Here is a 55830-nt window from a genome sequence, read left to right as displayed (position 1 = left end):
AGGTCGTTCCCCCCCACCCGGATGTTTAAAATGGAGCCAGACACGGTGTCCAGCTGGGCCCGCACCTCCGTCAGAGCCTCCCGGCGAGTCTGCGGGGGAATCATGGCCGCAGACTCAAACACCGGCATATAGAAGTACTCCTCCGTCCGGCCGATGGAGCGGATGGCTGCAAGATAGGCCCCGCAGTTCTCCAGGAAAAACTTGGGCAGGATGAATCCGCGGAGAATGGAGGAAAACGGGGCGTACTCCTCCGCCAGCCGCAGCAGCTGCTCCGGTGACCGGACCCGGACAAAAATGGGCGGCAGAAAAAAGGAGCCGCCCTCCGCAGCGGACGCGATCCGGGACAGCGTCCCCCGCAGCATCCGCTCCGCGTCCGCCACGGCGTCCTCCCGCACCGTGTCCTCCAGGCAGAACGCCAGAGAATACGGCGTTGGAAACCGCTGCTCCACAATCGCGCCCACAATCGACCCGTGGGCGTTGGCAGGGCAGTAGAGCAGTGCTCCCACGTCATATCCAGTCAACTTGCTTCTCATGCTCATCCTCTTTTACCTTCAGATCAGCGGCCGGCTTCGGCCGGGCACTTATGGGCGCTATTATAGCACTTCCCGCCGGAGAAGAAAATACCCGCGCCATGCTGACGAATGTAAAATTTTTGTGGATTCTCAAGCTATGCTCCATGCATCTGTTGAAAATCCTCTCCAAAGCCGCTATAATGAGAAACACAAATCTTGTGATGAGAAAGAGACTGGGCTACGATGTTTCAACAGGCGGGAACGGCACAACTGAATGATTATTTCCGCCCGCTCTCGGAACGGGGCGGGTCCCGCGTGTTTTTCTGCCGGATCGCCGGGTACGGGGAGACGGTGGCCGCTTTTCTGCGCCGCTACTATGAGGCGGCCCGCCGGTCCGGCGTCATCATCGACGGGCGCATCCCCAACCCCACGCCCGACAACCTGTCCTATTTCAATGAGATGATGGGGTCCGGTTTCCAGATGGACCGGGATTTTCTCTCCCAGCGGCTGAAAAAATGGCTGCCCCGGATGACGGACGGGCAGCGGGACGCTGTGGTGACGGCCATGTATGCCACCCTGGACGATATGCGCCGGGCGGGCAAAAACGACAATATGCTCCGCAATGCCTACATGAAATACATGTGCTGGCTCTACTACAAGTTCGAGCGGATCGTCAACGTGCTGGGCGGCGAGACGCTGCCCAAGATCCTCTATGCCGGGGACGTGAGCCATTATGAGCTGCAGCTGCTGACGGTCCTCTCCCGGGCGGGGGCGGATATCGTCCTGCTGGAGTGCGGCGGCGACCAGGCATATCTCACCGTGGACCCCCAGTCGGCCCTGTCGCACCTGTATCAGGCCCCTGGCCTGGGGTCCTTCCCGGCGGGCTTCGGTGTCAAGCAGCTTCAGGCGGAGCTGGAGCGGGAGGTGCGCCGCCAGCGGCTCTACGGCACGCCGCCCTCCCTCTCTCCCTGCACCAACGCCTGGGTGCAGAAGGCAGAGCTGAACGCGGCGCTGACGGCTGTGCAGGCCCGCGGAAACGATCCCCGCTTTTTCTGCAACCTCTTCCTCTGCCAGTACGGCGTGGAGGACAATCTCACCTATACCAACGACCTCTTCGCGTTTTATCAGTCCCTCCAGGGCGGCGGCCGCCGGATCTGCGTGGTCAACGGAGACCCCGCGCCCCCCGGGCCGGAGGAGATCGCCGCGGTCAAGCGGGGCAACTACGCCTCCGCAGAGCAGCTGGCGGCGGGTCTCGCCGCCAACATCCGGTATCCGGCCAATGTGGAGCTCCAGCGCCTGATGACCCGAGCTTTCATCGATCTGGTGCTGGAGGAGGGGGAGCGGTGCGGCGGCAGCGTCTCCAAGCTCACCAGCCGGGCGGTGTACCTCCTGTGCTGGCTGAACCGGTATCAGAAGGACCTCTTTCCGGACTGGAAGGCGCCGGAGGTGGCGGTCTTTCTCCAGTTTGGCAGATGCGCGTCGGACACCGGAGCCCTGTTCCTGCGGCTGCTGGCCCGCCTGCCGGTGGATGTCCTGTTGCTGCTCCCCAATCTGAATGAGGGCAGCGCCCTCCACACCCCGGATCTGCTGGAGGTCCACTGTCCCCAATCCGTCTCTCTGGACCGCTTCCCGGTGGACCAGAACCAGGCCCGGGTCACCACCGCCGCCTATCAGGCGGAGCGGGATCTGGACCGGCTGATGTACCAGGATACGGGACTGTATCGGAACCAGCAGTACGCCAAGGCCTCCACGGTCCTGCTGCAGACCATGTACGAGGAGATCCCGATTCTGTGGGACCAGGAGATGAAATACCGTCCCAGCTTTTCCGCCGCGGGGGACACCGTCACCCTGCCGGTGATCTGCCAGAAGATCTGCGGCGTGAAGGACGGCAACGCCTCCCAGTACTGGCTGGACATCAAGAAGCTCATCACGCCGGACACGGAGGTGATTCGGTCCGTCCCCTGGGTCCAAGGCACGGATCCCAACCCCGTGAAGCCGTACGCCACGCAGTTTTTGAAGAACGGCAAGCTGCTGCGCGGCAAGATCAAGTCCCACAGCGCCTATCTCTACGGCATCCTGCGGGCGGAGATGCAGGAGCACCTGTTGGACAAATTGCAGCTGCTGCTGGACCAGAAGCTGATCCGCGGCACCTTTGAGAACGGCACGGAGTACACGGTGATCGCCACCGCCCTGAATCTCCCCAAGGACCTGCTGCGGAAGATCCAGAAGTTCGACTTCACCAAGAAGAACCCCAAGCTCATCTACATCAACCCCACAGAGGAGAGGATCTCTCTGGAGGACAGCATCCTCACCGCGTTTCTAAGCCTGGTTGGCTTCGACGTGCTATTCTTCGTCCCCACCGGCTACCAGTGCATCGAGCAGCACTTCACGCGCCCCTTTGCCAGCGAGACGCAGATCGGGGACTATCTTTACGACCTGCGGATTCCTGATTTCAACACCGTGCAGGAAAGCGGACTGCACTCCATCAGAAAACTATTTGGAAGGAGTATATGACTTATGGGCCTGAATCTCAGCAGACCGACCCCATCCCAGCCTCAGCCCTCTCAGGGACAGGCACCTGCCGCCCCCCAGGAAGAAGAGAGCTATCAGCAGTACGACATCTCCGCCGACCGGCAGATGATGACCCAGACGCTGGTCAACTCGCCGGAGGTGGATGCCCTGGCCAGCCAGATCGAGGTATACAACCTGGAGTCCATTGTCTCCTTCGGCGCCGGAGCAGCAGACGAGATCTCCAAGTGCTCCGACGTGGTACTCAACAGCATGAACCTGTCCCAGCTGGATGACTCCAGCGCGATGCTGAACACGCTGGCCAAGATCATGGACAAGTTCGACATCGAAGAGATCAAGGAGAACCCCGGCCTCTTCGGCAAGCTGTTCGGAAACCTCCGCAAGCAGCTGGACAAAATCCTCGCCAAGTACCACACCATGGGCGATGAAGTGGACAAGATCTATGTCCAGCTGAAGCAGTACGAGGCAGACATCAAGCAGTCCAACCGGAAGCTGGAGGAGATGTTCCAGGCCAATGTGAACTACTACCACGAGCTGGTGCGTTACATCCTGGCCGGTGAGCAGGGGTGCCGGGAGCTGGAGGCATACATCGCCCAGCGCCAGGCGGATATGGAGGCCACAGGGGACAACTCCATCCAGTTCGAGCTGACCACCCTGAATCAGGCCCTGATGATGCTGGAGCAGCGGACTCAGGACCTGCGGACGGCGGAGAACGTGGCCATGCAGTCCATCCCCATGATCAAGACCATGCAGTTCAGCAATATGAATCTGGTGCGGAAGATCAACTCCGCCTTCATCATCACCCTGCCGGTGTTCAAGCAGGCGCTGACCCAGGCCATCATGCTCAAGCGCCAGCGGCTGCAGACGGAGGCCATGAGCGCCCTGGACGCCAAGACCAATGAAATGCTGATCCGCAACGCCCAGAACACGGCGGAGCAGGCCAAGATGACCGCCCGTCTGGCCTCCGGCAGCTCCATTAAAATCGAGACGCTGGAGCAGACCTGGCGCACCATCGTCAGCGGTATCGACGAGACGAAGCAGATCCAGGAGAACGCCCGCAAGCAGCGGGTGGAGGACCAAAAGCGACTGGAGGCCATCAAGGCCCAGTTCGACCAGATGTATCACATGCCGGACAAGGGGTCCGTGAATCATTAAATATTGGGAACGGAGGAAATCACTATGCCGATCAATCTTTCCAAGGGACAAAAAGTCGACCTGACCAAGGGCAACCCCGGCCTCACCAAGATCATGGTGGGCCTGGGCTGGGACGTGAACGCCTTTGACAGCGGCAGCGCCTTTGACCTGGACGCGGCTGCCTTCCTGCTGGGCGCCAGCGGAAAGTGCCCCACGGAGCGGGACTTCATCTTCTACGGCAACCTCAAGCACAGCACCGGCGCGGTGGAGCACATGGGCGACAACCTGACCGGCGAAGGCGACGGCGATGACGAGCAGATCATGGTGGATCTGGCCAAGGTACCCGCCAGCATCGAGCGGATCGCCTTCACCTGCACCATCTATGACGCGGAGAACCGCCGCCAGAACTTCGGCCAGGTGTCCAATGCCTTCATCCGCATCGTGGACCAGTCCACCGGCACGGAACTGATCCGCTACGACCTGGCGGAGGACTTCTCCATCGAGACGGCCATCGTGGTGGGTGAGCTGTACCGCCACAACGGCGAGTGGAAATTCAATGCCATCGGCAGCGGCTTCCAGGGCGGTCTGGCAGCCCTGTGCGGCCACTACGGCATTGACGCTGAGTGATTACAAGGAGGAATATCATGCCTATCAGTTTACAAAAAGGACAGAAAGTCAGCCTGACCAAGGGGAATCCCGGCCTGACCAAGGTGGTCGTGGGCCTGGGCTGGGACGTGAACAGCTTTGACACCGGCGGGGATTTTGATTTGGACGCGGCGGCCTTCCTGCTGGGAGAGAGCGGCAAAGTGACCTCCTCCGGGGACTTCGTGTTCTACGGCAATCTCAAGCACAGTTCCGGCGCGGTAGAGCATCTGGGCGATAACCTGACCGGGGAGGGTGCCGGGGACGATGAACAGATCCGCATCGACCTGACGAAGGTGCCCGACAACATCCAGCGCATTGCCTTCACCGTGACCATCTACGAGGCGGAGAGCCGCCGGCAGAACTTCGGTATGGTGAACAACGCCTTCATCCGCATCTTCGATGAGACCAACGGCCAAGAGATGCTCCGCTATGACCTGGGCGAGGACTTCTCCATCGAGACGGCGGCGGTGTTCGGTGAGGTCTATAAGAACAACGGCGAGTGGAAGTTCAACGCCATCGGCAGCGGCTATCAGGGCGGTCTGGCGGCCCTGTGCGCCAACTACGGCGTGGACGTGGAATAAGCATCCCGACAGGGAGCATCAGATCTCTCCGGCCGCGCCCGGGGGCGCGGCCGGACATTTTGAAGGAGGAAATATATATGTCTGTGAGTCTGCAAAAGGGCCAGAAGATCAGCCTGACCAAGGGCAACGAGGGTCTTTCCAAAGTCATCATCGGTCTGGGCTGGGATGAGGCCGCCAAGTCCAAGGGCGGTTTGTTCGGCAGCCTGTTCGGGTCCTCTGGCCCCGCCATCGATTGCGATGCCTCTGCCTTTGTGCTGCAGAACGGCAAGCTGACGGACAAGAAGGACATCGTCTACTTCGGCAATCTGAAGCACTACACCGGCACTGTCCAGCACATGGGCGATAACCTGACCGGCGCCGGCGAAGGCGACGATGAGCAGATCGTGGTGGATCTGGCCCGCGTCCCCGCGGAGTATGACCGCATTGTCCTGGTGGTGAACATCTATCAGGCAGTGCAGCGCCGCCAGCACTTCGGCATGATCCAGAACGCGTTCATCCGCATCGTGGACGCCCGGAACAACCAGGAGATGTGCCGCTACAACCTCTCCGAGAACTACGACAACATGACCGCCATGATCTTCGGCGAGGTCTATCGAAACAACGGCGAGTGGAAGTTCAACGCCATCGGCCAGGCCACCACGGATCCCGGCCTGGTGGAGCTGGCCCGGCGCTATATGTGAGCGGCGGCCCCAAAAAAAGATATTGAAAATTTGAACCGCGGGAGGGGTCTGCTGTGCGCAGGCCCCCTTCCCGCAGCGAATGGGTGTAACAATCATGCATTTTAATGGACTGACTGACAAACAAGTTGAGGAATCCCGAAAAAAATACGGGTCCAATGTGATCCCCGACTCCGAACCCACCACCTTCTGGGCGGAGTTCAAGGAGACGTTCAAGGACCCCATGATCCGGATCCTGCTGGCTATTGCGGCCCTGATGATCGTCATGTGTGTGCTGGGCTATGCGGAGATCTATGAGCCCATCGGCACTGTCGTGGCCGTGCTGATCGTGGCATTCGTCTCCGCCAAGACCGGCGTGGCCAGCGACACGAAGTACCGCCAGCTGAAGGACAGCACCAAAAAAGATCAGTGCAAGGTCTACCGCAACGGTCTGGTCACCGTCATCGACGTGGATGACGTGGTGGTGGGGGACAAGGTCCTGCTCCAGTCCGGCGACAAGGTGCCGGCGGACGGCGTGCTGATCCACGGAACTTTAAGGGTGGACAACTCCGCCCTCAACGGCGAGGCGGAGGAATGCCCCAAGACCGCGGCGGACGAGTCCTTCCCCCTGCCGGAGGACATCACCGGCGACACCTTCGTGGACGCCCACTCCCTGTTCCGGGGCGCCGTGCTGTTTGACGGCGAGGGCGTGCTGGATGTGCGCAAGGTGGGCCTTGCCACCATGATGGGCAAGATGGCCGAGGAGATGCAGGACGACGAGCCGGACTCTCCCCTGAAGGTGAAGCTCGGGAAGCTGGCGGACATGATCTCCCGCTTCGGCTACATCGGCGCCGTGGTTATCGCCATCATGTACTTTGGCTACTTCATCCTCTCCGCCGGCGGGTTTGCGGCGTACTTCTCCTCCGGAGCCCCAGTCATCATCCAGGACATCGTGGAGGCTGTGTCCCTGGCGGTGGTCATCATCGTGTGCGCCGTGCCGGAGGGGCTGCCCCTGATGATCTCTCTGGTGCTGATGCAGAACACCAGCAAGATGCTGGACCACAACGTGCTGGTCCGCAAGGCGGAGGGCATCGAGACCGCCGGCTCCCTGAACATCCTGTTCAGTGACAAGACGGGCACCATTACCAAGGGCCACCTGGAGGTGGTGGAGTTCTTCACCGCAGACGGCGTGGCTATCCCTCTGGATCAACTGGCCCAGCAAACCAAGCTCAAGGGCCTGATCGATCTGGCCATCGGCAAGAACAGCCAGTCCATGTATGACGGCAGCGGCCGCGTGGTGGGCGGCAACGCCACGGACCAGGCGCTGATGCGCTTTCTGGGGCAGGAGACCTTCCACAAGCTGGATGAGGTCTCCTCCTATGCCGTCACCAAATCCCAAAGCTTCAACTCCGCCAATAAGTTCAGCCAGGCCTACATCGCCGGGGCGGGCCGCACCTTCTACAAGGGCGCGCCGGAGAAGTTCCTGGCCGTGGCCCAGAAGTACCTCAGCCTGGATGGGGACGAGCATCCCCTGGACCTGGAGTCCCTGAACGCCAAGATCGACGAGCTGGCAGGCAAGTCCATGCGGGTGCTGGCCTTCGGCTACTCCCCCAGCGAGATGACGGAGAACGCCATCAACGCCGACACGGTGCTGATCGGCCTGGTGGGCATCCGGGACGACGTGCGTCCCGAGGCCCGGGAGGCCATCGCCGAGGTGCAGAAGGCCGGCATCCAGGTGGTCATGATTACCGGCGACCGGCTGGAGACCGCCGTGGCCATCGCCCGGGAGGCCGGGCTGCTGCGGACCCGGGACGATGTGGCGCTGACCTCCACCCAGCTCAACGAGCTGTCCGACGACGAGGTGAAGAAGATCATCCCCCGCATCCGGGTCATCGCCCGCGCCCTGCCCACGGACAAGTCCCGGATGGTGCGCCTGTGCCAGGAGCTGAACCTGGTGGTGGGCATGACCGGCGACGGCGTCAACGACTCCCCGGCCCTGAAGCGGGCGGATGTGGGCTTCGCCATGGGCAGCGGCACCGAGGCCGCCAAGGAGGCCGGCAAGATCGTCATCCTGGACGACAACTTCAAGTCCATCAAGGACGCCATCTGGTACGGCCGGACCATTTACCACAATATCCTGAAATTCTGCAGGTTCCAGCTGGTCATCAATGTGGCCGCCGTGGTGGTCAGCGCTATCGCTCCCTTCTTCGGCGTGGAGGAGCCCCTGAAAGTCACCCACCTGCTGTTCGTGAACCTGGTGATGGACGGCTTGGGCGCCATTATGCTGGGCAATGAGCCCGCCCAGGAGCGGTATATGTCCGAGCCGCCCCGCCGCCGGGATGAGAGCATTGTCAGCAAGTCCATGATGGCCCAGATCGTCACCATGGGCCTGTGGCTGACGGCGTTGAGCTTTGTCTTCCTGAAAGTGCCTTTCTTTGACAGCTTCTTTGCCAGCACGGAGCAGAAGCTCTCCGCCTATTTCGTGCTGTTCATCTGGAGTGCCCTGTTCAACGCCTTCAACGTGCGCAGCGACAGCTTTGACATCTTTAAGGATCTGAAGCTGAACCCCGGTTTCATGCGGGTGTTCGTTATCATCGTCCTGGTGCAGGCGTTCATCGTCAACGCTGCCCTGATCCCCGTGCCGGTATTCGGCTGGATCAGCAATATGTTCAGCTGTGTGCCCTTCCCGCCCGCCGGGTGGGCTGCCGCCATTCTGCTGGCGTTCACCATGATCCCCGTGGACATCCTCCGCAAGGTGATCGTGGGACGGAAGTAAACCGAAAAAAGAGGCAGGCATCCAAAATGCCCGCCTCTTTTTTCTTCACCGCCTTTTTGCCAGCACCACGCCGAATACCGTGCCGGTGACGCCGCCCACCAGATGCATGAAGTTGGCCACGTTGTCCCGCAGGGCCACCATGGCGTACACCTCCTGCCCCAGATACAGGACCGCCGCCAGAATCAGCGTCAGGGGGATGCGGCCGTCCTTCATGCCCGCCAGGGAGGCCAGCATAATCAGCATGAACACAATGCCGCTGGCCCCCAGCAGGGCGGAGCCGGGGAAGAACACGCATTGCAGGATGCCGGAGACCCCCGCCGTCAGTAGAATGCCGGCCAGCAGCGTCCGGCTACCGTACTTCTCCTCCAGCGGCGGGCCGATCACCAAAAGCAGCAGCATATTGCCCAGGAAATGGTCGAAATCCGCGTGGCCCAGCACATGGCCGAACAGCCGCACATAGAACAGCGGATCTGCCAGGGAGGAGCGGTAGACACAGAAGGCGTGCAGGGTCGTCCATCCTCCGGTGATCCAGTCCAGCAGCAGGACACCCAGGGACAGCAGGAAAAAGGTCAGGATCACCGGAGAATTGTATTGCAGCTTTTTCATGGCGCGCTCCTCCCCGCCGGCCGCGGCGGTGTTGTTTTTCCCATCTTACCACAGATTCTCCGGCGGCGCAATTTGAAATGGCCGAGGCGCGGGAAAGAGGTTTCTTTGGGGTGGAAGCTGTGCTATAATCAAAGTCTCACCACGATTTCATGACACGACGAAGGGAGGGTGCCGCAATGCACCCATATACGGCCGCAGACACGCTGCGGATCGCCAAGCGATACAACAACCCCAAGCGGAGCTACCTGCTGGTCAATCCCCTGCAGGCCAAGCACATCCCTGTGAGCCCCGCGGCGGCTCTGGAGATGATGGGTGCCCTGGGGGACCAGGTGGCCGCCAAGTACCCGGAGGCCCGGCTGGTCATCGGCTTTGCCGAGACGGCCACCGCCATCGGCGCCGCCGTGGCAGCCCGGCTGGGGCCGGACTGCCTCTATGTCCACACCACCCGGGAGGCGTTGGACGGAGATTGGATCCTCTTTCGGGAGGAGCACAGCCACGCAGCGGAGCACCGGCTCTGTGCCGACCAGCTGGCGGACTGGATCGACCGCAGCCCCGCCATCGTATTCGTGGATGACGAGTTCTCCACCGGGCGGACCCTCATCAACATGGTCCAGCAGCTGCGGGAGCGGTATCCCCGGCTGGGCGAGCGGCGGCTGGCAGCTGCGTCCATCCTCAGCCGGGTCTCTCCGGAGAACCAGGCCAGGCTGGCAGAGGCCGGCATTGCCTGTGAGTGCCTGGTGCGGCTGGAACATCAAGACTATGAGCGGATGGTGACCGGGATCCCTGTAAAGGAGGCGGCTCCCCCTGCCCAGGGCCCCCTGCCGGACCTGCGGACGCTGTACACGGCGGAGCCTCTGCCGGACCCACGCCGTGGTGTGGCCGTCGGCTGCTATACGGACTGCTGCCGCGCCGCCGCGGAAGAGCTGCTGTCCCGCCTCCGGGAGGAGCTGCCGGACCAGGGCGCCCTGCTGGTGCTGGGGACCGAAGAGTGCATGTATCCTGCCCTGACGGTAGGGTCGCTGGCGGAGCAGACGGGTCTCTGTGCCACAGTACGCTGCCATGCCACTACCCGCAGTCCCATCGGCATCTGCCCCGACTCTGCCTACCCCATCCGAAACGGGGTGCTGCTGCCCAGCTTCTACGGTGGGGACCGGAAGACATATCTCTATGACCTAGCCGCCTATGACGCCGCTCTGGTGGTGACGGATGCGCCCGCGGCGGTGGACGGGACCGCCTGCACCCGGCTGGCGGCGGCCCTGGGGCAGCTGGGCTGTCCCCGACTCTATCTCTGCAGAATTTGAGAGGATCTTATGTTCAGCACATATCAAAGTCAGGATGTGACCATCCTGCTGAAAGACATCACCGGCCTGGTGACGCCCCTGGGCACCCGGGAGCGGGAGGCCAGGATCCAGAGCGGTGTCCACTACTCGGAGATGCTGCCCCTGGAGTATGAGCCCTCCCCGGCCTATCTGGCCGCCTATCACGACGCCCTGGAGCGGTACGCCGGCATCACAGCGGAGGCTGTGGCCCGGGCGGCGGAGCAGATCTGGGAGAGCAGGGGAAGGCAGTGCGCCCTGGTCTCCCTGGCCCGGGCAGGGACGCCCATCGGCATTCTGATCCGCCGCTATCTCCAAGGCCGGTACGGTGCCGACCTCCCCCATTACACCATCTCCATCATTCGGGGCCGGGGCATCGACCGCAATGCCATGGCCTATCTCCTGAACCGCCACGCCCCTGGAGATATCCAGTTCGTGGACGGCTGGACCGGCAAGGGCGCCATCCAGCGGCAGCTGGACGCAGCCATGACGGACTACCCCGGCGTCTCGCCGGGGCTGACAGTTTTGTCGGACCCGGCCAACGTAGCGGCCATCTGCGGCACCCATGACGATTTCCTCATCGCCAGCTCCTGCCTGAACTCCACCGTGTCCGGCCTGTTGAGCCGGACGTTCCTCCGCGGCGACATCATCAGCCCCGGGGACTTTCACGGCGCTGCCTTCTACCGGGAGCTGAAGGACCAGGACCTGACGTACCAGTTCATCGACACCATCCAGGCCCATTTCCCCGCCTGTGCCGACGCCGTTCCCCCGCCCCGGCGCAGCGGCCGGGCCGGACTGGAGGAGGTGCACCGGATCGGGGCGGACTTCGGCATCCGGGACATCAATCTCATCAAGCCCAGCATCGGGGAGGCCACCCGTGTCCTGCTGCGGCGGGTGCCCTGGAAGGTGCTGGTCCACAGCCTCCGAGACGAAGCCCATCTGGGGCACATCTACCAACTGGCCAGGGAGAAGGGCGCGGAGCTGGTGGAGTATCCCCTGGAGAACTACCGGGCCTGCGGCCTGATCCGGGACCTGGCGGACACATAGCCATGGGAACGATTCTGTTTGCCAGCGACCTGGACAACACGCTCCTCTTCTCCCACCGGCACCGGCAGCCCGAGGACCGGTGTGTGGAGCGTCTGAACGGGGCCGAGCAGGGCTTCTTCACCCGGGAGACGCCAGACCTGCTGCCCCAGGTCGTCCAGCGGGTCCATCTGCTGCCCATCACCACCCGGTCCATCGAGCAGTACCAGCGCATCCAGTGGCCGGACGGCACGGCGCCCAGGATTGCCCTGACCGCCAACGGCGCCGTCCTGCTGCGGGACGGTCAGGTGGACCGGGCGTGGTACGCCGCGTCCCAGGCGCTGGTCCGGGACCACCGGGAGGCGCTGGCCGCGGTCCTGGATCATCTGACCCGGCAGGGCGGGGCCACCTCCGTGCGGTGCGTGGAGGGTGTGTACGTCTACGCCGCTTATCCGGACATCCCGGCGGCGGAACGCGTGGCCCGGGATTGGTGCGGCGGCTCCGCCCTCCAGGCGGTGGTCTCCGGCCGGAAGGTCTATTTCTTTCCACCGGGGATCGACAAGGGGACCGCTCTCCGCCGGGCGGTGGAGCGGTTCGGCCCGGAGCGGGTGATCGCCGCCGGGGACAGCGTCATCGACGTGCCCATGCTCCGTCAGGCGGACCTGGCCCTGATCCCGGACGCGGAGCTGCTGCCCCGGCTGCCCCGGGAGCGCACGCGGGTGTGCGGCAGGGACTGCCGCTTTCCCGACTTTGTACTGGAGAACGTGCTCCGCTATGCCGCCTCTCTGGAGAACACTTGATTTTTCCACCCAAAGATTCTATACTGAGGTTATCAAAATAAGGGGAGGATCTGTCTATGAGCGAGTATTCCGGCAACATCCGGGATCTGCCGGTGGTGACCGGCGGACACTTCATTGAAAATTCCACCAAGAAGATCGTCTTCGGGCCTGACGGCCGGTTCTGGAACGACTATGTGATGCGCCTCTTCACTCTGGAGCCGGAGGCCGAGAGCAGTGTCCACTCCCACCCCTGGCCACACTGGTTCCTCTGCATCCAGGGGGAGGGCTATTTCCTCATCGACAAGGAACGGGTGCCCCTGGAGTTCGGCACCTGGGTCCATGTGCCCGGCGGCGTGCGCCACAACTTCGGCAATACCGGCAAGGGGCAGCTGATGGCCCTGTGCATCGTGCCGCCGGAGGGGGATGTGAATCCCCTGAACGGGTGCTGAACCGTTTGCCTGACCCTGCCAAAAAGAGACCGGACAGAAATCTGTCCGGTCTCTTTTACCGTGTGCGATTAGAAATAATGCCCAAAAGCTTCATGTACAGCGGCATTTGCCGGTATTCCCGGTGCGCCGGATCATGCGGGAATCGCTGTGCCCGTTCCGGCCCCTTTCCGGGGAGCCTGCCAAATCACTCTGCCTCGAAGCCCCATGCCTTTTCAAAGCCATCCCGGGTAGCACCGGCAATGCGGCCCGGCATCTCGGCGCTGCCCACCAGAATGGCGTTCAGTCCGGCGGCCCGGTAAGACGCCTCCATGGCCTCCTGGCTGTGGGTGCCCATGGCCAGCACCACGGTGTCCGCGGCGATGGTCTTGGTCTCACCGGTAGCCATGTCCTCCACGGTCACGCCGGTATCAGTGACGGCAGTGAGCCTGTGGCTGGTGTAGACCTCCGGATCATAGGGCTTGATACGGCTGTAAATGTCGTTGAACACCACGCCGAAAATCCCCTGGCCCACGGTGGGGTTCATCTCCACCATGGCGAGGCTGTGGCCCTGCTCCAGGATCATCTCCGCGCACTCCAGGCCCGTCAGGCCGGTGCCCACCAGCACCACCTTGCCGGTGCAAGGGGCCTTACCCAGGATGACGTCCTCCGCCAGCACGGCCTTGTCGATGCCGGGGATGGACTTCGGCACCACCGGCGGCGCACCGGCAGCCAGAAACACCCCCACGGGGTGCAGGGCCGCCACGGTCTCCGGCGTGGCCTCGGTGTTCAGCTTCACGGTGACGCCCAGCTCCCTGGCCTCCAGCGCCAGCACGTCGGTGACGTCCTGGAGGTTGGCCTTGTGGGGCGGCAGCTTGGCGATGTTCAACGTGCCGCCCAGGGCGGCCTCCTTCTCCAGCAGCGTCACGGCGAAGCCCCGCTTGGCCAGGATGACGGCGCACTCCAAGCCGCCGGGGCCGCCGCCCACGACTACCACGGGGCGGCTGTTGCCGTTCTTCTGGAGGTCCTGCCAGCGGTAGCGGTACTCCCGGCCCAGCCGGGGGTTCAGGGAGCACTCCACCGGCATGGCGTTGCCCAGCAGCCGCTCCCGGCAGTACATGCAGCCGATGCACTTACGGATGCTCTCCGGCTTGCCGGCCCTGGCCTTGTTCATGAACTCCGGGTCCGCGAACTGGCTGCGGCCCAGGGCCACGAAGTCGCTGACGCCCTCCTCCAGCAAAGATTCGGCGAAATCCGGGTCCTTGATGGTGTTGGTGGCGATGACGGGAATGGACAGCGCCTCCTTGAAGGCCTTGGCCACGTGCTTCTTCCAGCCGGGGGTGTAGGAGAAGGGCTCGCAGTTGGCGTTGCCGTTCCAGGAGCTGCCATTGGAAATGTTGATGCAGTCGATGCCCTGGGCCTCCAGGTGGCGGCCGATCTCCAGGCCGTCCTCCAGCGTGAGGAAGCCGGGCTCGTCGGTCATCTCGTCGCCGCAGATGCGGACCGAGATGGGATACCGCCCCAGCTTGGCTCGGATGCCGGCGATGATCTCGTCGATGAAGCGGCAGCGGTTCTCCAGGGAGCCGCCGTACGCGTCGGTGCGGCGGTTGTAGTACTTGCTGAAGAACTGGGCGATCAGATAGGAGTGGGCGCCGTGGAGCTCCACACCGTCATAGCCCGCCTTCTTGCAGCGGATGGCGGCGGCGATGAACTTCTCCTGCACCCGCTTGATGTCCTCCAGGGTCATCTCCCGGGGCACCTCGCCCCCGGGCGCCATGGGGACACCGCTGGGGCTCAGGTTCTGCCGACCGGTGAAGGCGCTTTTGGAGGTGGCGCCGCCGTGGTGGAGCTGGGCGAAAATCTTGGCGCCGTAGGCGTGGACGGAGCGGGTCAGCTCCTCCGCCTCCTGGACGTTGTAGTCCTGGGCCATCCGCAGGTTGTGCTGGGTGGGGATGGAGTCCACGTCGTCCACTCCGGTGTACTCGTTGATGATGAGGCCGATGCCACCCTTGGCCCGCTCAGTGTAATAGGCGATCAGACGGGGTGTGGCGTTGCCCCGAATGTCCGCCAGGTCTGTGCCCATGGGGGACATGACGGCCCGATTCCGGATGGTGAGGCCGCCGATGCGGCCAGGTTCAAAGAGCTTTTTGTACGCCATGGGTCAGCCCTCGAAATTGCGGTTGTGGCTGAAGTGACCGGGATTGGCCACTGGGGCGATGGTAGAAACCCAGCGGTTGGTGTAGTTGAAGAAGCCGGCCACAAAGGCGGCCTCCAGGATCTCGTGGTCGTTGAAGCCCGCCTTGCGCAGGTTCTCGATCTGGGTCTCGTCGATCTCGTCGGCGTGCTTGGTGACATACCAGGCATACTCGCACAGGGCATACTGCTTCTCCGTCAGCAGATCCTTGGCGGAGCGGAAGTTGTAGCAGAGCTTATCCACCAACATGGGATTCTTGGTATAGCCCCGCAGCGCATCGCCGTGGGTGGTCAGGCAGTAGGAGCAGCAGTTGATGGAGGAGACTACCACGCCGATCATCTCTTTGTCCGCGTTGGTGAGGTAGCAGGTGTCCGGGTTGAACAGGGATCCCTTGAAGTCCAGGAAGCCGATGTACTGGGATGCGTTCAGAGGCAGGACCTTGAACAGGTTGTTGATAAAGCCCCAGTTCTTCTCCATGGTCTCCACGTTCTCGTTAAAGACGGCATATTCCTTGTTGGTCATCTCATTGCGGTTGGGCTTTTCCAGCCGGGAGAGCTGTTCATCAAATTCCAGTGCCATAGTGCGATCCTCCTGTAAAAATAAGCTGGTTTCATGATAGCATAAAAACGTTTGAGTGTAAAGAAGCGCAGGCGCGGCAGAGTGCAGCTCTGCCGCGCCTGTTGGGTCCGGATCAGTCCACCGGGCAGATGGCGAAGCATCTAGTGGGGAATCCGGTGCCGTCCTTCAACTTGGGAAAGCCGATGACAATCAGGCTGCCCACGGGCGGGACCTGGTCCAGATTCCGCATGACCTCAATCTGGATCCGGTCCACCTGGAGGATGTACTGCTCACCGGGATAGGGATAGGCGCCCTCCTTGGTGGTGACGAAGCCGGGATCGGTGTCCGCCGGCTCGTGGCCGATGGCTCCGATGTTCCGCTCCTCCACCAGCCACTGGATGGCCGCCTTGTCCCAGCCGGGATAATGGGGCACGCCGTTCTCATCGGGATTGTCCAGGTTGGGCTTTTTGTACCAGTCGGACCGGAAGGCCACGAACGCTCCCTCGGGGATCCTGCCGTACTGGGCCTCCCAGGCCTTCAGGTCGTCCACCGTCAGCATGAAGTCGGGGTTGGCGGCGCACTCGGCGGACTTGTCGATGACCACCAGGGGATACATCAGCTCCTGGACGGTGATCGCGCTCATGTCCCGGCCGCTGCCCCAGAAGTGCCGGGGCACGTCGGTGTGGGTGCCGTACTGGCTGGCCACGCTGTACTGGATACAGCGCATAGGGGCCATCATGTCCTCAGGCGTGCCCTCCGCATAGTCGAACAGCAGGTCCGCCTGCAGGGGCTTGAAGCCGAACCAATGGGGCGTCTCAGGACTCAACTCATGGGTCAGGTCCACCCACTTGTACTTGGGGGACTTCAACTCTTTGATCTGCTCCCACAGTGTCAAATTCGCCATAACGTGTTTCCTCCCTTTCATGTGACGGGGTATGCTTGTCTCCAAACGCGGTATGCGTCTCGATAGATGCAGTATACAGGGAAATCCCAGAATTTGCAATCTGCGAAGTGTAAAAAAATATTGTCCGCGCCACAAAACCATTTGTCTTTTTCTGCTTTGATGTGGTTTTCAGACAGCAGCCCGCCCAGTCTCTTCCGGCGCAGAGAAAGGCCGCCGCCCGTAAGGGCAGCGGCCTTTTTTCGTTGCGCTATCGCTCCGGCGGTACCGCCAGCTGGAAACTCTCCCAGGTGTATTCCGCCGCCTCCACCTGGCCCCAGGTGTACCCGGCGGCCTCGCACTCCGCCCAGGTGAGATAGCGGAAGTAAAACTCCACTTCCAGGTGACAGGGCAGGATGTCCAGAATGATCTTTCGGATCTGGTCGAAGTCCTCCGGCTCCCCGGCCACCTCCGGGAAAATCACCCGCAGCTGTCCCCCGCCCATCTCCAGCGCCCGGGCGCGGATTCCGCAGCCCCGGATCGTCCGGTCGATGGCCGCGGGCGTCAGGCTGTCCCCGTCAATCTGCAGAAGGGCCGCGATGGCGGCCCTCCGGTCCTCTGCCGTGACGGCGGCGGGGCGGCGGGCAAACAGGGCCTCCCGCCGGGCCAGCCCCTCTCCCTCCGCCGTGGCAGTCAGCGCCTCCCGCTCGATCTCCTCCAGCCGGCGGCTGACTGTGTCCAGCCCTGTTCCCAGTGCGCAGACGGCCGCGCCGCTGGCGGAGTGCTCTTCCAAGTCATAGATTCCCAGCGGTGAGAGCAGGCTGCGCAGGTGCGCCTCATACATCGTCGTCCGCCTCCATTTCCGTCACCGTCACCCGGCCCAGCATGGGCAACGTTCCGTCCTCCGCCGCCAGATCGGCGGCAGGGGCCAGCAGGCGGTAGTTCTCCACGCCCTCCACGTGGTACAACAGGTCCCCCAGCTCCGCCAGCAGTACCGGCCCGCCCAACCTGCGGCCGCTGAAAAAGCTCGCCAGAGCCTGCTCTGCGGCGGCCTTCACCGCGGAGAAGTCCGCCCCCTCCCGGACGGCCAGCTCCGCGGACACGTCCATCTCCACCGCCGCCGGGGCCTTGACCTGCACGTCCACGGCGATCTCCCGCCGCTCCTGCAGGTCCGCCTGGACCGCCGCCAGCAGTGTCCCATTCGGCAGTCCGGCCGCCGTGGCGATGTATACATCCACTGTGCCGATCCCCCGGGCCCGGCCCACTGCCCGGGCTGCCGCCACGCCCTCATGGCCCATGGCGGTCTGCTCGTACCAGGCCGCGTTGGCCCCGTTGGGCAGCCGCTGATAGCTCTCCAAAATCCGGCTCCGCAGGCTCGCGTCGTCCTCCTGGTCACTGCCGCCGGTAAAGGGCGCCGGATTGGTGCATCCGGTGATCCCCACCGGGCAGGCGGTGAGGATCACGATGGTCCCCGCGGCGGCATTGCCGCTCCGCCCAGGCTCCAAGGCCTCCGCCGGAGCATCCACGGACAGCTCCCCTGCTGCCAGCACCGCCTCCGCCGTGGTTTGGAACCGGGTCTCTCCCTCCGTCATGCAGGCCGTTCCGGCGGCGATGCTCAGAGCCGTGGACGGCGCCCGCTCCACAGAAAAGCGGAGCGTTCCCACCGCCTTCGTGGCCGCCGTCCGGGCGATGCCACGCATCTGGGCGTGGTAGTCCAGATACACGCCCCGGGCCGTCTGGGGAAAGCTCTGGTCCAGCACCCACTCGCTCTGGATGCCCAGGGCCTGCAGCTCCGCTGCCGCAGCGTACAGCCGCACGGCCAGATCGCAGTCTGCCTCCGGTGTGAAGCCCGCCCGCTGGGCGAAGGCCGCCAGCAGCGTCTGGTAGATCTCCTCTGTCGTTTTCAAACAACCGCTCCTCTCACGATACCTCCACGGTGACGGACAGAGCCTCTCCCTGCCAGGTGAGGCCGACCGTCACCTGTGCCCGGCCGCCGCCGGATTCCGTCAAAATCACCTGCTCCACCGTCAGCCCCGGTTCCGCCGCCAGGGCCTCCGCCACATATTGTTCCGCCGCGCTCTGCCGTCTGGCGGCGGGCAGCTGTCCCAGCTGCCACAGCCGGCTCCCCAGCTCCGGCAGGAATGGGAAGGTCCCCCGCCGCGCTGTCAGGCGGAAGAGAACCTGCTCCAACAGGGCCTCCCGGCCCTCGGTCCGCCGCAGGCCACCGGTCCCGTCAGGCACATAATCTCCATTCCGCAGGGAAAGTCCCATCTCCATCCCCCCTCAGCTCTCGCAGGGCGCATAGGGCTCCCCGTTCACCGTCAGGCTGCCCTGGATGCGCACTTTGCCCTGCAGCTCGATCTCGCCGCCGCTGCGCAGGTACACGCTGTTTCCGCCGGGGGTGAAGAGATAGACCTCCCCCGGTCCCATGCCTTCCGGGATCAAAGCCTGCTGCTGTCCTGCCACGCACTGCTCCTCCCCGCCAGGGCCACCTTTGATAACCAGTACCGCAGCGCCGCTCTCCGGCATCCACACATAGCCGCCGGGGCCATACACTGGAAGCGCCCGTACCTCCCCCCGGGTGACCACGCCCACGCTGTCTCCGGTGATGGTGGTCATGCCCAGATCCGCGTCCGCCGTGGGCGCCGGCGCTTTCATCTGTCTCGATAGCCACATCTCATATCCGCTCCCTCAGTATCAATGTACAGACCTCTCCCGTCTCCGGGGAGGCCGTGTTTTCCGCCTCGGCCACCCGGTACTCGCCGGAGAGGCCCATGGCCTCCAGTTCCAGCCGGACCGTGTCCCCGGGAAACGCCGGGAAACACCCGGCTAGCCCCAGCTCAATGGTCAGTTCCTCCTCCCGGGACCGCCGGATCTGATACTCCCCGGTATACCGCATGGCAGCCCAGGTGCTCTGCCCCGGGGTGTAGACCACCCGGCGGCACTGGCCGCCCCGGTCCAGCATGTCCCGGTTCTGCACGCTGTAGGACACGTTCCGGGTCTTGTCGATGACCAGCACCTCCGTCAGCACACCGTAGTGGTCCTCCCGCAGGGTGCAGGAGAGGATCGGGCTGGTCCCGTCGATGACGATCCGCCGCCCGTCGTCCCGCTCCGGCGCCGCCACCAGCAGCCCGTCCCGCCGGAAGCGGGGCGAAAAGCCCCCATAGGTCCGGCAGAAACCCTCCAACGCCTTCCACTGACTGGTGCCGGCGGCCACGGTGTAAACAGAGTCCGCCGACACCGGCGCGATCTCCGCGCTGGAAATGCCGTAGGGCGCCGCATGGCACCGGACGATCTCGGCCAGCGTGGCTCCCTGGTACGTCACCGGCCGGGACTCATTGTCCAGCAGCCGGGCGGCGTATCCCCGGCCGCAGATGGTCACCGCCAGTCCCGCCGCCGTCAGCTTCACCTCGTACTCGTCCACGATGCCCCGCAGCAGCACCCCGCCGTTCTCGTCCAGCGCCAGGAAACCCGCCGCCAGATGCAGCAGCTCCGCCATGGTCCTGTCGTACACGCAGGTGACCTCATAGCTGTCGCAGGGCACGCCGCCGGTGTAGGTGATATTCCAGCGCAGCAGCACCGGCAGCTCAAAAATCCGGTGGTCGCTGGTGATGATCCGTCCTCTCATGGTATCCTCACCTGATCCCCCGGGTAGATCAAGTTGGGGTTCTTGATCTGGGGATTGGCTGCGATCAGGGCGGTCAGCGCCACGCCGTACCGCCAGGCGATCCCCCACAGGGTTTCTCCTTTCCGCACTGTATGGACGGCACCCCAGCCTCCGGCGGGAATCTCCGGGTCCGTTCCGCCCTCTGGCTCCCCTTCTACGGGCACTTCCACCAGCCCGCCGGAGGCCGTGCTGTCCTCCCAGAAGGAAAAGCGGTAGCGCACATAGTCCGGCAGCGGCTCCTCCATCAGCTCCAGGGTCACGAAATAGGCGCTGACCGTCCGCCAAACCGGGTGCACCAGCAGCCCCGGCCCGGTCTGGTCAAAGACCTCCGCCAGCGTCTGGAACTCCTCGTAGGCCCGCTCCCCTGCAAAGGTACCCTCTCCCCGGAAAATGCGGTATGTCCGCCCCAGATCCTGCAGGTACCAGCCCCCCAGGGGGATCTTGTGGGCTGCTATCTGCCGCCGGTACTCCACCGCGCAGCTCTCCGGGTTGTGAGGCCAGGTGTAGTCCTTATAGCGCATGGGTTTCAGCAGCAAATTCTCACCTCCTCAGTCATACAGCGGGAATCCGCCGTCATACCGGCGGGCGTCCCGCTGCACCGTGCGGGACAGCGCCCTGGCGCTCTCCATCATTCCTGCCGCGCCGGAGTCCCGGCGTCCCGGCAGAAAATAGAACGTCTCCTCCGCTTCGCCTCCGCCGGGCATTGTTGCCCCGCCTCCATCAGACAGACCGCCATCCTCCGTCATGGGATTCCGCCTCCCGGCAGAATCGGCGGTCTCTCCGGTGCCAGCCGGTCCGAAGGCGGCCGTATACTGCCATTCTGCACGCTTCCGGGCCAGGACCAGCCGCAGCGTCTCCCCCGCCGAAGTGGGGCCAGTCTGCCTGTCGGCCCCAGCGCCCGCGAAGCTGTTCCCACGAATCTCCCATCCGCCGGTCCCAGACGCCGTCCCGTCCGTCTCCCATGGGGCAGGCGCTGCCGGAGACGTTCTCTCCGTGGCCGGAGAGGCGGCTGCGGTCTCCGGCTCTTCCGCGCTTCCGCCGCCCAGCATCAGCCGCCCCAGGGCGGTCCGCTGCCGCAGCAGCATCTCCCGGATGTATTCCATCTCAGCCCTCCTTCAACGCCTGGAACCGCCCCTGATCAAAGTCCCGGTTCACCGCCGCCGGAGCGGGGGAGGGTTCCTCCCCCGCCAGACGGCGCAGCAGTGTTTCCATCTCCCCGGCGGTCAGCCCGACCAGGACCGCCGCGCCGTCGGGGAACACCGGCTTCCCCTGGCGCAGGCAGCTCTCTGCCAGCACCTGGGCGTTGCACAGCAGGGCGCGTTCCAGGGGCTCCTCTGCCAGCTCCCGGGTCCCCCGCCAGATCTCCAGCAGCCGCCAGGCCGTGGGCGGCCGCAGCTCGTCCAGTTCCTCCATCATGCCGTGGTCTCGATCCGCTTGGAGGCCACCACGGTCACCTTCTCTGCCACCATGGCATTCAGCTGGCCCTCTTCCTGAATGGCGCTCCACTGGCAGCTGCTGTAAATGACCTTCCGGTCCGGCTTGCAGATCACCAGGGAGAAATCCCGCAGGTCATAGAAATTGATGCCGTCCGTCACCGCGTCCTCAGTGGCGTACAGCCGTGTCAGCTCCAGGGTGTACTTCCGCTGACCCTCGATGGTGGCCACCGGCTCGCTCTCGCCGAACGCCTCTACGCTCTGGCTGGATTTGCTGGCCCGGGCGGTGTAGCCCTGCACCACCGCGATCTTTCTCCCATCCAGCTCCAGATAGATGTCCGCGCTGGTGGGAAATCCCGTTGCTTCCATGCCGTCTCCTCCTTACACCGTGATGTGGACCGTCAGATAGATCTGATTCAGCCCGTGGGCCACCGCGAAGCTGAACTCCACCAGACACACGGTGGGGTCATCCTCCGAGGCCGTCACCGTCACCTCGCCATAGCTGTCGATGATCTCCTCGGCCACCTTCTTCTCCAGCTCCACAATTACCTGAGAGCGGATGGCGCTGCGGCTTTGGGCCGTGTTTTTGGCCCGGGCGAACTTGCTGCGCAGGGCCTGCCGTACTGCCGGGATCACATCGTCCACGATCAGGATGGTGGTCAGCTCCCGCCAAGTGGTGTCCGCTGCACCGCCGGTTGTGGTCCGGGTGGTGATCCCCCGCACCGGGGATACTGTGCCCGCCGTGCTCTCCAGGGGCGTCACGCCGCCCCGCACCAGCAGGTCGATGTCATTGTCGGTGTATGCGGTGCCCAGGCCCCCCAGCCCCCGGATCTCCGCCCCGTTGAGCGGCACTCCCGGGTCCCGTCCGGAGGCGATGACCCCTGCCAGGGCCGCTGCGGCGAACACGCCGGGCAGCGTCTTCCCGCCGCTGTCCAGGGCATCGGGCCCCACCAGCACCATTCGCTCGCTGTTTAGCGCCGCCGCGTGGGTCACCAGCTCCGCTGCCGACTCACCGTCGCCGCCCACCACGGCGATCCGCTCCATCCGGGCGGCAGAGGCATCCTCCACCGCAGTCCGCAGCGCCTGCTGCACCGTCTCCTCGGCGCTGTCGCACACCAGAATCCGGGCCTCCTCCCCGCCCAGGGCCGCGAAGGCGTCCTGGTAGTCCTTCACCGCGCCGGCCTCCGCCACCCGGACCGCCGCCACAGTGGAGGCACCATTGGCAAACAGCAGCCGCAGGATGGTGCTCATCCCCGGCGTATCCGCTGCGTCCTCGCCGAAGGCCGCCACGCCCGCGGCATAGCCCGTCAGGGTCACCACCTCTCCGGCGGTGCCCTTCACCGCCTTGGCCGCCACGCCAATGACCTTGGCGGCCCGCCCGGCGGATACCACCGTTGACGCGTCATAGCTGGAGTACACCCCCGGCCGCTCATGCATTGTCTCGCTCAAGTGGTCACTGCTCCCTTCAATCGAAAGTCCAAAAATACCGTGTCGCCCTCTTCCGCCCGGGCCAGGAAATACGCCCGGCACCGGAGCCTTCCCCGCCGCAGGAACAGCCCTGTCTCCCGCTCCCAAGTCAGGGCTTCCCAGTTCAGCTCACCGGGGCGGATGCCGGCGGGCAGCCTTCCCAGCAGCACCTCCGCCGCCGTCTCACAGCCCTGTTCACAGTCCGCAGCCCGCTGTCCCCGGATCTCTATGGAGATCACCGCCTCCAGCTGCTTTCCATACAGCTCCCGCGGTGCGCCGGCCCCGGTATCGAAGACCTCGCCCAGATAATTGCAGAATCCCACGGTCCGGCTCTCTGCGGTCTCCACAGCCACCGCTGCCACCGGGCAGCCATACCGCCTGGCCCGCTGGTCCGGGTAGGCGTCCAGCGCCGCCACCCCCTCCGCCGCCAGGGCGGAGACCACTGCATCCCGGATCTGACTCAGCTCCCGCATTCCGCCGCCTCCCGCTCCTGTTCCAGCGCCGCCCAGTAGTGGGACAGCGCGTTACCAATGTAGTAGGGCCTGCAGCTGCGCACCCGGAAGCGCGTGGCCTCCCAGGCCAGGGCTTCCCCCTCCTCCAGGGCCGTCTGCCCCAGATACAGCCACAGCCGCCCATCCACCCAGCCGATGGAGGTAACGTCACTTCGGGCCCGTTCATCCCGCTCCGTCATCGGCTGTAAAAACGCCCGCACGGTCCGCTCTCCGTCCGCCGTGTCCACGGTGACATCCTGTCCATATCGCTCCAGGACCTGCCGAACCCAGTCTGTCATCCTCTCACTCCCCGAAAGCAAAAATCGTCCGGCACCGCAAAGGGTGCCATCAGCTGTTCCGCCGTGCGCCGCAGGCTCTCCGCCAAAGCGCAGCTCTCCGCCGCGCCGCGGATCCGCACGGACACGCTGCCCGCCGTGAAGCCGGACACGCCTTCACCGCCCCGCGCCGCCGCCAGGTCCGCGGCGGCGGTGAAGGCCACGGCGCAGGGGAACGCCTTGCCGCAGTCCTCCGTCGTCATTCCCGGCCGCAGCCGCTTCTCCCACTGCTGCTCCGCCGCCTGACAAAGCAGTTCCAGCAAAGCCTCTTCCGCCTCCCCGGCCCCGGAGAGTTCCCGGGCCAGGGTCAGGGCCGTCTCCTGTGTCCCACTCATACCACCAGGACCTTGGATGCCTCCGTGAACAGCTTGGCAAATCCGGAGATGGAGGTGATGGCCGCCCGCTCCAGCTGGCGGTCAATGAGCTTGTCATACTCCACCGTGATCTCGCTGCCGCAGATCTGCTCCAGGGCGTAGTTCCTGTCCAGGCCGATCAGGATCCCCGCCGGCATGGCAGAGGTCCGCAGCAGTTTTGCCCCCAGGGGCGTGGTCAACGTGCCGGTGCCCTGGAAGTTCAGCCCCGTCAGGGGATTCTGGAACTCATCCAGCTTCAGCATGGCCAGCATCACGTCGCTGCCCACCAGCATGGTGTTCATGGTGTAGGGGTCGAACTGGCTCCAGAACTCCAGCAGGGCGTCATAGGTCAGCGTCCCCTTGGTTCCGGTGATAGGCTTCGTGCCGATGGTGTACTGCTGTGCGGCATTCTGATTTCCGTCACCGTTGCGCAGCACCTCGATGGCGTCCTCCAGGTGCATCCGGCCGATGTAGGCGCCGATCTGCCGCAGAGTCACAGAAAACAGGTCCAGCCGCTGGAACCGGATAGCCTCATAGGAGGCTACCAGCATCCGCCCCCGCTTGTAGAGGTGCACCAGGTTCTCCTGGGTGCGGACGGTGGTCTCCGGGATCCGGGCGCCCTCCTCCACCCGGCGGAGCTTTTTGTCCTCCTCGCTGGGCACGGAGGCGATGGACCGGTAGTCCATGCCGTCGAACTTGGTCACCGTGGCGGTGATGGCCGGCAGGATGCTCTCTTCCTCCATCCCCTGCCGCACCACCCGGGAGACGAACTCCGGGAACAGCACGGCGGAGTCGGAGGTGTGGAAGAACTTCTCTACCATGTCGCTGCCCGCGCCCTTTACATGGATGTCAAAGCGCTTCAGCTGCCGCTGAAAGGCGTCCAGCCCCTCCAGAGGCGTACCCCGGTAGTGTTCGCTGGGGTCCAGCTCCTCCAGGGCCTGGGAAAAGCTTCGGCTGCTGCGGCCGTACATTCCCTTTTCCAGCTTGATGTTCTCAAAATGATATGCCATCGTCTCTCTCCTCCTCACAGTACAAAGGTCACGGTCTTGGCGGTGGTGTCCACATCCACCACCAGATAGGTGCTGCCGTCCGCGTCCGCCTGGACGCCGCCCTCGCCGTCGGCGCTGAGGCCGCTCCAGCCCAGGGCCGGTGCCGCTCCTTCTGCCGGTACGGTGTACCCGGCGGTGACCATGCCGCCCAGGGCCACGGCGCAGGCGTCGCCGCCCCGGCCGACAGAAAGCACCATGCCGCAGAAATCGTCGCCCGCCGCGCAGGCGGCCACCGTGCCGTTGGCACTGACCTTCACCAGCTCCCCCTCCGCCAGATCATCACAGGCGAAGGTGGCGGCCCACTGGCCGATCCCCTCATAAGAAAGCTTCATGCTTCATCCTCCCTTAGATCAGAAATTCTGTCTCGTCCTCTGTTTTTGCCGCTCCCCGGCTCCGCAGCTGCGGCACAGGCGGGAACCGGCGGGCTGCCTGGGCCCCGTAGACCCGCTTCAGCTCCAGCAGCTCCGGCTCCTCCAGATGCTCCGCCGCCTTGGCCAGGGCGCCGCCGTCCATGCTGTCGTCCGCCAGCATGGCAAGCCGCGTCACCTCCCGCCGCAGCTCCCGCAGGTATTTCCGCCCCAGCTCCGCCTGGGCCCTCAGCTGTGCCATCCCCTGGTTCTCGTGGCCGTACCGCTTCAGGACCCCCGCCTTCCGCTGGGCTGGCACCGCCACGAAGGACCACTCGTATGCGTCGGTGGGATCCCGCAGCTCCAGGTAGCACAGCTGCTCCCCGTACCGCTGCCCTGGCGTGTGCTGGCAGGTGCCGCCCTCTGCGCCGCAGATGGAGCACACCCGCCGGGCCACGCTGCACCCTACGCTGACCTCCCGCTTGATGCCTCCCTCGATCTCCGCGATCAGATCCGCGTTTTTCTCCGTCCGCAGCAGATAAGCCCAGGCCTTCAGCCAGCAGTAGCCGTCCCCTACCGCGGTCACCTGGGCGCCCTCCCGCACCATCTCCGTCCGGTAGATGCGGGCGGTCTGCCCCTCCGCCGTCCACTGGTGGTCAAAGATGCCGCTCTTCCCCACGAACAGGTCGCCCAGTGTGTTGAGCGCCGCCGTATCGAACCGCTCCCAGTCCCGGTCCACCTCGTTGTCGCACAGTCGCAGGGAAAAGGTGTACACCTCCTCTGCCCGCAGGGGTGACTTGGCAAAGCGGTTGATCGCCGCCAGCTCTGCCTCCGCCGGCACGCCTCCCGTTGCCTCCAGATTTTTTTCGAGTTCTTTCATACCTCTCTCCTTGTATGGAACGCGGCCGCCTCCGCCGCGTCGTTCTCAAGCCGCAGCTTCCGCGCCTGCTCCAGATAGAGGGCCGCACGGGCGTCCTCCACCTCGTCCTGGAGGTTGATGTCCTCCCACAGGACTTCAAAGCCGCAAGTATACCCGTGCATCCGCAGCCACAGCCGGCAGATCCGCTCCACCACCGGCGTAATGGTCCGCCGGATGGCCGTGATCTCCGTGGTGAGCATGTCCGCCTGCTGGGAGCTCATCCGCTCCGTGGAGCTCCAGCTCAGTCCCAGCATAAAGGGCGGGATCCCCGTCTTGGCCACCACCTGTTCCAAAATCTGCCGCACCGGCACCTCGCTGTCCAGGACGGGCGCGTCAGCGCCGATGACCTGGATATCCACATCTCCCACAGCCACAAAGTCCCGCACGCTGCCGCTCCTGGTATCCTGCATGGCCCGGGACCACTCTCCTGCCAGCATCCGGCTCCGCTCCTCCGCTTGGCCGTTTCCGCCGTCCCGGCAGGTGACGGCGAAGCGCAGGCTGCCGCATCGCTCCCAGTTAATCCCGATGGTGTGGTAGATCTTCATCAGGATATCCGTCAAAAACGGGAGCCCCCGCAGAAGGGACACGCCATAGGGGCTGTCCGCCTCAGGATTCAGAGGCGTGAACAGCAGCAAGTCCTGACAGGGCAGCGGCCCCATCCGCCCCTGCTCGTCGGGGCCGCAGATTGTAAATGCCAGGGGATGGTCTCCCTCCCGAATCTCAATATCCTCCACCCGGCCCCACAGCACGGCCGCAATCTCCCGGTTCCCTGCTGCGGGCACGATCTCCCCGATGGCTCGCCCGCAGGTCAGCAGAGCGTCCAGGTAGCCCTCCAGAAAGGCATTGACCCCATACTGCCCCCGTCCGGCCGGGACCGTGCGGAGGAATTCCCCCAGCCCCCGCTCTGCCGCCGGGTCGGAACAGGCCGCCGTCACACCGCCCACCATCCGGATCAGCTTGTAGATGGCGGCGTCCACCACCGGCACCGCCTCCCGTACTGCCCGGTACAGCCGGATCTCCCCACTGCGCATGGGCACATACTGCCCCAGCAGTCCAAATGGGTGGTGTCCCGCCTCCCGCAGCTGGACCGACGCTCCCGCCGGCGCCGTCTGTTTCCGAAACCACTTCAACTTCCAAACCTCCCGTCCATTCCTTACCGCGGTCCCTCAGGCCCGTCTCTCCACCCAGGTGGCCGCAAAGCCATTCTGCTCTTCCGCCGCCAGATCCATGGCGAAGTACCGCAGATCGTCCATGGCGTGGTCCTGCTCCTTTTTCGGCGCGTCCCGCCGCCCCTTGTCGTCCCAGCAGTACGTTTCCATCTCCCGCAGGCAGTCGGCGCAGGCACCGCAGATCACGATCCGCCGCCGCTTCAGCAGGTCCGCCGTCACCCGGATGCCGTCGGCCACATCGTTGTCCGCCCGGACCACCCGGAATCCCTCCCGCCGCAGCGCCTCGATGAAACTTGCCGCCGACGGGTCCACGATCACCCTTGTGATCTCCCTGCCCTCCGCCAGCTCCCGCAGGTCCCGGACATACTCTGCGTCGGTCTTCTGCCGTCCCTCCCGGCGGGAGTCGTAGTAGAACTCCCCCACCCGGTACCAGATCTCTCCCTGCCGGCCCCACAGGCCGAAGGAGGCCGGGTTGGCGGTGCCGTAATCCACAGAAATCCGCCACTCCTGAAAATCTCCCTCCGGCACAGGCACGCTGTCCCGGTCCCGGTCGAAGAAGTCGTACACCCGCCCCTGGGCGGCTGTCCACTCCCCCAGCACGAATCGCCGGTAAAAAATGCCGGAGTAGGCGCTGCGATAGCGGGCCCGGATCCGGGGCGACAGGGCGGGGTTGTCCTCCATGGTGAAATGAAGGTACAGGGCCCGCCGTTCCCGCGCCCTCAAAATCCACTCTCGGTAAAACCAGTGCTGAGGGTTCTCCGGATTGCAGTTGAACCACAGGCGGCTCCCCGCCACGCTGCACCGGGCGACGGCCTGCTCCACAAAGCTCCGGGGCATCAGGGCCGCCTCGTCCAGCAGCACCCCCGCCAGGGTGCTGCCCTGGATCAGCGCCGCGCTGGACTCGTCCCGCCCGCCAAAGAGCAGGAAACGGTTTTCATGGCCCCCCAGCCGCACGGTCAGCAGGTTCTCCGACCGCCGCTCCCAGCAGTCGAAGCCCAGCCGCCGCAGATAGGGCACCAGCTCCGCCAGCAGGTTCCGCCGCAGGGAGGTGATGGTCTTTCCGCACAGTCCCAGCTGCCGTCCGTTGAACCTGGCCATGGCCCAGAGGAAGAAGGAGAGCCCCATGGAGAAGGTCTTGCCGCTGCGGACGGCCCCGTCGCAGATGATAGCCTCCCAATCTCCCGGGCGGCACCACCAGGTCAGCACCCTTCGCTGCTTTTGGGAAAACCGCATGATCTCAGCCGTCGTCCCACCCTCCTTCCTCCCCGGCAGCTTCCGTCAGCACCCGGTACAGCTCTCCGGCCCCCTCCGCCTTTTCCTCGCTCAGGAGTCCGTACAGAGCCTCCAGAGCCCGGATGCGGTCAATAAGCTTCACTTCCACGCCGCCCTTGTCCGTCACCTTCAGCTCCGCCACGGCAGACAGATCCAGCGTCTCCAAATCCGCCTCTTCGCTGTGCAGGGCCAGCCGCGCCGCATCATTCACCCGGCCGAAAGCCAGCTGGGCCAGACGCCGTACCACGTCCTCCCGGTGCACCTGCCCAGCCGCTGCCTCCCGCATCCGCTCCAGCCGCCTGCGCACCATCTTCGTCTCCAGCACGGCGTATCCATCGGCGCAGCCAGCCATTGCCGCTGCCTGGTCCGGGTCCATGCACTGGAGATACTTCCGGCAGAATGCTTCGGCCTGCCCCTTCAATTTCTCCAAGGACGCGTACCTCCTTTCTCAGTCGTTCGATAATAACCGCCTTCCGGCCAAAAGTTGCACGCCGCCGGGCATCTCTTTTGACTTAATAATAAAAAAACGCTGTACCGCGGGCAGGAGATCCCCGCGGTACAGCGTGTTGCGCTCCAGATTCAATTGTATGGCTGGGTGAGCCGCCGGTTGGAGCCGGTCAGGCTGCCTCGCCGTCTCTGCCCTGCCGCAGCAGCTCCGCCGCCGCTTCGGCTCCCTGGACGCCATAGAAAATCATCCCCAGGGCCCGGTCCGTCTCGTCATGGCTCTGGACGTCGACCTTGGGATGGCAGGCCCGCCAGCGGAGCAGCTTCTTGGCCTCCTCAAACAGGCATCTGCCCAGAACCAAGCTCTTTCCCTTTGTGGTTCCACCCACTACCTGAAGATCGTCGATGTCAGACAGTTCCATGTAGAAAAACGTCTTGTCCCGGGTCATCAGAATGGCCCGCTGGTTGGTGATCCAATACTGCTCCCCCATGAGGTTCCGGCGCTCCGCCACGGGCGAGATCAGAATCACCGCAGCCACCAGCAGCACCAGGCCGATAAATCCCATACTGGGCGCCTCGGTCCCGGAAAGATACACGGCCAGCAGCCCGCCGCCCAGTGCCACCGTCAGTCCCCACTTCAGCAGGATCTGCTTTTTTGCCTCTGCCTCCAGAAGCGAAAACGGGGCGGGACGGCCCTGCCAGCGGACCTGCTCTCCCGGCCGCAGATATGTTTTGAGTCTTTCCTCCATACTGATACACACTCCTTTTGTTTTTCGGCAGCTCCCTGCCATCCATTATTATACGCATTCCGTCGTTCAACCGCTGACAAGGTCCATTTGGGGCTTGTTAAACGTATGCAAAAATCCACAGGTTTCCCGCCTATGTTCTTTAACGTTTTTTAGTGGAATCTTAACACCTCTTTCTGCTATAATAATGTTTCAAGCCCCACAGATGTAAGGAGGACCTGCTGTGAAGATCACCCGTTCCAGTTTGAAGCGTACCTTTTCCTTCTCCTGGCGCGACCTTCTGGTCTCCGCCGCCATTCTTCTATGCGCCACGGGGGCCTGCGCCCTTCTGCACCAGACGGCGGACACCATCGACGGCTTTGCCTCTCCGGTCTATGTGCTGGCCGTGCTCCTGATCTCCCGCTTCACCAGCGGATATCTCTTCGGGCTGATTGCGGCGGTGCTGGGTGTCATCGGCGTCAACTATGTGTTTACATATCCCTATATGGCGTTTAACTTCACCATTTCCGGCTATCCGCTGACAATGTTCACCTTTCTGGTGGTCTCGCTGGTCACCAGCACCCTGACCACCAAGACCAAGGAGCAGGACCGCCTCCGGATGGAAAACGAAAAGGTGAAGATGCGGGCGGATCTGCTCCGCTCCGTCTCCCACGACATTCGCACCCCTCTGACCTCTATCATGGGTGCCACCTCCGCCATTTTGGAAAATCCCGCCCTCTCCCCGGCCGAACAGCAGTCCCTTCTGGTGGATGTGCGGGATGACGCCCAGTGGCTCATCCGCGTGGTGGAAAATCTGCTCTCCATCACCCGGATCGGCAACGAATCGGCCAAAATCACCAAGGAGCCGGAGGCTGCGGAGGAAGTCCTGGACGAGGCGGTCCGCAAATTCCGAAAACGGTTTCCCGCCGTGTCCGTGGAGGTCCACGTGCCGGACGAGCTGCTCCTGGTCCCCATGGACGCCATCCTCATCATGCAGGTCCTGTCCAATCTGATGGAGAACGCCGTGTTCCACGGCGGAACCACCACGCACATCGCCCTGTCCGCGCAGCGGGATGGCCCCTGGGCCCGCTTTTACGTGCGGGACAACGGCCAGGGCATTCCCCCCCAGAAACTGCACACCCTGTTCAGCGGTGCGCTTCGCTGTGAGGACTCGTCCCCCGGCGACGGAAAGCGGAACATGGGGCTGGGCCTATCGGTCTGCATGGCTATCATCCGTGCCCACGGCGGCACATTGGAAGCAAAAAATCTGGAGTCCGGGGCGGAATTTTCCTTCTGCCTGCCGCTCACTAAGGAGGAAGTATCATGACGATTCGTGAAAAAATTCTGGTAATTGAGGACGAGAAGAGCATCTCGCACTTCATTTCCACGGTCCTCAACAACAACGGCTATGAAGCCATGCAGGCCCAGACCGGCGAGGAGGCGCTTTCCATGATCTCCTCCCACTGTCCCGACCTGGTCATTCTGGACCTCGGCCTGCCGGACATGGATGGTCTGGACATCCTCCGCAGCCTGCGCAGCTGGTCCAGCCTGCCGGTGGTGGTGGTCTCCGCCCGCTCCCATGAGCGGGACAAGGTCGCCGCATTGGATCTGGGGGCGGATGACTACCTCACCAAGCCCTTCGGCACGGACGAACTCCTGGCCCGGGTCCGCACCGCGATCCGCCACACCCGCACCATCTCCGGTAATGACGAAATCGCCCGGAACGGCACCTATACAGTGGGAGAACTGGTCATCGACTACAATAAGCACCAGGTCCGTGTCCGCGGTGAGAATGTCCACCTCACCCTCAGCGAGTTCCGCATCGTGGCCCTGCTGGGCAAATACGCTGGCAAGGTTCTGACGTATGATTTCATCATCAAGGAGCTGTGGGGCCCCCGGGCCAGCGGCGACAACCAGATTCTCCGGGTAAACATGGCCAACATCCGCCGGAAGATCGAAAAAAATCCCGCCGAGCCGGAGTATCTCTTCACAGAGATGGGCGTCGGCTACCGCATGGCGGAGGGCAGCTGATCCGCTCCGCCGTCCGCACAGGCGCATGAAGAGCTCCCAACCGGGCTTCTTCATGCGCTTTTTGTGCATCGCTCCCCAAAAGTAAGCGCATTCTTGATAAGGCTGTCGTTTTCTTAGCGACATCTTAATTTCCGTGAACTATTTTTTAACGCTTATGCGGCCAAAAATCTGCTATGCTTATAGCCAGAAGCCCGCGTGTCCAAATCGAGGACCTGGCCGCGGGTTAAGGAAAAGGAGTGTGTGTTTTTATGGCAACTTTCTTGATCGGCCTCGTGGTCTTGTTCGTAGGCGCAGCCATCTATGGCAAGTTCTGCGAAAAGGTCTTCGGCCCCGATGACCGGGAGACGCCCGCTTATTCCAAGCAGGACGGCGTGGACTACGTTCCCATGCGGGGATGGAAGAACAGCCTCATCAACCTGCTGAATATCGCAGGCACCGGCCCCATCATCGGACCCATTCAGGGCATCCTGTTCGGGCCCATCGCATTCATCACCATCCCCATCGGCAACGTAATCGGCGGCGCTATGCACGACTATTTCTCCGGCATGATCTGCCTCCGCGACGGCGGCACCCAGATGCCGGACATGGTCCGCAGATACTCCAACAAGGGTGTCTTTACCGTCTATAACATCTTCCTGAGCGTGTTGCTGCTGCTGGTCGGCGCGGTGTTCATCTATACCCCCGGCGACATCGCCGCCACCCAGGTCTTCGGCTTCTCCGGCGCGGTGAATGATCCCACCACCTGGATCATCTACGGTGTTATCTTCGTCTACTATCTGATTGCCACCGTGTTCCCCATCGACGCCATCATCGGCCGCATTTATCCCATCTTCGGCGCCATCCTGCTGTTCTCCGCCGTGGGTGTGTTCATCGGCCTGTTCGTCAAGGGCTATCCCCTGCTGAACCTGTGGGATGACTGGCATGGCATCGCGTTCGACGCGTGGGCTGTTGATGCAGCCACCGGTGAGCAGGCGGCCTTCAGCTATGGTCAGTACTTTGACGCCAACCACTTCATCCCCATCTTCTTCATCACCGTGGCCTGCGGCATTCTCTCCGGCTTCCACTCCACGCAGACCGCTATCATCTCCCGCACCATGAAGAGCGAGCGGCAGGGCCGCATGACCTTCTACAATATGATGGTCCTCGAGGGCTTCATCGCCATGATCTGGGCCGCCGCCGCCATGGGTGTGTACAACCTGGGCCTGCAGGAGGTCAATGCCTCTCTGGCTACCGGCACCATCGGCGTGATCTGCAAGGATATCCTGGGGCCTGTGGGCGGCATCATCGCTCTGCTGGGCGTTATTGTTCTGCCCATCACCTCCGGCGATACCGCGCTGCGCTCCCTGCGCCTGTCTGTTTCTGAGTCCCTGCACATCGACCAGAGCTCCAAGGCCAAGCGCCTGGGCCTGTCCGCCATCATCTTTGCGCTGGTGGCTGTGATCCTGGTCTTCGCAAAGAGCAGCCCCAGCGGCTTCAACACCCTATGGCGTTACTTCGCATGGTCCAACCAGACCCTGTCCCTGTTCGCATTCCTTGGCATCTCTGTGTGGATGTTCGAGAACAGCAAGGCCAAGTGGGTGTGGATCCCCCTGATCCCCGCTGCCTGGTACACCTTCGTCACAGTGACCTACATCGCCAACGCGCAGATCGGCTTCCATATTCCCTGGACGCCCGCTTACATTATCGGTGTCTGCGCTGCTGTGGCCTATGTTGGCATCGTTGTCTGGTACGGCAAGAAGCGCGCTGCCCGGCTCCAGAAGCTGTAAGCTGCAGTGTCTTCCAAAATCAAACCCGTCCCGCCAAAAGGCGGGACGGGTTTTTTACTGCCTGAACTCCCGCATATTTCCAGGTCCGTCCAGCACAAATATTCGTGTTCACATCCGGTCCTTAAAAAAATTTGGAACTTTGTTAGGTGAGGTAAACGAATTTTTAATTGTTTTCTCTGCGATATTAACAAATTCTTTATAAATATGAATAAATTATTTACAACTCCTTTCTTCAGTGCTATGATAAAGCCAGAATCTGTCCGGGAAACTGGGCATAAAGGAGTGTGTGTTTTCTATGGCAACCTTTCTCATCGGCCTGGTGATTCTGTTCGTAGGCGCAGCCATCTATGGCAAGTTCTGCGAAAAGGTCTTCGGCCCCGATGACCGGGAGACGCCCGCCTATTCCAAGCAGGACGGCGTGGACTACGTTCCCATGCGGGAATGGAAGAACAGCCTCATCAACCTGCTGAATATCGCAGGCACCGGCCCCATCATCGGACCCATTCAGGGCATCCTGTTCGGGCCCATCGCATTCATCACCATCCCCATCGGCAACGTAATCGGCGGAGCTATGCACGACTATTTCTCCGGTATGATCTGCCTCCGCGACGGCGGCACCCAGATGCCGGACATGGTCCGCAAGTACTCCAACAAGGGTGTTTTCACTGTTTACCAGATTTTCCTGAGCGTACTGCTGCTGCTGGTCGGCGCGGTGTTCATCTACACCCCCGGCGACATCGCCGCCACTCAGGTGTTTGGTTTTGACGGTGCTGCCACCTCTGTCTCCACCTGGGTGATTTACGGTGTCATCTTCGTTTATTATCTGATCGCCACCGTGTTCCCCATCGATGCCATCATCGGCCGCATCTATCCCATCTTCGGTGCTATCCTGCTGCTGTCTGCCGTGGGTGTGTTCATCGGCATGTTCGTCAAGGGCTATCCCCTGCTGAACCTGTGGGACAACTGGCAGAGCGCCACCTTCAATTATGGTGAGTATTTCACCGCGCAGCACTTCATTCCTGTGTTCTTCATCACTGTGGCCTGCGGCATTCTCTCCGGCTTCCATTCCACGCAGACCGCTATCATCTCCCGCACCATGAAGAGCGAGAAGCAGGGCCGCATGACCTTCTACAATATGATGATTCTGGAAGGCTTCATTGCCATGATCTGGGCCGCCGCCGCTATGGGCGTGTACAACCTGGGTCTGCAGGAGGTCAATGCCTCTCTGGCCACCGGCACTGTCGGCATCATCTGCCGCGATCTGCTGGGCCCCGTGGGCGGCATCATCGCCCTGCTGGGCGTCATCGTTCTGCCCATCACCTCCGGCGATACCGCGCTGCGTTCTCTGCGCCTGTCCATCTCTGACTCTCTGCACATCGATCAGAGCTCTAAGCCGAAGCGCTTGGGCCTGTCCGCCATCATCTTCGCGCTGGTGGCGGTGATTCTGGTCTTTGCGAAGAGCAGCCCCGATGGATTCAATCTGCTGTGGCGTTACTTCGCATGGTCCAACCAGACCCTGTCCCTGTTCGCATTCCTGGGTATCTCCGTATGGATGTTCGAGAACAGCAAGGCCAAGTGGGTGTGGATCCCCCTGATTCCCGGTGCTTGGTACACCTTTGTTACAGTGACCTTCATTGCCAATGCACAGATCGGCTTCCATATTCCCTGGACGCCCGCCTACATCATCGGTGTCTGCGCTGCTGTGGCTTACGTTGCTATCATTGTCTGGTACGGCAAGAAGCGCGCTGCCCGGCTCCAGAAGCTGTAAGCTGTAACTATTTTCTGAAACAAACCCGTCCCGCCAAGTGGCGGGACGGGTTCTTTTTATCCCAAAACCACGCCCATGCCTGTTAGAACCCCCAGCACCGCCGCCATCACGGGCGCTGGGGATCGGCACAGGCGGAAGGACTCCGGCAGCAGTTCACCGAATACCACGTACAGCATCGCCCCGGATGCTCCGCCCAGTGTGAGCATCTGCAGGCCCGGCCCCATCGTTCCCAGGCAGAAGCCCAAAACCGCCCCCAGCACCGTGGGCGCGCCGGCTGCCGCTGTGGTCAGGACTGCCCGTCCTCTGCTGGCACCGCCTGCCGCCAGGGGAACTGCAACAGCCATTCCCTCTGGAATGTTGTGGAGCCCGATCACCAGTGCCATCATTCGCCCATCCTCTCCCGCTTCGGCCAGATCCGCAGCGTAGGAGGCGCCGATTACCATCCCCTCTGGCAGGTTGTGCAGGGCAATAGCGGCTGCCATCACCACACCTGCCAGAAAGAGCCCTCCCCGCTTCGCACCTGCCTGCAGCCCGCTTACCAGCTCCTCCAGGAGCCAGATCCCCCCGCAGCCCGCCAGTACGCTGGCAGATGCCGCAGGAAGCGCGGAGAGCCCTGGCCCCGCCTGAATGGCATCGGTCAGCAGGTCTGCACACACCACAGCAAGCATCATGCCCGCCGCAAAGCTCAGCAGCACACTCACGGTCCTGTCCGTACCTCTGCGGAACAGATAGGCGGCCAGGCCCCCCAGCCCGGTCCCTCCCATGCCTGCCGCGGCCGTGACAGCTATGATCGTACCCACAATCTTCTCTCCCTCCCATAAAGATGGGCCAGGAACACCGCATAAGCGGCATTCCTGGCCTTTCGCGTTCTTCTGTATCCGTTGTCGACTCACAGCAGCATATACAGCAGCAGGAAGATCAGCCCTCCGCCTGCCAGCATGAGATCAAAGGAGAAGGTCTCCTCCGTTAGGAAACGGAGGGGTTTCCGTCCGTATGTGCCGAAGTTCTCGGCCCGCTTCGGCACAAAGATGCCGGGGGCCTTGGTAAAGAGGATCCGCTCCCCCAGCAGCACCAGCCAGTCGCCTACGGAGGCGGCCACCCGGGCGCAGAGGGCCCCCACAAAGGTCAGGGCCGACAGCAGCGGGCGGTATACCAGATTCTCCAAATCCAGCCGGGCCGGCCAGCGGTCCAGATAAACCATGCCATCCGCCTCCCGCCGCATCAGCAGCCCTCGGACCACCAGGAGATAGACTGCTGCGCCAATAGCTAGGGAGATGCATGCGCCCTTCAGGTTGACCCAGGCAAAATAATGGACGCTGTGACCAGGATCTGCCCGCAGGAATCGCCCCGCCCATTGGGCCAGAGGCTCCATGGTCAGTCCCGGAGTCAGGCCCAGCACCAGCAGCAGGGCTGCGCCCACACTCAACGCCGCATGGGTGCCCGGGGACATATAGTCCTTCAAGGCCGGCCGTTGGCCAACAGCACGGCTGGAGACAAAAATCGCCACGAACAGCTTTGTCATGTACGCCGCTGTCAGTCCGCCGGAGAGCAGAAACAGCCACTCCACCGTCGTGAACCAACCTGCGGCGGCCCCCGCGTGCTCCAGCACATGGATGTACTCCACGATGCTCTCATGGAGCAGGGTCTTGCTCACATAGCCGGAAAAACCCGGTACGCCTGCAATGGAGGCCGCCCCCACGAAGAACAGGACCTTCAAAACCGGCTTGTTCCGCCCCCAGCCCCGGATGTCATTGAGATTCAGCGAGTGAGTTCCCAGATACACCACACCTGCCGCCACAAACAACACCAGCTTGATGAGGGAGTGGTTCAGCATGTGCAGCACCGTGCCCCAGGCCGCCAGGGCGTTCTCGCCGTTCAGGAAGCCCTGCATGGCTGTGCCCACCAGAATAAAGCCGATCTGGGACATGGAGGAGCAGGCAAGCGTCCGCTTCAGATCGACGGAGAACAGCGCCAGCACAGCTCCCAGCACCATAGTCACCACGCCCAGGGCCAGTACCACTGTATTCCAGGGAAGCTCTGTCCAGAACAGATACCGGCAGAGAATGAGCACACCGAAAACACCGCTCTTGGTCAGGATGCCGGACAGCAGGGCAGACGCCGGTGCCGGCGCCACGGGATGGGCTTTTGGCAGCCAGATGTTCAGGGGGAACATCCCGGCCTTGGCGCCAAATCCCACCAATGCGCATCCACCGGCCACGTACAGGGACCCGCGCTTTTCCGCAGGCAGTGCGGATACCGCCTCCGCCATAGCAGAAAACTCCAGCGTCCCCAGCAGCTGCTGGAGGAGCAGCAGGCCCGCCAGCAGCGCCATGCCGCCGATCACGGCCACAGCCAGATACGTCTGTCCGGCCTGCCGGGCCTCCTCCGTCTCGTTTTGCACCACCCATACATAGGAGGTGAAGGACATCATCTCAAAGAACACGAACAGCGTGAACAGGTCCGCTGCCAGAAACACCCCCATCAGAGCCCCCAGCGTCAACAGCCAGAAAAAGTAGAAACGATTGCAGCCCTCGGCGGCGGCAAAGTAGCTGGGGCAGTTGAGGCCGGTGGCCGCCCACAGGAAGGCGCTCACCAGCGCCAGCAGGCTCCCCAGACTCCCGGCCTGAAGCCGCAGGCCAAAGCCAAAGACCCCCGGCAGCTCTAGGGCAGCCCCGGGCCACAGCAGAAGCAGCAGTGCAGCGGCCAGCTCCACTGCGGGAATGATCTGGATCAGCCAATTCCGGTATCTCCTGTCCCGCCGCCGCAGCGGGAACACCCAGGCAGAGAGCAGCATGGGGAACAGGACCAGAAACAGCAGCAGAATGTTTCCCATCGTCTCCCTCCCTTACCAGTTCCGCGGAACCGCGTTCCATAAAAAGCCGATCACTTCGTTGGACAGCAGCGCCAGAATCACACCGGAGGCGGTCAGCAGCACCAGCGGGATCCACATGGTCCTGGCCGGGTCGTGTACCCGGGCCAGTGCCGCCCGGTCCAGCTCTCCCACCGGGAAATAGGCCCGCACCACAATGGTCAGCATGTACAGCGTCGTCAGCAGCGTGGACAGAATCAGCGCGGCGATGCCCGCGTAGGCCAGCGGATTCACCGAGGCCACTGCCGCCTCCGCAATCATCCACTTGCCTGCGAAGCCTCCCAACGGCGGCATTCCGATCAGCGCAAAGGAGGAGACGGTGAATGTGGCAAACACCACCGGCATGGCCCGGCCGAAGTCCTCCATCTCATAGATATACTCCTTCCCGCTCTTGAGAATAATGGCGCCGGCGCAGCAGAACATGGTGATCTTGGTGAATGCGTGGTAGACCATGTGGGTCATGCCGCCCACCATCCCTGCCGGGGTCATCAACGTCAGGGCAAAGAGGATGTAGGAAAGGTTGCTCACCGTGGAAAACGCCAGCCGCCGCTTCAGATGGGGTGTCCGCAGCGCCCGAGCGGAGCCGTAAACAATGGTCACGATAGCCGCCGTCATCACCACCGTCTGGGCCCAGCTTCCCCGCAGGAAATCCGCCCCGAAGCCGTAGTAAATTAGCCGCAGCACTGCGAAGGCGCCGGCCTTGACCACCGCCACTGCATGGAGCAGTGCAGACACCGGCGTAGGTGCCACCGAGGCGTCCGGCAGCCAGCCGTGGAAGGGAAATACTGCCGCCTTCACCCCGAAGCCGAAAAAGGCCGCCACAAACACCAGCTCCAGCGTCCGCTCGTTTCCCGCCGCCAGACTCTGATCCAGAATGCCGCCGTAGGTGAAGTTCAGGTGTCCCACGCCGTAATTCAGCAGAAAGACGATCCCGATAAAGGCAAACGCCGCGCCGGAAAGGGAGTACACCAGATACTTCCGCCCGGCATACCGGGCCTTCTCGTCCATGGCGTGCATCACCAAAGGCAGCGTGGTCAGCGTCAGGACCTCATAGAAGAAATACAGCGTCAGAAAATCCTCGGAATAAGCGATACCCAGCACCACACCGTAGGCCATCAGCCAAAAAGCGAAGAACCGGTTCTCATGCCCCTCGTGGGACATATAGTCCAGCGAGTACGCCGTCACCAGCGGCCACAGCACGGACACGATGGCCCCATAGACCATGGACGCCCCGTCGATCCGCAGGGAGATGGAGAACGCCTCGTTGAATCTCACCATGATGCAGGCCAGAAAGCCGCTCCCATAGAGATAGGTCAGCACGATACAGGCCAGAGACAGTGCTGTCGTCGCCAGGGATGCCGCCATGATATAGATGCTCCGCACCCTCCGGCTCTTGGGCTGCAGGATCAGCAGCGCGATTCCCAGCACGATGGGAACCAGAATGGGCAATGTCAGAAATTGGCGCACAGACGTACCTCCCTTCTCAAAGCTTCCCCACTGTCAGGGGAACAGCCGGGCCGCCAGAAGACCCAGCCAATGCAGCAGGCCGCCGGGCAGCAGACCGATCAGCACCACAGCCGCGGCAAAGGCAATCATGGGCCATGTCATCTGGACTCCCACTTCCCGCCGCTCCGTAATAAAATCCCGGCCGGGGAAGAATCCCTCTGTCACCACCGGCAGCAGGTATCCCGCCGTCAGCAGGGCGGAGACCACCAGCACCACCAGCCCTGCGACGCCAAAGGCCTGGATCGGTGCCTCCAGGCTGGCGGTGAGCAGGTACCACTTGCTCACGAATCCCGCCATGGGCGGAATCCCGATCAGGGAGAGGGCCGCCAGGGTGAAGCACCACATGGTTACCGGCATCCGCCGGCCGATGCCCCGCAGTTGATCCACCCGGGTGCAGTTGGTGGAGAAGATGATGGCGCCCGCCGCCAGGAAGAGCGTATCCTTGGCCAGGGCATGGAAGACCATCTGCAGAAGAGAGGCCTGGACGCCATCCGGCGTCAGCAGCATCAGGCCGAACAGCACATAGGACACCTGGCTCACCGTGGAATAAGCCAGCCGCCGCTTCAGCTGCTTTTCCCGATAGGCCAACATGGACCCCACGAACACCGTGGCCAGCGTCAGCGTCAGCAGCACATATTGGGGCCAGCTGCCCGCCAGAAACTCCGGTCCAAACATATAATAAGTAACCCGGATCACAGCCACCACGCCACCCTTGGTAATGACACCGGAGAGCACGGCTGAGGCTGGGGCCGGCGCCACCGGATGGGCGGCAGGCAGCCAGGACTGCATGGGCATCATGCCCGCCTTGGCCCCGAAGCCAACGATCATCAGACAGTATGCCACCAGCAGCAGCGGCTGGTGCTCTGCAGCCCGGGAGAAATCGATGGCCCCACCCGGCTGAAAATCCGGCACCGTCAAGTAATAGGCGATAAAGAAGTAGCCGGCCAGGGCCATGCCCGCGCCGAATACGGAATACCCCAAGTATTTGAAGCCTGCCCGGCGGGCCGCCGGCGTGGCATTGTGCAGCACCAGCGGCACCGTAATCAGGGACATCATCTCGAAGAACATATACATGGTCACGAAGTTGGCCGCCTGAGCAAGGCCCATCAGTACCCCCAGCGTCATGGTATAAAATCCCATGAACTGGTTGCCCTGCCCCGCATGGCGGATGTAGGGTTTTGTAAAGACCACCACCGGCGCCCAGATGCACACTGCCAGCACCATGAAGAACTTGGACAGCCAGTCGCTGTTCAGCACCAAGCCCAAGTCCCCCTGGATGGTCAGCAGCCACAGCCGCTGGGTGGGCATCGTGCAGTTAGCCAGCACCATCACGGCGGTAATCACGATCAGCGTCACCACCAGCCAGTCACGGTAAGTCTCATTTTTCTGCCGGAATACGAAGATCCCGCCGATCAGCGGCACCAGAATAGGCAGCAGCAACAGCATGGGCGCACTCCCTCACAAACAACAAGTCTCAAATCAGCCGGACACCCGCCTCGATCAGGTCTGTGATCGGGTGGTAAAAAATGCCCAGCACAAAAATTCCCACGATCAGGATGGCGGCAGCCGCGGTGAAGGCCCGGTCCGCAGCCAGATCCCCCGGATGCACGTCGGCTAGGACCAGCGCCTCATCCTCCGCCGGGGGCTTCACCCAGATGGCCAGCAGCGCCGGAACATAGTACAGTGCGTTCAGCACCGTGGACAGGGCGATGGTCAGCAGGATCATCGCCGTCATACCGGTGGGCACGGCCGCGCTGGCAAAGTAGAGCTTGGAGACAAAGCCGCCGAACAGGGGGATGCCGATCATGGACAGGGCCCCCACAGTGAAGCCCAAGCCCGCCCCAATGTCCCGGTAGGCGCTGCCCCGCAGGTTCTTCAGGCTCTTGTGGTGGCCGCTGACGGCGGAGAGTCTGCCGGCGCAGAGAAACAGCAGCGGCTTGCAGCAGGCATGGACCAGGATATGGAAACAGGAGGCGATCAGCCCCTCGATGCTCCCCAGGCCCACACCCATGAAGATATACCCCACCTGCGCCACGGAGGAATACGCCAGCATCCGCTTGATATGGTTCTCCCGCATAGCAGCCAGAGAGCCCAGAATCATTCCCAGCAGCCCAAAGGCCAGGATCACGTCGGTGACTCCCAGCTCCACCATCAGCTCCATGGAGAAAACCCGCAGGATCATCACCAGCAGCAGCACGATGTACCCCTTCAGCACCAAGCCGGACAAGATGGCGGAGGACGCTGTGGTGGCGCCGCCGTGGGCATCCGGCAGCCACAGGTGGAAGGGGAACATGGCGCTCTTGACGCCCAGCCCCGCCACCAGCAGCCCTACAGCCACCGTCAGCGGGAGCGTGTAGCTCTCCGAGAGCCGCAGCTCCGCCACTGCCTCCGCCAGAGAGGGCATCAGCAGATAGCCGGTGATGCTGTTCAAAATGGTCAGCCCGATCAGGAACAGCCCGGACCCCACCAGGCTCATGAACAGGTACCGGATGGTGGCGATCAGATTGGGGCCGTTGTCCTTGGCCATCACCAGCGCGCAGGCCGCGATGGTGCTGGTCTCGATGAACACATACCCGGTGAACATGTCGTTGGTGTAGGTCAGTGCCAACAGGGACGCCTCCAGCATGTTCACCATGACAAAGTAAAACTTCTGCTTCTCCGGCAGGATGTCCTGAAACAGGTCCCGCCGCCCGCCCGCCAGAGCAAGGGCCATCACCAGGGAGAACACGGCGGCCAGCAGTGCCTGAAGCGGCCCGCAGTTGATGGCGTTGCCGTACGGCGCCAGAAATCGCCCCATGGCGTAGGTGAAGCTCACTCCCTCTGCATAGGTGTATTCCAGTACCCAGCCGTTCAGCAGCGCGGATGCAGCGCACACTCCGATGGTGATCCAGTAGCTGATCCGCCCGCTGCGGATGGCCGCGGTCACGATGGCCGCCAGGATAGCCAGAAAAATCGAAAAGAAGGGAAAGTTCTCCACAAACGGCCGCATCAGTCGTCCTCCTTCTTGGCCCGCTCCAGCAGTTCCCGCATCTCAATGGTGCCATAGCGGCGGTAGATCCGCTGGATCAACGCCAGGGAAAACGCCGTGATGGACACAGATACCACAATGCCGGTCAGCACCAGGCCGCTGGGAATCGGATTGATGTACAGCGGGTCGAAGCCCCGGTCCCCCACGATGGGCGCGACGCCCCCGTCAATATACCCCAGCGAGGCCAGCAGCAGGAAGACGGCCGAGTCCATGATGTTGAATCCGATCACCTTGCGCAGCAGATTCTGCTGCAGCATCAGATTCGTGAAGCCGATGCCAAACAGGATGACAGCAGTGACCGCGTAGCGGTTCTGGATGATCTCCTCCAGCATTCTCTTCTCCGCCTCCTCTCAGATCTCTCCCCTGGAAAACAGGGCGTAGAATCCATATACGGTGCAGGCCACCACCAGCCCCACCGCCAGGTCGATCAGCAGGATCATCCCGGTGAGGTAATTGGGCAGGCCGTTGGCCCCGATGAAGATGTAAACGCCGTACAGCACAGCATACAGCAGCAGACCGAAGGTCCGCACCGCGCTGTACCGCCTCTGGTTCATCAGCACCCGCGTGTGTCCGGGGCCAAAGGCAGCGGAAAACAGGATCAGTCCCGCCCCCAGGATAGTCCCGCCGGAAAACCCGCCGCCCGGCGACGTCTCGCCGTTCAGCAGCACATAGATGGCAAAAAGGAAAATAAAAGGAAGCAGCACCCAGGCCACCTGCTTGAGGATCAGGTCAGAGCGGCCCTGCACGGCGGTCTCCTCCCGCTCCATCTGCTGGAGCTCATGCTCGCTGGTGTTCTTCCGGTCCCGCAACAGCAGGATCATCACCGCCGACACCGCCAGAAACAGCACGCAGCTCTCCCCCAAAGTATCGAAGCCGCGGTAGCCGATAATCATGGCCGTCACCACGTTCTCAGAGCCCGTCTCCTCTTCGCTGTGCTCCAGATATCGCTCCGCCACCTCGTTGTTGATGGGGTTGTCTTCCTGGCCGAATCCGGGCATGTTCATCACTGTGGTGAACAGGATAATTCCCAGCGCCACGCAGATCACCGCCGCGGCGATGGGATACCAGTTGAAAAACTTCCGCAGCCGGTCCTTTTCCCGCCGCTCGAACTCCTCCTCTGACGGGCGGAATTCCCGGTGGGGGCGCTGCTCCATGACGAACAGTGTCCGGTCCTTGGGCTCCCGATCTCCGTCCACCCAGGAGATAAACTGTTTCAGCCGGTCCGGCTGCTCCTCTTTTTTACTCATCCCGTGTCCCCTTCAGCGCGTGGATCTTCTTCAGCGTCAGGAAAAAGAGGATGCTGGTCACACCGGCGCCCACAGCCGCCTCCGTAATGGCCAGATCCGGGCTCTGGAGCAGGCTCCACAGCACCGCCATCATCAGGGACAGCGCCATATACACGATTACCGATGCCAGCAGCCGCTTGCACAGCGGCGCTGCAATAGCACACACGATCACCCCGACCAGCAGGATGTATTCCAGAACGATCATCGTACCTCCACCTCGCATTCCTTTTCCAAATCCGGGACTGTGGATACCTCCATCTCCGCGACCAGATGGCTGCACACCGGACTGGTCAGCCATAAAAACACAAAGATCAGCAGCGTCTTTGCGGCGGACAGGGACCAGCCGTGCAGCAGCATCAGCCCGATCAGAACGCAGAAGATACCCAGGGAGTCCCCCACTGCGGCGGCGTGCATCCGGTTGAGCACATAATCGAACCGGAACAGCCCCAGCACAGCGGAGAAAAACACGAACAGGCCGAACAGGAAACATGCCAGCCCGGCTGCGGTCACCAGATTATCGATCATGGGCGTTTCCTCCCGTCTTCTCCCGCTCCGGGCGTTTCCGCCGCCGGGCCGCCACCAGACGGGAGACCACCACCACCGCCAGAAAGCTCAGCAGCGCGAACACCAGGGCCACATCCACCAGAAAGTCCTCCCGCAGCCAGACGGAGAGCAGCACCAGCTCCGCGATCACCAGCGTACTGATGACATTCACGGCCACGATGCGGTCCGTAAACCGGGGGCCCAGCACCGCCCGCACCAGCGTCGCCAGGATCAGCAGCGCCAGCACCACGGCGCCCGCGGTCAGCACCCAGGTCCTCACTTGTTCCATTGGGCCGCCTCCATCCTCTCCAGCCGCTGCTGGAAGGAACTGTCCTCAATCCCCTCTGCCAGCGGCGTGTCCAGTGTGTGCACCAGCATCCGGCCGTCCTCGGCCCGCACGGTGATTGTCCCCGCGGTGAGCGTGATCGAGTCTGCCAGCATTGCCCTGCGGCGGTCTGTCTTCAGCGGGGTGTGGAACCACACCAGCTTGGGTTCGATGCCCTTGGGGCGGGTGTAGATGATCCGCATGATTACCAGTCCGGCCTTCAGCATCTCCGCCAGCAGGTGAGCAAAATACCGCGCCATGGCCCAGATTCTGGAAGGACTGCCGCAGAACACCCGCCACTGATAGCCCAGCACCCGCTTGCAGAACCAGGAGATCAGCGCCGAGACTGCAACGCCCCACAGGCAGGTATGGACACTGATCCCGCCGGACAGCAACAGCCACAGCAGGAAAAACAGCAGGAACATCGCTTTGCCTCCCTCTTTGCGCTGTATACAAAAAGAGACGTCTCAGCAAGTGGTGTGTTTCCTCCCTCAACGGCGGATGGCACACGCTTGTTGGACGTCATCGTCTACCCGTTTTTCGTTAAAAAACGCACAAGCTTTAACATTATTTTAACGATTCTCCACGTCTCTGTCAACTATTTCAGCGGTTTTGACCCTCCTGGCACGCCGGAAAATATCCACAAATCTCTGAATCAAATTTCGGCGTTCTGACAAAGCGTCACAATTCTTCCAAATGTGCTCTGTCAAGCAGCCGTCTCTTCCGTCATATTTTCCAACTCCCTCCAGTGGGCACCGCATATCCCCACCCCGGCCTGCATAGTCTCCAAAGGAGGTGATGTCCAACATGACGATCCATGTGGTCCAAGCCGGCGAGACGGTCGGCTCCATCGCGGAATCCTACGGCGTCGATCCCGCCCGCCTGGCCGCGGACAACGCCGTGCCCCCCAGCGGCGCCCTGGCGGTGGGACAAACTCTGGTGGTCCGCTTTCCCCGCCAGGTCCACGCTGTCCGGGCCGGGGAGACCCTGGCTTCCATCGCGGAGGCATACGGCACCACAGTCCGCCGCCTCTGGCAGAACAACTGGCCTCTGGGCGGCGGAGCAGCCCTCCAGCCCGGACAGGTCCTGGTGATCTCCTACTTTGACGAGCCCCTGGGCGCCGCCGCCTTCAACGGTTATGCCTACCCCTACATTGATATGTCCCTTCTGAATGCGGAGCTTCCCTATCTCACCTATCTGACCCCTTTCACCTACGGGATCACCGCCGACGGCGATTTGCTCCAGCTGGAGGATGACGCTCTCCTCTCCGCTGCCCGTCAGCGGGGCGTCCGCCCGGTGATGCATCTGTCCACCATGACAGAAACCGGTCAGTTCGACACCCAGCGGGCCACCCTGGTCCTGACAGACAGCGCCGTCCAGGACCGCCTAGTGGATCAGGTCCAGCAGACACTCCGCCGCCGTGGCTACGCCGGGCTGGATGTGGACTTTGAATTTCTCCCCGGCCAGCTGGCGGCGGCCTACGCCGCCTTTCTCGCCCGCCTGCGGCGGCTCCTGAACTCCCAGGGCTTCTTTCTCTGGGCCGCTCTAGCCCCCAAGACCTCCGCCCGGCAGGCGGGACTTCTGTACGAGGGGCACGACTATGCCGCTGTGGGTGCCGCTGTGGACGGCGTGCTTCTGATGACCTATGAGTGGGGCTACACCGCAGGACCGCCCATGGCGGTATCCCCCCTGCCCAACGTCCGGACCGTGCTGGACTACGCCGTGACGGAGATCCCGCCGGAGAAGATCTTCTTGGGCCTTTCCAACTACGGCTACGATTGGCCCCTGCCCTTTGTCCAGGGCGTCACCCGGGCGCCCTCCATCTCCAATCAGCGGGCCATCGAGCTGGCCATTGAACATGACGTGGCCATCCAGTACGATGAGACGGCCCAGGCCCCCTTCTTTCACTACACCGCAGCAGACGGCACAATTCACGAAGTCTGGTTTGAAGACGCCCGCAGTCTTTCCGCCCGTCTGTCCCTGATCGCGGAATACGGTTTCCAGGGTGCCGGCATCTGGAACCTGATGCGCCCCTTCTCCCAGCTCTGGCTGGTCATATCCTCTCTGTATCATATTGAGGATTGATTCCCCTGCGGAGTATTTGAAAAAGCACTTGACTTGGAGTAGACTCCAAGTGCTAAAGTGTTCTCATCAAAAGACAGCGCCCCGCAGGCGCAAAGGAGGCTTTTCAGTATGGCGCTTTCCGCATCTGCCAAAGACTATTTGTCCCGTTTCTTTCCCGGCCCTCCTTCCCCGCTGTGGGAAACGGATCCGGAGTTTATGGAGCTCTTCGCCAATTTCGCCCTGGACGAGGTGGTGAACCAGGGGGACCTGGATGACGCCGCCAGGATGATGGCCATTCTCGCTGCCCTACTGGGCTGCCAGGGTGTGGAGGAATACCGCGTGCTGCTGCCCGCCGCCCTGCGGGCCGGCATCACCCCTGTCCAGGTAAAGGAGATTCTCTATCAATCCGTGGCCTATCTGGGGATCGGCCGGGTGCGTCCCTTTTTCTCCGTGACGAATCAGGTGCTGACGGAGCAGGGCGTCGCCCTGCCGCTGGAGCCCGGCTCCACCACCACGGCAGAGACCCGGCTGGCCGCGGGCAACCAGGCCCAGGTGGATATCTTCGGTGAGGGGATGCGGGGCTTTCAGAACAGCGGCCCGGAGGAAAGCCGCCACATCAACCGCTGGCTGGCGGACAACTGCTTCGGCGACTACTACACCCGCGGGGGGCTGGACTATAAGCAGCGGGAAATGATCACCTTCTGCTTCCTGGCCGCCCTGGGCGGCTGCGAACCCCAGCTCACCAGCCACGCCGGTGCCAATCTGAGGATTGGAAACGACAATGCCTTCCTGATCCAGGTCATCTCCCAGTGCCTGCCCTACATCGGCTATCCCCGCAGCCTGAACGCCCTGCGGTGTGTGAACGACGCGGCCCAGGCCGCCCGCTGAGAGGAGAACGGCCATGACCATCGCCGAAGTGAGCAGGAAGTATGATATTTCAGCGGACACCCTTCGCTACTACGAGCGCATCGGCCTGATCCCGCCTGTCCCCCGCACCAGGGGCGGCCTGCGGGACTACGGGGAGGAGTCCTGCGGCTGGATCCAGCTGATGAAGTGCATGCGGGCCGCCGGGGTGCAGATCGAAGCCCTGATCGAATATGTGGACCTGTTCCAGCAGGGAGACGCCACCCTGGACGCCCGCAAGGCCCTGCTGGTAGAACAGCGGGACCAGCTGGTGTCCCGGATGGCGGAGATGCAGGCCTCTCTGGACCTGCTGAATCAGAAAATCGACCGGTACGAGCAGGGTATGATGACAGCTGAACAGCAGCTCCGCCGTCTTCACGCGGAGCGCGAAGGCGCCTGAGAGGCCCAAAAAGGACAATATACTGTCGAAGTTCGACAATATATTGTCCTTTTATCCTTTATTGGAGCGTTTCAGCGGCCGTCTGCTCCAGGCCAGCCACAGCGCCCAGGACGCCGCCGCGCTGGAGGCCAGCACGGCCAGGAAATGCCCCATGCTGTTCTCCACCAGCGGACCTTCCAGGCCCAGCACCTCCGCGCCGCCCCGGACCAGCACGATGCACCAGGGGTGCAGGACATAGATCAGTGAAGAGAGCTTGCGGCAGCTCCGCCTTTCTCCGCGATTCAGCCCCAGCAGAAGGGAAAACAGGCAAACCATCACCAGCGGCAGCAGCATGTACATGCTGTCGTGCCGCTGGACCTGAAGCCCATGGAGCCAAAGCCCCTCTGCGGTCATGGCCGCGAAGGCGGCGCACAGGCCTGCAGCGGAGGTCCTCACGCTCCACCGCACACCGGCGGCTCCCAGCAGCAAAAATAGCGGCGTGAAAAACAGTCCGTTCCGCGTATAGGCAAAGATTTGGAAAATCTCCCCGTACAGCGCCTCCAGCGCCGGGAGCTGGCAGGTCAGTCCATAATAGCTGTCTCCGCCCAGGCCCACCAGGTAAAGGAGCCCGGCCGCGGTCAACGCCGTCCGGGAGCCCAGCCGGAGCAGCCCCCTGGCCACTAGAACACCCAGAATCACGCCTGGAAAATACCACAGGTGATAGAAGGTCCCATCCAGCAGGAGCTTTTTGACCCACTCCGCTGGCCCATAGCCGCCGTTGTACCAGTTCAGCGGCAGATACAGCAGCACCGCCGCCCCGTAGAGCAGACAGGTCTTTTTCAGAAAGACGCCGGTCCTGCGCCACTGGTCCTTTGCCAGAAAATAGCCGCTGACCATCAGGAAAAACGGCACCGCCACCCGGGCCAGCACCCGGGTGAACCAGAAGTCCCACAATGGGGAAACAGACACCAGCGGGGAGGTGTGGTTCGCCACCACCAGCATCACCGCCGCCAGACGGAAGAGATCCAACGCCGCGCCCCGGCGTCCGTCTGCCATACCTACACCTCCCAAACTGTCACGACAAATCCGTTCCGGTTGTCGCCGGAGACCTGGCAGCAGCCCTCCGGCAAGCGGAGCTCCGTCTCATCGCCGGCGCAGGGCATGTAAAACACCCGTGCGCTCCGCCCATGTTCCAGGCGGCACGTCCTGGGCGCTGTCTGCACCCAGTCCAGATACTCCTCCAGGCACAGGCCCTCCCGCTCCATCAGCAGGGCATGAGGCGTCCCCACATACCGATAGTGCCACGGCTCACAGGCGATACCGGTCAGGGACTCCTTTTCCCGGTGGTACCGCTGGATGAAGCCATACCGGGGCGCCAGTCGCCGGAACCGCCCGCAGGCGCCTTCCTCCGGAAAATCGGGCCGGATGAAGTCGATCTCCCGCGCTGCCCGGCCCAGGTCGATGGCAAGCCCCGTCTGGTGCTCGCTGCACCCGGGGACCGCCACATACTGCCGGGTGAACGCCTCTCCCCGTCTTTGCAGGGTGTCCTCCCAAATGGCCTGCTGCTCCGCCTGACTGCGCCAGCCGGAGACCGGCACGATCTCCCGCGCCCCGCCTGCTGCCTGGATGCAGGCGGCCAGCAGCCGGGCGGCCTGCCGCTCCAGCAGGATATTGGGATACCGCTCGTCCGCTGCTGTCAGCAGCTGCCGCGGCTCCTCCGCCAGGGGATGCTGACGGTTCACCAGCACCAGCGGCCCGGAGCGCATCTGCCGCCGGCTGTACCGCGCCGCCCTCATAGCTCGGCCCCCAGCTGGATCAGGCGGCTCACCAGCTCCCGGAAGGGGATGCCGGCGGCACGCATCATGGCAGGATAGCGGCTGTGGGGCGTGAAGCCCGGGATCGTGTTCACCTCGTTGAACACAATCTCCCCCCAGGGGGTGAGGAACAGGTCCACCCTGGCAAATCCCCGGCAGCCCAGTGCCCGGTAGAGGACCTTCGCCGTCTCCCGGATCTCCGCTGCCTTTTGCGGGGCGATCCGGGCGGGGCAGTGGATGGCCGATGTCTGGAGGGTGTATTTCTCCGTATAGTTGAAGAAGCCCCGGGACAGCTCCACCTCATCCACCGCCCCGACGGTGAGCTCCCGGTTCCCCAGCACCGCACAGCCCACCTCAAAGCCGGGAATGGCCTCCTCCAGCAAAATCTCGCCGTCGTGGCGGAAGGCCGCCTCCACCGCCGGAGCCAGCTGTGCCGGCTCCTCCACCCGGCTCACGCCGAAGGAAGAACCCGCCCGCACCGGCTTGACAAACAGCGGCCAGCCCAGTGTTTCGGCTGCCGTCCGGAGCTCCTCAAAGGCACAGTCCTCCGGGAAGAGACGGCTCCGGGGCACCCGTACCCCCGCCAGAGCCGCCAGCTTGTGGGCTCGGTCCTTGTCCATACACAGGGCGCTGGACAGCGTCCCGCAGCCTACCAGGGGCACACCGGCCAATTCCAGCGCCCCCTGAACCGTGCCGTCCTCACCGTTCCTGCCGTGGAGAACCGGGAAGGCCAAGTCAAAAGCCACTTCCCGGCCGGAGCCGTCCAACAGCACCAGGGCCTGGTTCCCCCGGTCCAGCCGCAGAGTGCAGGGCACGCACGCCGCCTCCCGCTGCCATCTTCCACCGGGAATGGCATCCAGCGGCCCTGTGTAAACATACCACGCCCCCTCCCGGGTGATCCCTACCGGGATGGGGCAGTACCGCTCCGGGTCCATGTGCGTCAGCACGCCGTGGGCGGACTGCAGAGACACCTCATGCTCTGAAGAGCATCCGCCGAACAGCACCAATATCCGCAATCTTTCCATCTCATGTCCTTTCCGGCGCCCAGCGCCTTTCCTGATGGAAAGATCGTATCAGATTCGCTTCCCGCAGATCTGTGGACGTTCCTGCAAACCTCCTGTGATTTTCCTGCGGAAATCTTACGAATTTCTTGCGGCGGCCCCCTGCAGGGGCAGGCGGACGGTAAAGGTGATCCGGTTGTCCGCGCTGGCAGCCCGGATCGTCCCGCCGTGGAGGGCAATGATTTCCTTGGCTATGGCCAAGCCAAGGCCCGCGCCGCCCGTGCGGGTGGCGCGGGAGCTGTCCAGCCGGAAGAACTGGTCGAAGATGCGCTCCAGCTTCTCCGCCGGAATGGTCCGCCCCTCGTTGGTAAACGTCAGGACCACGGTATCCGCCTCCTGCTGTCCGGTGATCCGGACTGTGGACCCCGGGAAGCTGTAATGGAAGGCGTTGCGCAGCAGGTTATCGAACACCCGGGCCAGCTTGTCCGGGTCGCAGTCGTATGCCAGACGGGGCGGCAGCTCCAGTTCACACCGCAGGTCCTTTTCCGCGAACTGGGGGGCAAACTCACTGGCCACCTGCTCCAGCATCCGGGTCAGGTCCGTAGGCTGCTTCTCCAGCTCCAGATGGGTCAGGCTGAAGCGGGTGATGTCAAAGAACTCATTGATGAGGTCCTCCAGCCGCTCCGCCTTCTCCAGGGCGATGCCGGTATACCGGCTCCGCAGCTCCGGGGAGAGCTGCGGCTCGTCCCGCAGCAGCGTAAGGTAGCCGATGACGCTGGTGAGCGGCGTCTTCAAATCATGGGCCAGATAGACCACCAGATCGTTTTTCCGCTGCTCTGCCTCCCGGGCAGCCCGGGCGTCCCGCAGGGCCCGTTCCCGGACGGCGTTCAGCTGCCCCTCCAGATCCTCCATGGGCTCCGGCAGCTCAATGGGCTCCTCTCCCGGCTGGGCCAGCTGCTCTGCCGCCGCGGCCAGCGTGTCCACCAGCCGCATGGGGCGGGCAATGAAGGAATAGCTGATAGCCACCCAGCCCAGCAGGATGACCAGCATACACACAAAGACGATGTAATCCCGTACCCAGTTGAGGAACTGGTAGAGCGGATCCCACGCATACCACGTAAAGGCGCTGCATACCAGATACCCCAGGAAGACCGCCGCCAGCACCACCGTCACCCAGGCCGTCAGTGCCAGCAGATAGAATCCCCAGGTCCGCAGGGCCCGGCGGCGGCCCCGGTCCGACAGCGGGGGCCGTTCTCTTCTCTTATTCAATGGTATACCCCACCCCCCAGACCGTCTTGATGAACTTCGGCTTCCGGCTTGGCTCGTGCATCTTCTCCCGCAGGCGGGCGATGTGGCTCATGACCGTGTTGTTGCTGTCCATGTACTTCTCGCCCCACACCGCCTCAAACAGCTCCTCACTGGGCACCACCTGTCCCCGGTGCTCGCAGAGATACCAGAGAATGGCAAACTCCAGCGGCGTCAGCGCCAGCTCCTCGCCGAAGAGAACGCACTTATGCGTGGTCCTGGAGATCTGCAGCCCCCGGAAGTCATGCTCCGCGGTCTCCCTGGGTTCCGCCGCCTCGCCGGTGTTGTACCGGGTATAGCGCCGCAGCTGGGTCTTCACCCGGGCCACCAGCTCCAGCGGATTAAAGGGCTTGGTAATGTAGTCATCCGCCCCCAGGGTCAGGCCCATGATCTTGTCCATGTCCTCCACCCGGGCGGTGAGCATGAGGATGGGAAAGAGGTGTTCCTCCCGGATCTTCTGGCACAGGGTAAAGCCGTCCAGGTCCGGGAGCATCACGTCCAGAATGGCCAGGTCCAAATGCTGCCGCGCCACGCAGGTCAGCGCCGCCTCCCCGCTGCCGCACTTGTACACTGTGTAGCCCTCATTTTTCAGGCAGACCTCCACCAGATCCGCAATCGCCGCTTCGTCATCCACCACCAGGATCTCCGCCATGCCTTCGCCTCCGCTCTTTTCTTGCGTGATACATCCATTATACCAGACCCGACAGGGAATGCAAACCGGCCTTTTCCGTCCCGGCGTGAAAAAGGCAGAGCCGCCAACAGACGGCTCCGCCCAGCTGCGTCAAAAGTGCAGGAACTTCTGTACATCCCGGTCCGCGCCCAGAACCAGCATCGTCTCCCCCTCCCGGAAGCAGTAGTCGCCGCCCGGAATGGGGATGAGCTCCTCTCCCCGCTTGGCGGCCAGGATGTTGATATTGTGCCGCTGGCGCACCCCCAGCTGGCCGATGGTCTTGCCCACCCAGGCCGGCGGCACCGCCGTCTCGTAAATGGCGTGGTCCGGCGTCAGCTGGATGTAGTCAAAGATATGGTCGGAGCTGTACCGCACCGCCGCCCAGCTGGCGGTCTCCCGCTCCGGATAAACCACGTCATCCGCGCCGTTGCGCAGCAGAAATTTGGCGTGGACATCCCGTGCCGCCCTGGACAGGACGAAGCGTGCGCCCTGCTCCTTCAGCAGGGCCGTGGTCTCCAGAGAGCTCTGGAAGTCGTCTCCAATGGCCACCACGCACAGGTCAAAGTTCCGCACCCCCAGGGAGGCGATGAACGCCTCGCTGGTGCTGTCCCCGATCTGCGCGTGGGTCACCAGGTCCAGCGCCTCGTTGACCCGCTCCTCGTTTTTGTCCACCGCCAGCACCTCGTGGTGCAGCTCCTGAAGCTTGGCGGCCATGTGCCGCCCGAAGCGGCCCAATCCGATCAGCAGTACCGATTTCATCCTCACACGTCCTTTCTCAAGCGTACCGCTCAGCCCACAGTGACCCGCTCCTGGGGCAGCTGCGCCGGGGCGGCGCCGCTGTCCGGCAGGACGGCGTAGATCAGCGTCAGGCCGCCCACGCGGCCAAAGTACATCAAAAAGATCAGAATCAACCGGGAGACGCCGCCCAATCCCGGGGTCACCCCCAGCGTCAGCCCCACGGTCCCGAGGGCGGAGGCGGTTTCAAACAGCGCCGCCTCCAGGGAGATGTCCTCCACGCAGCAGATGGCCATACCGCCCAGCAGAAACAGCCCCAGATACATCATAAGGACCGCCGCGGCGCTGCGCAGTGTCTCCGTGGGGAGGCGGCGGCCGAAGCACTGGAGATCCGCCCGCCGGCGGAACACCGCCCGGGCCGCCAGCACAAATACCGCCAGAGTGGTGACCTTGAATCCGCCGGCTGTGGAGCCGGGGGAGCCACCCACCAGCATCAGCAGCGTAATCAGCAGCCGGGAGGGCTCGCTCAGCTGGGAGAGGTCCAGGGTGTTGTACCCTGCGGTCCGGGGGGTGACCGCCTGAAACAGCGCCCCCTGGACCTTCTCCCCCAGGGTCAGCGTCTGCCACTGGGGCAGCCGGAGCTCATAGAGCAGGAAGAACAGCGCCGGCAGCAGGATCAGTGCCGCAGTCACCGCCAGCACCAGCTTGCTCTGAAGGCAGTAGGCCCGCAGGTGCCACTTGTGCTCCCGCACGTCTCCCCAGGTGAGGAATCCGATGCCGCCCAGGACAATCAGCCCCATCACGGTGAAATTCACCAGTGGGTCCCCCGCATAGCCGGTCAGGGAGACGAAGGGCGTGCCCGCCGCCCCCATCAGGTCGAACCCGGCGTTGCAGAAGGAGGACACCGCATGAAACACCGCGTACCAGAGTCCCCGGAACAGCCCCATCTCCGGGCAGAACCGCAGAGCCAGCAGCAACGTCCCCGTCCCCTCCAGGACCAGCGTCACCGCCAGAATGAAGCGGGTCCGGCGAACGATGCCCCCCACCTGGGGTGCGGAGATGGACTCCTGCATCACCCACCGCTCCTTCAGCCCGATCCGCCGCCCGGCCAGCATGGAGATGGCCGCCGCCGCGGTCACCACACCCATGCCGCCAATCTGAATCAGCATGAGGATCACCGCCTGGCCGAAGCCGGACCAGTACAGCGCCGTGTCCTGGACCACCAGTCCTGTCACGCAGGTGGCGGAGGTGGCGGTGAACAGCGCGTCGAAAAAGGCGGCGCCCTGCCCGTCCCGGGTGGAGATGGGCAGGGTCAGCAGTAGTGCTCCCGCCAAAATCAGCAGCGCAAAGCCGATCAGGATGATCCGCGCCGGCGCCATGTGGTTTTTTCTGCGCATGAACACAGCGATCCCTCTTTCCGTTTTATCAGAAGCCGCCCGTGGACAGCAGGACCATGATAACACGGATGGGCCCGCCGGTCTGTAAAAAGGCGGCCCCTGCCGTTTGGTTCCCGTTAAAGTTTTCCCAAAAAGGGACTTTGCAGCACGCCCAT

60 protein-coding genes (1 of these 60 cut by a window edge) are annotated in these 55830 nt (G+C 63.1%); 17 read left to right on the top strand and 43 right to left on the bottom strand.

The window, feature by feature from the left end:
• A protein-coding gene (locus DN611_RS03330; RefSeq protein WP_036629861.1) for an HpcH/HpaI aldolase/citrate lyase family protein crosses the window boundary here: on the bottom strand, positions 1 to 533 show its 5' portion. It extends 427 nt beyond the left edge of the window; 533 of the gene's 960 nt are visible here — the first part of the coding sequence; it begins with the start codon at positions 531 to 533; its stop codon lies beyond the left edge, outside the window.
• Positions 534 to 755: 222 nt separating this feature from the next.
• On the opposite strand from DN611_RS03330, the gene DN611_RS03325 reads away from it, so the two are divergent.
• From DN611_RS03325 to DN611_RS03300, 6 genes are all read left to right on the top strand, one after another.
• Positions 756 to 3026, top strand: coding sequence for a YceG family protein (locus DN611_RS03325; RefSeq protein WP_119310640.1), 2271 nt, complete (start codon positions 756 to 758; stop codon positions 3024 to 3026).
• A gap of 3 nt (positions 3027 to 3029) precedes the next feature.
• Positions 3030 to 4196 (top strand): toxic anion resistance protein, encoded by a 1167-nt coding sequence (locus tag DN611_RS03320; RefSeq protein WP_119310639.1) that lies wholly within the window; start codon positions 3030 to 3032, stop codon positions 4194 to 4196.
• A gap of 24 nt (positions 4197 to 4220) precedes the next feature.
• On the top strand, positions 4221 to 4802 hold the full coding sequence (locus tag DN611_RS03315; RefSeq protein WP_021748541.1) for a TerD family protein: 582 nt from the start codon (positions 4221 to 4223) through the stop codon (positions 4800 to 4802).
• A gap of 17 nt (positions 4803 to 4819) precedes the next feature.
• The gene (locus DN611_RS03310; protein WP_021748540.1) at positions 4820 to 5401 is read left to right on the top strand and encodes a TerD family protein; all 582 of its coding nucleotides are present in this window, start codon (positions 4820 to 4822) and stop codon (positions 5399 to 5401) included.
• A 77-nt stretch (positions 5402 to 5478) separates the two neighbouring features.
• Positions 5479 to 6081, top strand: a complete 603-nt coding sequence (locus DN611_RS03305; RefSeq protein ID WP_025545042.1) for a TerD family protein — start codon at positions 5479 to 5481, stop codon at positions 6079 to 6081.
• A gap of 94 nt (positions 6082 to 6175) precedes the next feature.
• Positions 6176 to 8833 carry a calcium-translocating P-type ATPase, PMCA-type gene (locus DN611_RS03300; protein WP_025545043.1) on the top strand — a complete coding sequence of 886 codons (2658 nt, stop codon included), beginning with the start codon at positions 6176 to 6178 and terminating at the stop codon, positions 8831 to 8833.
• A gap of 45 nt (positions 8834 to 8878) precedes the next feature.
• Here DN611_RS03300 and DN611_RS03295 read toward each other — a convergent pair whose 3' ends face one another.
• A complete protein-coding gene (locus DN611_RS03295; protein WP_119310638.1) occupies positions 8879 to 9439 on the bottom strand; it encodes a rhomboid family intramembrane serine protease in 561 nt (186 codons plus the stop codon).
• Between the two features lie 176 nt (positions 9440 to 9615).
• Between DN611_RS03295 and DN611_RS03290 the strand changes: the two genes are divergently transcribed.
• Genes DN611_RS03290 through DN611_RS03275 form a run of 4 tightly spaced genes read left to right on the top strand, consistent with a single transcriptional unit; the run spans position 9616 to position 13006 of the window.
• Positions 9616 to 10740, top strand: coding sequence for a phosphoribosyltransferase domain-containing protein (locus DN611_RS03290; RefSeq protein WP_119310637.1), 1125 nt, complete (start codon positions 9616 to 9618; stop codon positions 10738 to 10740).
• A gap of 9 nt (positions 10741 to 10749) precedes the next feature.
• A complete protein-coding gene (locus DN611_RS03285; RefSeq protein ID WP_119310636.1) occupies positions 10750 to 11802 on the top strand; it encodes a cysteine protease StiP family protein in 1053 nt (350 codons plus the stop codon).
• 2 nt (positions 11803 to 11804) lie between these two features.
• Positions 11805 to 12578: an HAD family hydrolase gene (locus tag DN611_RS03280; protein ID WP_119310635.1), complete on the top strand. Its 774-nt coding sequence runs from the start codon at positions 11805 to 11807 to the stop codon at positions 12576 to 12578.
• Between the two features lie 56 nt (positions 12579 to 12634).
• Positions 12635 to 13006: a cupin domain-containing protein gene (locus DN611_RS03275; RefSeq protein ID WP_021748532.1), complete on the top strand. Its 372-nt coding sequence runs from the start codon at positions 12635 to 12637 to the stop codon at positions 13004 to 13006.
• Between the two features lie 184 nt (positions 13007 to 13190).
• On the opposite strand, the gene DN611_RS03270 is transcribed toward DN611_RS03275, so the two are convergent.
• From DN611_RS03270 to DN611_RS03160, 23 genes are all read right to left on the bottom strand, one after another.
• Positions 13191 to 15140 carry an oxidoreductase gene (locus DN611_RS03270; RefSeq protein ID WP_119310634.1) on the bottom strand — a complete coding sequence of 650 codons (1950 nt, stop codon included), beginning with the start codon at positions 15138 to 15140 and terminating at the stop codon, positions 13191 to 13193.
• A 3-nt stretch (positions 15141 to 15143) separates the two neighbouring features.
• A complete protein-coding gene (locus tag DN611_RS03265) occupies positions 15144 to 15755 on the bottom strand; it encodes a peroxidase-related enzyme (protein WP_021748530.1) in 612 nt (203 codons plus the stop codon).
• Positions 15756 to 15867: 112 nt separating this feature from the next.
• Complete coding sequence (locus DN611_RS03260; protein WP_036637186.1) at positions 15868 to 16638, bottom strand: cyclase family protein; 771 nt, start codon at positions 16636 to 16638, stop codon at positions 15868 to 15870.
• Positions 16639 to 16885: 247 nt separating this feature from the next.
• Complete coding sequence (locus DN611_RS03255; RefSeq protein WP_119310633.1) at positions 16886 to 17458, bottom strand: hypothetical protein; 573 nt, start codon at positions 17456 to 17458, stop codon at positions 16886 to 16888.
• Positions 17451 to 18521 carry a baseplate J/gp47 family protein gene (locus DN611_RS03250; RefSeq protein WP_119310632.1) on the bottom strand — a complete coding sequence of 357 codons (1071 nt, stop codon included), beginning with the start codon at positions 18519 to 18521 and terminating at the stop codon, positions 17451 to 17453. Before DN611_RS03250 ends, DN611_RS03255 begins: the two co-directional genes overlap by 8 nt.
• A 13-nt stretch (positions 18522 to 18534) precedes the next feature.
• Positions 18535 to 18885, bottom strand: a complete 351-nt coding sequence (locus DN611_RS03245) for a hypothetical protein (RefSeq protein ID WP_036628517.1) — start codon at positions 18883 to 18885, stop codon at positions 18535 to 18537.
• Positions 18886 to 18897: 12 nt separating this feature from the next.
• Complete coding sequence (locus tag DN611_RS03240; RefSeq protein ID WP_119310631.1) at positions 18898 to 19290, bottom strand: hypothetical protein; 393 nt, start codon at positions 19288 to 19290, stop codon at positions 18898 to 18900.
• Position 19291: 1 nt separating this feature from the next.
• Positions 19292 to 20242: a hypothetical protein gene (locus DN611_RS03235; protein WP_119310630.1), complete on the bottom strand. Its 951-nt coding sequence runs from the start codon at positions 20240 to 20242 to the stop codon at positions 19292 to 19294.
• Positions 20239 to 20817, bottom strand: coding sequence for a SafA/ExsA family spore coat assembly protein (safA, locus tag DN611_RS03230; RefSeq protein WP_309469980.1), 579 nt, complete (start codon positions 20815 to 20817; stop codon positions 20239 to 20241). Before safA ends, DN611_RS03235 begins: the two co-directional genes overlap by 4 nt.
• A 12-nt stretch (positions 20818 to 20829) precedes the next feature.
• Positions 20830 to 21384: a hypothetical protein gene (locus DN611_RS03225; RefSeq protein ID WP_119310629.1), complete on the bottom strand. Its 555-nt coding sequence runs from the start codon at positions 21382 to 21384 to the stop codon at positions 20830 to 20832.
• Between the two features lies 1 nt (position 21385).
• Positions 21386 to 21697, bottom strand: a complete 312-nt coding sequence (locus tag DN611_RS03220; protein ID WP_025545237.1) for a hypothetical protein — start codon at positions 21695 to 21697, stop codon at positions 21386 to 21388.
• A complete protein-coding gene (locus DN611_RS03215) occupies positions 21694 to 22083 on the bottom strand; it encodes a hypothetical protein (RefSeq protein ID WP_021748518.1) in 390 nt (129 codons plus the stop codon). Before DN611_RS03215 ends, DN611_RS03220 begins: the two co-directional genes overlap by 4 nt.
• Before the next feature lie 12 nt (positions 22084 to 22095).
• A complete protein-coding gene (locus tag DN611_RS03210; protein WP_119310628.1) occupies positions 22096 to 23163 on the bottom strand; it encodes a phage tail sheath C-terminal domain-containing protein in 1068 nt (355 codons plus the stop codon).
• The gene (locus DN611_RS03205; RefSeq protein ID WP_119310627.1) at positions 23160 to 23654 is read right to left on the bottom strand and encodes a hypothetical protein; all 495 of its coding nucleotides are present in this window, start codon (positions 23652 to 23654) and stop codon (positions 23160 to 23162) included. The genes DN611_RS03210 and DN611_RS03205 overlap by 4 nt, the downstream gene beginning before the upstream one ends.
• Positions 23642 to 23971, bottom strand: a complete 330-nt coding sequence (locus DN611_RS03200; protein ID WP_025545867.1) for a hypothetical protein — start codon at positions 23969 to 23971, stop codon at positions 23642 to 23644. The genes DN611_RS03205 and DN611_RS03200 overlap by 13 nt, the downstream gene beginning before the upstream one ends.
• The gene (locus DN611_RS16630) at positions 23968 to 24342 is read right to left on the bottom strand and encodes a hypothetical protein (RefSeq protein ID WP_160117395.1); all 375 of its coding nucleotides are present in this window, start codon (positions 24340 to 24342) and stop codon (positions 23968 to 23970) included. Before DN611_RS16630 ends, DN611_RS03200 begins: the two co-directional genes overlap by 4 nt.
• Positions 24339 to 25370: a phage major capsid protein gene (locus DN611_RS03190; protein ID WP_119310626.1), complete on the bottom strand. Its 1032-nt coding sequence runs from the start codon at positions 25368 to 25370 to the stop codon at positions 24339 to 24341. Before DN611_RS03190 ends, DN611_RS16630 begins: the two co-directional genes overlap by 4 nt.
• 14 nt (positions 25371 to 25384) lie before the next feature.
• Positions 25385 to 25741, bottom strand: coding sequence for a hypothetical protein (locus DN611_RS03185; RefSeq protein ID WP_021748512.1), 357 nt, complete (start codon positions 25739 to 25741; stop codon positions 25385 to 25387).
• Positions 25742 to 25754: 13 nt separating this feature from the next.
• Positions 25755 to 26636, bottom strand: coding sequence for a hypothetical protein (locus tag DN611_RS03180; RefSeq protein ID WP_119310625.1), 882 nt, complete (start codon positions 26634 to 26636; stop codon positions 25755 to 25757).
• Positions 26633 to 27805, bottom strand: a complete 1173-nt coding sequence (locus tag DN611_RS03175; protein ID WP_025544329.1) for a hypothetical protein — start codon at positions 27803 to 27805, stop codon at positions 26633 to 26635. Before DN611_RS03175 ends, DN611_RS03180 begins: the two co-directional genes overlap by 4 nt.
• Before the next feature lie 36 nt (positions 27806 to 27841).
• Positions 27842 to 29077 (bottom strand): PBSX family phage terminase large subunit, encoded by a 1236-nt coding sequence (locus DN611_RS03170; RefSeq protein WP_119310624.1) that lies wholly within the window; start codon positions 29075 to 29077, stop codon positions 27842 to 27844.
• Positions 29078 to 29081: 4 nt separating this feature from the next.
• Positions 29082 to 29546 carry a terminase small subunit gene (locus DN611_RS03165; RefSeq protein ID WP_021748507.1) on the bottom strand — a complete coding sequence of 155 codons (465 nt, stop codon included), beginning with the start codon at positions 29544 to 29546 and terminating at the stop codon, positions 29082 to 29084.
• A 187-nt stretch (positions 29547 to 29733) separates the two neighbouring features.
• The gene (locus DN611_RS03160; protein ID WP_119310623.1) at positions 29734 to 30309 is read right to left on the bottom strand and encodes a hypothetical protein; all 576 of its coding nucleotides are present in this window, start codon (positions 30307 to 30309) and stop codon (positions 29734 to 29736) included.
• A gap of 220 nt (positions 30310 to 30529) precedes the next feature.
• Here DN611_RS03160 and DN611_RS03155 point away from each other — a divergent pair, with 220 nt between their 5' ends.
• The 4 genes from DN611_RS03155 to DN611_RS03140 all read left to right on the top strand — a co-directional run bounded on the left by DN611_RS03155 (position 30530) and on the right by DN611_RS03140 (position 35850).
• On the top strand, positions 30530 to 31612 hold the full coding sequence (locus DN611_RS03155; RefSeq protein WP_119310622.1) for a sensor histidine kinase: 1083 nt from the start codon (positions 30530 to 30532) through the stop codon (positions 31610 to 31612).
• The gene (locus DN611_RS03150; protein WP_021748504.1) at positions 31609 to 32316 is read left to right on the top strand and encodes a response regulator; all 708 of its coding nucleotides are present in this window, start codon (positions 31609 to 31611) and stop codon (positions 32314 to 32316) included. Before DN611_RS03155 ends, DN611_RS03150 begins: the two co-directional genes overlap by 4 nt.
• A gap of 248 nt (positions 32317 to 32564) precedes the next feature.
• Positions 32565 to 34082, top strand: a complete 1518-nt coding sequence (locus DN611_RS03145) for a carbon starvation CstA family protein (protein ID WP_119310621.1) — start codon at positions 32565 to 32567, stop codon at positions 34080 to 34082.
• A gap of 295 nt (positions 34083 to 34377) precedes the next feature.
• A complete protein-coding gene (locus DN611_RS03140; protein WP_119310620.1) occupies positions 34378 to 35850 on the top strand; it encodes a carbon starvation CstA family protein in 1473 nt (490 codons plus the stop codon).
• A 56-nt stretch (positions 35851 to 35906) separates the two neighbouring features.
• On the opposite strand, the gene DN611_RS03135 is transcribed toward DN611_RS03140, so the two are convergent.
• The 11 genes from DN611_RS03135 to DN611_RS03085 form a co-directional block, all read right to left on the bottom strand.
• A complete protein-coding gene (locus DN611_RS03135; RefSeq protein WP_119310619.1) occupies positions 35907 to 36650 on the bottom strand; it encodes a ZIP family metal transporter in 744 nt (247 codons plus the stop codon).
• 89 nt (positions 36651 to 36739) lie between these two features.
• On the bottom strand, positions 36740 to 38683 hold the full coding sequence (locus DN611_RS03130) for a complex I subunit 5 family protein (protein WP_119310618.1): 1944 nt from the start codon (positions 38681 to 38683) through the stop codon (positions 36740 to 36742).
• 12 nt (positions 38684 to 38695) lie between these two features.
• Positions 38696 to 40186, bottom strand: a complete 1491-nt coding sequence (locus DN611_RS03125) for a complex I subunit 5 family protein (RefSeq protein ID WP_021749253.1) — start codon at positions 40184 to 40186, stop codon at positions 38696 to 38698.
• A 33-nt stretch (positions 40187 to 40219) separates the two neighbouring features.
• Positions 40220 to 41671 (bottom strand): complex I subunit 5 family protein, encoded by a 1452-nt coding sequence (locus DN611_RS03120; RefSeq protein WP_276895791.1) that lies wholly within the window; start codon positions 41669 to 41671, stop codon positions 40220 to 40222.
• A gap of 28 nt (positions 41672 to 41699) precedes the next feature.
• A complete protein-coding gene (locus DN611_RS03115) occupies positions 41700 to 43214 on the bottom strand; it encodes a complex I subunit 5 family protein (RefSeq protein ID WP_021749255.1) in 1515 nt (504 codons plus the stop codon).
• Positions 43214 to 43585, bottom strand: a complete 372-nt coding sequence (locus DN611_RS03110; RefSeq protein ID WP_021749256.1) for a sodium:proton antiporter — start codon at positions 43583 to 43585, stop codon at positions 43214 to 43216. Before DN611_RS03110 ends, DN611_RS03115 begins: the two co-directional genes overlap by 1 nt.
• A gap of 18 nt (positions 43586 to 43603) precedes the next feature.
• Positions 43604 to 44500 (bottom strand): hydrogen gas-evolving membrane-bound hydrogenase subunit E, encoded by an 897-nt coding sequence (gene mbhE / locus DN611_RS03105; protein ID WP_021749257.1) that lies wholly within the window; start codon positions 44498 to 44500, stop codon positions 43604 to 43606.
• Positions 44493 to 44744, bottom strand: a complete 252-nt coding sequence (locus tag DN611_RS03100; protein ID WP_021749258.1) for a hydrogenase subunit MbhD domain-containing protein — start codon at positions 44742 to 44744, stop codon at positions 44493 to 44495. The genes mbhE and DN611_RS03100 overlap by 8 nt, the downstream gene beginning before the upstream one ends.
• Complete coding sequence (mnhG, locus tag DN611_RS03095) at positions 44741 to 45064, bottom strand: monovalent cation/H(+) antiporter subunit G (RefSeq protein WP_021749259.1); 324 nt, start codon at positions 45062 to 45064, stop codon at positions 44741 to 44743. The genes DN611_RS03100 and mnhG overlap by 4 nt, the downstream gene beginning before the upstream one ends.
• Positions 45054 to 45371: a monovalent cation/H+ antiporter complex subunit F gene (locus DN611_RS03090; protein ID WP_119310617.1), complete on the bottom strand. Its 318-nt coding sequence runs from the start codon at positions 45369 to 45371 to the stop codon at positions 45054 to 45056. Before DN611_RS03090 ends, mnhG begins: the two co-directional genes overlap by 11 nt.
• The gene (locus DN611_RS03085) at positions 45359 to 45832 is read right to left on the bottom strand and encodes a Na+/H+ antiporter subunit E (protein WP_025544339.1); all 474 of its coding nucleotides are present in this window, start codon (positions 45830 to 45832) and stop codon (positions 45359 to 45361) included. Before DN611_RS03085 ends, DN611_RS03090 begins: the two co-directional genes overlap by 13 nt.
• A gap of 382 nt (positions 45833 to 46214) precedes the next feature.
• On the opposite strand from DN611_RS03085, the gene DN611_RS03080 reads away from it, so the two are divergent.
• From DN611_RS03080 to DN611_RS03070, 3 genes are all read left to right on the top strand, one after another.
• Positions 46215 to 47492 (top strand): glycosyl hydrolase family 18 protein, encoded by a 1278-nt coding sequence (locus DN611_RS03080; protein WP_036630330.1) that lies wholly within the window; start codon positions 46215 to 46217, stop codon positions 47490 to 47492.
• Positions 47493 to 47600: 108 nt separating this feature from the next.
• Positions 47601 to 48359, top strand: a complete 759-nt coding sequence (locus tag DN611_RS03075) for a carboxymuconolactone decarboxylase family protein (RefSeq protein WP_119310616.1) — start codon at positions 47601 to 47603, stop codon at positions 48357 to 48359.
• A gap of 13 nt (positions 48360 to 48372) precedes the next feature.
• Positions 48373 to 48774, top strand: coding sequence for a MerR family transcriptional regulator (locus DN611_RS03070; RefSeq protein ID WP_021749267.1), 402 nt, complete (start codon positions 48373 to 48375; stop codon positions 48772 to 48774).
• A 51-nt stretch (positions 48775 to 48825) separates the two neighbouring features.
• Here DN611_RS03070 and DN611_RS03065 read toward each other — a convergent pair whose 3' ends face one another.
• The 7 genes from DN611_RS03065 to DN611_RS03035 all read right to left on the bottom strand — a co-directional run bounded on the left by DN611_RS03065 (position 48826) and on the right by DN611_RS03035 (position 55675).
• Entirely contained in the window at positions 48826 to 49809 is a 984-nt protein-coding gene (locus tag DN611_RS03065) for an acyltransferase family protein (protein WP_119310615.1), read from the bottom strand.
• 2 nt (positions 49810 to 49811) lie between these two features.
• The gene (locus tag DN611_RS03060; RefSeq protein ID WP_021749269.1) at positions 49812 to 50549 is read right to left on the bottom strand and encodes a M15 family metallopeptidase; all 738 of its coding nucleotides are present in this window, start codon (positions 50547 to 50549) and stop codon (positions 49812 to 49814) included.
• On the bottom strand, positions 50546 to 51592 hold the full coding sequence (vanG, locus tag DN611_RS03055) for a D-alanine--D-serine ligase VanG (RefSeq protein WP_119310614.1): 1047 nt from the start codon (positions 51590 to 51592) through the stop codon (positions 50546 to 50548). Before vanG ends, DN611_RS03060 begins: the two co-directional genes overlap by 4 nt.
• A gap of 114 nt (positions 51593 to 51706) precedes the next feature.
• Positions 51707 to 52837, bottom strand: a complete 1131-nt coding sequence (locus DN611_RS03050) for a sensor histidine kinase (protein WP_174232992.1) — start codon at positions 52835 to 52837, stop codon at positions 51707 to 51709.
• Positions 52830 to 53525 (bottom strand): VanR-ABDEGLN family response regulator transcription factor, encoded by a 696-nt coding sequence (gene vanR, locus DN611_RS03045; protein WP_025544795.1) that lies wholly within the window; start codon positions 53523 to 53525, stop codon positions 52830 to 52832. The genes DN611_RS03050 and vanR overlap by 8 nt, the downstream gene beginning before the upstream one ends.
• Positions 53526 to 53654: 129 nt before the next feature.
• Positions 53655 to 54302: a potassium channel family protein gene (locus DN611_RS03040; protein WP_119310613.1), complete on the bottom strand. Its 648-nt coding sequence runs from the start codon at positions 54300 to 54302 to the stop codon at positions 53655 to 53657.
• 29 nt (positions 54303 to 54331) lie between these two features.
• Positions 54332 to 55675 (bottom strand): TrkH family potassium uptake protein, encoded by a 1344-nt coding sequence (locus DN611_RS03035; protein WP_021749274.1) that lies wholly within the window; start codon positions 55673 to 55675, stop codon positions 54332 to 54334.
• Positions 55676 to 55830 lie beyond the last annotated feature (155 nt).

The organism is Oscillibacter sp. PEA192 (assembly GCF_003574015.1).
Taxonomy (GTDB): domain Bacteria; phylum Bacillota; class Clostridia; order Oscillospirales; family Oscillospiraceae; genus Oscillibacter; species Oscillibacter welbionis.
This window is presented reverse-complemented; position numbering and strand designations above follow the sequence as displayed.

Bases quoted from the DNA above. Each gene is read 5' to 3' on its own strand.
- DN611_RS03325 (WP_119310640.1), top strand. From the start codon at position 756: ATGTTTCAACAGGCGGGAACGGCACAACTGAATGATTATTTCCGCCCG.
- DN611_RS03085 (WP_025544339.1), bottom strand. From the start codon at position 45,832: ATGTTCCTGCTGTTTTTCCTGCTGTGGCTGTTGCTGTCCGGCGGGATC.
- DN611_RS03290 (WP_119310637.1), top strand. From the start codon at position 9,616: ATGCACCCATATACGGCCGCAGACACGCTGCGGATCGCCAAGCGATAC.
- DN611_RS03235 (WP_119310630.1), bottom strand. From the start codon at position 20,242: ATGAGAGGACGGATCATCACCAGCGACCACCGGATTTTTGAGCTGCCG.
- DN611_RS03300 (WP_025545043.1), top strand. From the start codon at position 6,176: ATGCATTTTAATGGACTGACTGACAAACAAGTTGAGGAATCCCGAAAA.
- DN611_RS03080 (WP_036630330.1), top strand. From the start codon at position 46,215: ATGACGATCCATGTGGTCCAAGCCGGCGAGACGGTCGGCTCCATCGCG.
- DN611_RS03220 (WP_025545237.1), bottom strand. From the start codon at position 21,697: ATGATGGAGGAACTGGACGAGCTGCGGCCGCCCACGGCCTGGCGGCTG.
- DN611_RS03185 (WP_021748512.1), bottom strand. From the start codon at position 25,741: ATGAAGCTTTCTTATGAGGGGATCGGCCAGTGGGCCGCCACCTTCGCC.
- DN611_RS03255 (WP_119310633.1), bottom strand. From the start codon at position 17,458: ATGTATGAGGCGCACCTGCGCAGCCTGCTCTCACCGCTGGGAATCTAT.
- DN611_RS03060 (WP_021749269.1), bottom strand. From the start codon at position 50,549: ATGAGGGCGGCGCGGTACAGCCGGCGGCAGATGCGCTCCGGGCCGCTG.
- DN611_RS03120 (WP_276895791.1), bottom strand. From the start codon at position 41,671: ATGCTGTTGCTGCTGCCTATTCTGGTGCCGCTGATCGGCGGGATCTTC.
- DN611_RS03205 (WP_119310627.1), bottom strand. From the start codon at position 23,654: ATGCGGGAGCTGAGTCAGATCCGGGATGCAGTGGTCTCCGCCCTGGCG.
- DN611_RS03115 (WP_021749255.1), bottom strand. From the start codon at position 43,214: ATGCGGCCGTTTGTGGAGAACTTTCCCTTCTTTTCGATTTTTCTGGCT.
- vanR (WP_025544795.1), bottom strand. From the start codon at position 53,525: ATGGCGGAGATCCTGGTGGTGGATGACGAAGCGGCGATTGCGGATCTG.
- DN611_RS03215 (WP_021748518.1), bottom strand. From the start codon at position 22,083: ATGGAAGCAACGGGATTTCCCACCAGCGCGGACATCTATCTGGAGCTG.
- DN611_RS03305 (WP_025545042.1), top strand. From the start codon at position 5,479: ATGTCTGTGAGTCTGCAAAAGGGCCAGAAGATCAGCCTGACCAAGGGC.
- DN611_RS03145 (WP_119310621.1), top strand. From the start codon at position 32,565: ATGGCAACTTTCTTGATCGGCCTCGTGGTCTTGTTCGTAGGCGCAGCC.
- DN611_RS03070 (WP_021749267.1), top strand. From the start codon at position 48,373: ATGACCATCGCCGAAGTGAGCAGGAAGTATGATATTTCAGCGGACACC.
- DN611_RS03200 (WP_025545867.1), bottom strand. From the start codon at position 23,971: ATGACAGACTGGGTTCGGCAGGTCCTGGAGCGATATGGACAGGATGTC.
- DN611_RS03265 (WP_021748530.1), bottom strand. From the start codon at position 15,755: ATGGCACTGGAATTTGATGAACAGCTCTCCCGGCTGGAAAAGCCCAAC.
- DN611_RS03315 (WP_021748541.1), top strand. From the start codon at position 4,221: ATGCCGATCAATCTTTCCAAGGGACAAAAAGTCGACCTGACCAAGGGC.
- DN611_RS03225 (WP_119310629.1), bottom strand. From the start codon at position 21,384: ATGGAATACATCCGGGAGATGCTGCTGCGGCAGCGGACCGCCCTGGGG.
- DN611_RS03275 (WP_021748532.1), top strand. From the start codon at position 12,635: ATGAGCGAGTATTCCGGCAACATCCGGGATCTGCCGGTGGTGACCGGC.
- DN611_RS03110 (WP_021749256.1), bottom strand. From the start codon at position 43,585: ATGCTGGAGGAGATCATCCAGAACCGCTACGCGGTCACTGCTGTCATC.
- DN611_RS03090 (WP_119310617.1), bottom strand. From the start codon at position 45,371: ATGGAACAAGTGAGGACCTGGGTGCTGACCGCGGGCGCCGTGGTGCTG.
- DN611_RS03170 (WP_119310624.1), bottom strand. From the start codon at position 29,077: ATGCGGTTTTCCCAAAAGCAGCGAAGGGTGCTGACCTGGTGGTGCCGC.
- DN611_RS03270 (WP_119310634.1), bottom strand. From the start codon at position 15,140: ATGGCGTACAAAAAGCTCTTTGAACCTGGCCGCATCGGCGGCCTCACC.
- DN611_RS03310 (WP_021748540.1), top strand. From the start codon at position 4,820: ATGCCTATCAGTTTACAAAAAGGACAGAAAGTCAGCCTGACCAAGGGG.
- DN611_RS03240 (WP_119310631.1), bottom strand. From the start codon at position 19,290: ATGTGGCTATCGAGACAGATGAAAGCGCCGGCGCCCACGGCGGACGCG.
- DN611_RS03245 (WP_036628517.1), bottom strand. From the start codon at position 18,885: ATGGGACTTTCCCTGCGGAATGGAGATTATGTGCCTGACGGGACCGGT.
- DN611_RS03035 (WP_021749274.1), bottom strand. From the start codon at position 55,675: ATGCGCAGAAAAAACCACATGGCGCCGGCGCGGATCATCCTGATCGGC.
- mbhE (WP_021749257.1), bottom strand. From the start codon at position 44,500: ATGAGTAAAAAAGAGGAGCAGCCGGACCGGCTGAAACAGTTTATCTCC.
- DN611_RS03180 (WP_119310625.1), bottom strand. From the start codon at position 26,636: ATGAAAGAACTCGAAAAAAATCTGGAGGCAACGGGAGGCGTGCCGGCG.
- DN611_RS03260 (WP_036637186.1), bottom strand. From the start codon at position 16,638: ATGGCGAATTTGACACTGTGGGAGCAGATCAAAGAGTTGAAGTCCCCC.
- DN611_RS03075 (WP_119310616.1), top strand. From the start codon at position 47,601: ATGGCGCTTTCCGCATCTGCCAAAGACTATTTGTCCCGTTTCTTTCCC.
- DN611_RS03295 (WP_119310638.1), bottom strand. From the start codon at position 9,439: ATGAAAAAGCTGCAATACAATTCTCCGGTGATCCTGACCTTTTTCCTG.
- mnhG (WP_021749259.1), bottom strand. From the start codon at position 45,064: ATGATCGATAATCTGGTGACCGCAGCCGGGCTGGCATGTTTCCTGTTC.
- DN611_RS03150 (WP_021748504.1), top strand. From the start codon at position 31,609: ATGACGATTCGTGAAAAAATTCTGGTAATTGAGGACGAGAAGAGCATC.
- vanG (WP_119310614.1), bottom strand. From the start codon at position 51,592: ATGGAAAGATTGCGGATATTGGTGCTGTTCGGCGGATGCTCTTCAGAG.
- DN611_RS03130 (WP_119310618.1), bottom strand. From the start codon at position 38,683: ATGGGAAACATTCTGCTGCTGTTTCTGGTCCTGTTCCCCATGCTGCTC.
- DN611_RS03040 (WP_119310613.1), bottom strand. From the start codon at position 54,302: ATGAAATCGGTACTGCTGATCGGATTGGGCCGCTTCGGGCGGCACATG.
- DN611_RS03160 (WP_119310623.1), bottom strand. From the start codon at position 30,309: ATGGAGGAAAGACTCAAAACATATCTGCGGCCGGGAGAGCAGGTCCGC.
- DN611_RS03140 (WP_119310620.1), top strand. From the start codon at position 34,378: ATGGCAACCTTTCTCATCGGCCTGGTGATTCTGTTCGTAGGCGCAGCC.
- DN611_RS16630 (WP_160117395.1), bottom strand. From the start codon at position 24,342: ATGAGTGGGACACAGGAGACGGCCCTGACCCTGGCCCGGGAACTCTCC.
- DN611_RS03280 (WP_119310635.1), top strand. From the start codon at position 11,805: ATGGGAACGATTCTGTTTGCCAGCGACCTGGACAACACGCTCCTCTTC.
- DN611_RS03100 (WP_021749258.1), bottom strand. From the start codon at position 44,744: ATGATCGTTCTGGAATACATCCTGCTGGTCGGGGTGATCGTGTGTGCT.
- DN611_RS03065 (WP_119310615.1), bottom strand. From the start codon at position 49,809: ATGGCAGACGGACGCCGGGGCGCGGCGTTGGATCTCTTCCGTCTGGCG.
- DN611_RS03190 (WP_119310626.1), bottom strand. From the start codon at position 25,370: ATGGCATATCATTTTGAGAACATCAAGCTGGAAAAGGGAATGTACGGC.
- DN611_RS03285 (WP_119310636.1), top strand. From the start codon at position 10,750: ATGTTCAGCACATATCAAAGTCAGGATGTGACCATCCTGCTGAAAGAC.
- DN611_RS03320 (WP_119310639.1), top strand. From the start codon at position 3,030: ATGGGCCTGAATCTCAGCAGACCGACCCCATCCCAGCCTCAGCCCTCT.